The organism is Desulfosporomusa polytropa, assembly GCF_055380075.1.
This window is the reverse complement of the sequence record NZ_AP042400.1, coordinates 1,885,172-1,942,842: the sequence shown is the minus strand read 5'-3', so window position 1 is coordinate 1,942,842 and position 57,671 is coordinate 1,885,172. Positions and strand designations below refer to the sequence as shown.

Sequence of the window (57,671 nt, the reverse complement as noted above, 5' to 3'; positions counted from 1 at the left end):
TCGCCGATTGGATTAGATATTCGGGCGGAAACACCGGAAGAAATAGCTGTGAGCATTACTGCAGAAGTAGTATCGGTTTTTCGCGGCGGTTTTGGCGTCTCGTTAAGCATCGGCGAGGTGATAATTTAATGGACAGAGAAATCTTACGAATGGTTTGTGAGAAGAAACGAGAAAGAATCAAGGCCGCATTAGTCACTATTGTTGAGACGAAAGGGTCAACTCCGCGGAAAGCGGGTAGCGAGATGATAATTTTACAGGACGGACGGTCTATAGGGACTATAGGTGGTGGCTGTGGGGAGGCGGAAGTAAGACGCCAAGCCTTAATAGCACTTGATGAAAATAAATCTGGTTTATATACATTACGAATGTTAAATGAAGTAGCAGCAGATGAAGGGATGGTTTGCGGAGGGATTATGGAGGTGTTTATTAACATAATTTGATTTTATCGTGGTAGAAAATACAATGAAACTAATGCCATTGAAAGAGTGGAAACTATGAATAGTAAGCATGCTGCTTTAATTCTAGCGGCCGGATACTCGACGCGAATGATGCAATTTAAACCTTTGATGCCGCTGGGTGAATCAACTATTATTGAAGAAGTGATTTATAATTTTCGTAAAGCCGATATTAGCGATATAACGGTAGTGATAGGACACCGAGCTGACGTGATGCTAGCTGTTTTAGACCGTTTGCAAGTCAAGTATATTTTAAATAAAAACTATAATGAGGGAATGTTTTCGTCAATCCTTTCTGGAGTTCGTGCGCTTTCACCCAATATTGACGGCTTTTTTTTATTGCCGATAGATATTCCGTTGGTGAGAAGTCATACAATTAAAACTTTAAGTAAGTTATGGAGGAAAAGAGGGGCAGACATCATCTATCCGGTATTTCAGGGCCAGCGAGGTCATCCACCTCTAATTAGTAGGCGGCTTGTGCCGGAAATAGTAGCGTGGAATCGGCCTGAAGGCTTAAGGCCTTTGTTTGAACAGTATGAATCGAGCGCTTTTGATGTTGAGGTTGTCGATTCGGGGATATTGCGTGATATGGATACTCCAGAAGATTACCATAATATACTTGCAAAATATCACTATAAAGATATACCCAGGCCGCTTGAATGTGACGTTATCCTGGCAAAGTTTGAGGTATCTGGACAGGTTATACAACACGGGAAGTTAGTAGCCGAACTGGCGCGAAGACTAGCAGTACGTTTAAATCAATGTGGGGCGAAACTAGATATTGACCTTGTTATGGCTGCAGGTTTATTGCATGATTTGGCTAAAGGAAAACCGTCTCATGCCAGGTATGGTGCCAGAGTTCTAGCGAGCTTGGGATATTCAAATGTAGCAGATGTTGTTGCTTGTCACACCGATATTATTATTAAAAAAGAAGGGTATTTGGATGAAGCTGCAATTGTATATTTTGCAGATAAACTGGTCAGGGGCGATAGTATTGTATCTATTGAAGAACGGTTTCGTGATTCTTTAACAAGAATTACTGCTAAAGATGATGCTAAAATAGCTGCGAATCAACGCTTTTTACATGCGAAACAAATTGCCGATAAGATAGAACAACTGACTGGTGCATCTATACAGGAGATTGTCTCAGCAGATGCCGGAGCCTGTTGTGAACTGTCAAACCGTAAAACAGAATATGAAATGAGCTGACTCTAATGGAGAAGCGGATAATCTATCTAATCAGACATGGCTGTATTCGTGCAGTTGATCATCAGCGTCGCTACATTGGTCATAGTGATATACCACTTGATGAAGTAGGTATTTTGCAGGCTCAGCGATTGAAAAGTAGGCTTGAACATGTTCGGATTCAGGCTGTATTCTGTAGTGATCTTTCTCGCTCCATGCAGACAGCAGCAGAAATTGTTGCCCAAAAACATGTTTCCATTATTCCACGAAAGGATCTACGAGAAATCTGTATGGGGAAGTGGGAGGGGTTAACTTTTTCCGAGATTGCACAACGTTTTCCTAAGGAATTTAAAGAACGGGGTCAAAAAATAGAGAGCTATCGCGTTCCAGGCGGAGAAAGTTTTAATGATTGTCAGATACGGGTGATAACTGCTTTGCAAAATATAATGGACACGACGACAGAGGATATTCTAATCGTTGGACATGCAGGTGTTAATCGTCTTATTTTATGTTCTATATTGGGAATGCCAGTAGCTAACGTCTTTCGTTTAGTGCAGGATTATGGTTGTTTGAATATCATTGCTTATGGTCAGAAAGGTTACCAAGTACAACTGATAAATGCTTGTAGGAGAATATAATCCTGATGTAATTGTGAGTGATAAAAAGGAGTAAATGAGCAGTGAGCGAGAAGGGTAAATATAGAATTTTATTATTTGGCACAGGGTGTAAATGTCTTGACTTTATTAAAAGGATAGATTTTGAGAAGGTTAAGATAGTTACATATATCGACAATAATGTTTTGTTACATGGCCAAATATTCCAAGATAAAAAAATTATTTCTCCTCAAGAAATAGTAAATTACGAATATGACTATATTGTTATTGTGAATCGCTTTTTTGATGAAGTAGTTACTCAACTCTTAGAATTAGGCGTTGCTTCGAACAAAATCGTCGGCCCATATTTGGAGTTGGATCAGATACTAAATAAACATAATATGTTATTAAATGAATTTGTCATACAACAAGAAGAATCTCAGATGGAAAGAAATCAAACCGATAGACTTCAGTTAGGTAGTTTATCGAAGAGTGAGGACTATGTTCGGATATCCTCCTTAAAGTTAATTGCCGAGCAAATATATGAAAACGATGTTGCTGGAAGTGTTGCTGAATTGGGAGTTTACCAGGGTAATTTTGCAAAGTACATAAATCAATTCTTTCATGATAGAAGAATATATCTTTTTGATACATTTGATGGTTTTACTGCAGCAGATATTGAAGTTGAGCAACGGAAGCGGTTTTCCAATTCAAAAATAAACGAGTTTTCAAATACTAGTGTCGAATTGGTATTGTCAAAAATGAAATTTTCTGAAATGTGCATAATTAAAAAAGGATACTTTCCAGAGACCGCGAACAGGCTGGAAGAACAGTTTGCCTTTGTTAGTATTGATGCAGATTTGTATAATTCCATATACCATGGACTGGAATTTTTCTATCCCCGCTTGGCTAAGGGGGGATATATCTTTGTACATGACGTAAATAATTTGCTTTTTAAGGGTGCGAAAGAAGCAATCCGGCGCTATTGCCACGAAAATGATATTAGTTATTTTCCTTTGAATGATATTGGCGGTACGGCTGTCATTATAAAATAGGGATATTTAAAATGAACCCAAGACAATTAAAATATAATGAATGCCAAAGGAAGCGTACAATATCAAGGAACTTCGTCTAGCTGAATATAATTATTAGCCGCCCTTATCTTAGAAGCATTGTTTGAATCTAAGATAAGGGCGGCTTTGCTTATTCATAAAAGTCCTGCTCGCAAATGATATACTGTTAAGTTTTTGCACAATGAATCAGGATCAATGCTCAAAAATAATGCATAAAATTGCAAAAAGTTAGTGCAAAGGTTCTGCCTGTTTCATTGATTTACCAGTACCGGTAGTGCATTAATTTTAAAAGATTGGTATTGGCACAAATTTTGCGAGAGTAGTAACTATATGTAAAAAGGGAGGTTGTTATGATAAAACGAAAATGTGCATTGATAGATGCAGGCATAAAATCATATGAAGAAGGACTCCAAGTGCAAAAGTGGGCAAAGGAGGTAGTGCATTCCGGAGAATGGGACGGGGTTTTTATTTTACTCCAGCATTTACCCGTTATTACCCTGGGAAGATCGCATAACACAGAAGAATTGCTATGGTCTATTGATAAATATAATTCTCATGGTATTGAGATTTCCCACTGTAATCGCGGAGGCAAAGTGACTTGTCATAATATAGGTCAATTAGTTGGATACCCAATTCTAAATCTGTCATGTTGGAATGAAGACAGTCACTGGTATCTTCGTTCTCTCGAACAGATCATAATTAATACTGTTAATTCTTTTGGTTTAACGGCAGAGCGCAAACAAAATTATACTGGAGTTTGGGTTAATGATAAAAAAATTGCGGCGATTGGAATCTCTATTCGCCGCTGGATAACTAGCCATGGGTTTGCTTTAAACGTCAATAACGATTTAGCTATCTTTAGTTCCGTTATACCATGTGGAATTCGGGATTTTGGAGTTACCAGTCTTTTGGAAGAAGGCATAACTAGCATAGACATACAAGAAGTGGTAGAAGTCGTTATTCGCGAATTCCAACAAGTGCTACAAAATTCGCTGATAAGATTACATCTGCCTGCTGTTTAGTGATTATCATAACCAAATCCATGGGAAGTAGTTTAGTCTAAGTGATAAAGTTAAAAAGTAAGGAAGCAAGGTGATTGAAATGCAGAGACAAAACCAGATAATTCCTTCCTGGCTAAAACAACGAGTGACAGCTAAAGGCGTAGCAGCTGTCTCTTTGTTGATGAGTGAACATAGTCTTAATACGGTATGCCAAAGTGCTGACTGCCCTAATATCGGGGAATGTTTTGGTGCTCGCACAGCTACCTTTCTAATTTTGGGTGGGGTTTGTACTAGGAATTGCCGTTATTGTTCAGTCCCAAAAGGAAAGCCGACAGGGCTTGATCTAAATGAGCCTGAAAGGGTGGCTGAGGCTGTTAAGACACTAGGGCTCAAACATGCTGTAATAACCTCTGTTACGAGGGATGATCTTGCAGATGGCGGTGCTGGTCTTTTTGCGGCCTGTATCAAGAAGATTCGCGATGTAAATCCAGAGATAACGATAGAAGTACTTGTACCGGATTTCGGTGGAGATTATACTGCTTTGTCAGCAGTATTGGAAGCCGATCCTGAAGTATTTAATCACAATATTGAAACTGTGCCCAGACTTTACCCGGTAGCACGACCGGAGGCTAATTACCAGCGCTCAATAAGTATTCTGCAAAAGGCTGCTGAATATGGAGCCAATATTACAAAGAGTGGAATTATGCTTGGACTGGGGGAAACAGAGCAAGAAGTGTTACAAGTACTATATAACCTGGCAGCTATCGGGGTAAAGGCTGTCACTATTGGGCAATACCTTCAGCCGTCACCGAACCATTTGCCGGTAAGTGAATATATTCATCCTGAACGGTTTAAAATGTACGAAAATGTGGGGCGCTCACTAGGCTTTCTTCAAGTAGTATCAGGTCCGCTGGTGCGCAGTTCTTATCACGCAGCGGTTCTAGTGGATTATGTAAGGGAGAAAAGGCAAGAAGTTAGCAAAGCTAAAAAAGATTAATAGCAACTGTAGAATGGGCGTATTACAGGATAAACGGATAAGGTTAAAAAATAATCAGCTAAAGCTTTTAAACAAGCTATTCGCAAAATTTAATTCTTGCAATGGCTTTTTTTTTAACTAAGGAGATGGTCAATTTTTGAACACTAACTGTGTAATTGCTCAATTTCAGGACGGTGATTTTGAATTTGGAATTAGGAGATTTAGTTTTTTTATAAATAAACTAAGATTCTTTTGTAGTTTTAGAAATTTTTTTGTTGTTTTAATAAATGGCACAGTTATTGCATGTTACTAGTTTTGGATATATAGGCAAGTAAAAGTATTGAACTACTGGCTTATAAAGTGTCCAAAAATATAGTTCGGAAGGGTGTTTTTTATGGCAGATCGGAAGTATGACAAAGCGCTCCTGGAGCAGCTGTTTACCAGCATGCAGCGAATTAGAGCTTTTGAAGAAGAAGTTTTGGAGTTGTATAAATTCGGCAAAATGCCGGGTTTGGCACATGTGTACATCGGTGAGGAAGCGATTGCTGCCGGTGCCTGCGCTACTTTGAAATCGGGCGACTATGCTTGCAGCACGCATCGCGGGCATGGCCATGTGATTGCTCAGGGGGCTGATACCAAACACATGATGGCAGAGATTCTTGGTAAAAAGGATGGGCAATGTAAGGGTAAAGGCGGTTCTATGCATATTATGGACATGAGTAAAGGGATACTGGGAGCCAATGGTATTGTTGGTGGCGGGATTCCGATTGCTACCGGTGCGGCTTATACGGCAAAACTGAAGAATAGCGACCAGGTTGTTTTGTCCTTCTTCGGTGACTCAGCGAGTAATGAGGGCACCTTCCATGAGAGCCTAAACATGGCTTCCGCCTGGAAATTACCGGTGGTGTATATCATTGAAAACAACCTTTATGGGATCTCCGTAGCTATTGATAGAGTCGTTAATGTGAAAGATTTATCGGTTCGTGCCATCGGCTACGGAATTAAAGGCGTAACTGTCGATGGTAATGATGTGTTAAAGGTGTATGAGGCTGTAAAAGAAGCAGTTGATTTTGCCAGAGATGGCAATGGGCCGACTTTAATTGAATGCAAGACCTATCGCTGGATAGGTCATCACTCCGGTGACCCAGCTTCCTATCGACCCAAAGATGAAGTGGCCGCATGGAAGGAGAAATGCCCGGTTAAATCTTTCCGGCAGTACCTTCTAACTAAAGGGGGCTTTACCGAAGAAGAAGTAACTGAATTAGAGGCACGTATTTCTGCAGAACTCAAAGAGGCAGTAAAGTTTGCTGAGGCTAGCCTATATCCAGACGCTAGCGAAGCTTTCACGGATATTTACGCTGAATAAGAGAACGGAGGTTATTGTAATGGGACAAGAAAGTAAAATGAGAGAAATTACTTACGCACAAGCTATATGTGAGGCGCTAGATGAAGAGTTTAGCCGTGACCCCAATACGTTACTTTTGGGTGAAGATGTAGGGGTTATTGGCGGTAATTTTAAAACATCGGTCGGACTTCGTGATAAATATGGTGATTTACGTGTCAAAGATACGCCAATATCGGAAGCTGGGTTTGTTGGTATGGCTGTTGGTATGGCGCTAACTGGCTTGCGACCAGTTGTTGAGATTATGTTCTGTGACTTTCTTGGCGTTTGTGCGGATCAAATTGTTAATCAGGCAGCCAAAATTCGATATATGTCTGGAGGCCAAGCCAAAGTACCGATGACAGTGAGAATGCCAATTGGTGGCGGCCGGTCGTCAGCTGCGCAACATTCGCAAAGCTTGCAAGCATGGGTTGCACATATACCAGGGCTTAAGGTAGTACTTCCTTCTACCGCATCCGAAGTAAAGGGGTTGTTGAAAACAGCTATTCGTGATGATAACCCTGTCATTTTCATGGAACATAAAATGCAATATAATAAAACATTTTCTGTGCCGGAAGGAGAATATACAATACCCTTTGGAAAAGCAAATATTGTCCATGAGGGTGACCAATTAACTATCGCCGCTACCTCTGATATGGTTATTAAGGCTACCGAAGTGGCTAATGAATTAGCTAAAGATGGTACTTTTATCGAAGTTATTGACGTTAGAACATTGGTGCCATTTGATCGGCAGACCATCATTGATTCTGTTAAGAAAACGGGCAAATTGCTCATTTTGGATGAAGGCCACGTAAGCTTTGGGGCACATGCTGAAATTGGCATGAACATAATGGAAGACGTTTTCTATGACTTGGAGTTTCCGATTATGCGCCTGGGTACAGCTAATGTTCCGATTCCATTTAGCCCTGCATTGGAGTTCCCTATTGTTCCTGATACCAAGAAAATTTATGCCAAGGTTAAGGAAATGCTGAAATAGTCTAATGCTTGATTTTTATGGGAATAAGGAGGAATAATCGGTGGCTGAATTTATTATAATGCCTAAGCTTGGCTTCAATATGGATGAAGGTACATTGGTAAAATGGCATAAAGCGGAAGGCGATGCAGTAGCAAAAGGTGAAGTAGCGTTCGAGATTCAGACAGATAAGACAATAATGGAGGTCGAGTCTACCTGCGACGGAACAGTGCTTAAAACTTTTGTTGAAGAAGGGCAAACGGTGCCGGTTATTGTGCCGGTTGCCATTATTGGCGCCCCAGGTGAAGATATAAACGCAATGATCGCCGAGGCGACTGCGAAACTCAACGCTACTACAGGAGTGGAAACGAAAACTGAACAACTGGTAGGTGAGGAAGCAAGTGTGCCGACAGCAGATATTCCTACTGCAAGCACCGACTTGAAATTGTCACCCAGAGCACGTAAGTATGCTGCAGAACAGGGGCTGGATCTTGGTAATATACCTATCGCCGGAACTGGATTCCAGGACGGTATTACCCAAAAGGATCTGGAAGCAGGCGTTAAGGCCGGAAAAATTTCGCCGCTTGCCGAAAAAATGGCAAAGGCAGCGCAGGTGGATATTACTACAATTGCTGGTTCGGGAATTGGCGGTAAGATAATGAAAAAGGACATTCTGGCTGCCTCGCAAGCGTCGGCCGCACTGGTTGGCGACATTGAAGTACTGCGGACTATCGACTATAGCGGAATGCGTAAAGTGATTGGCGACAGACTGTCACAAAGTAAATTTACTGCGCCTCATCTTTATTTCACGGCATCGGTTGACGTTACAGAACTTATTAAATTTCGTGAAACCATTAATAAAGCGCAGCCACAAAAGGTTTCCTATAATGATTTTGTTATTGCTGCAGTATCACAGGCACTGCAAAAGCAACCTGAAATGAATTGTGCTCTTCATGGCAATAAAATTATTCAATATAAGGATATCAACATTGGTATGGCAGTCGGTCTGGAAAACGGTCTCATTGTTCCGGTAATCAAAAAGACGCAAACTAAGAAGCTGACTACACTTGCTGTCGAAACACAATCATTAGCAGAAAAAGCCCGTAACGGCAAGCTTTTACCTCAAGAATATCAGGGAGGGACCTTTACGGTTAGTAACCTGGGAATGTTTGGTATTGAAAACTTTACAGCTATCATTAACCCGCCGGAGGCCGCGATTCTCAGCGTTAGTGCATTGAAGAAGAAACCAATTGTCATTGATAGTGAAGAGGGCGATAAAGTTGTCGTCAGAACGATGATGAAGATGACCGTTTCCGTGGATCACCGCCTGATAGACGGAATGAACGCCACCAAGTTCCTTAATGAAGTTAAAGCGCTACTGGAAAAGCCTTTGACTATCTTAATCTAACAGGAGTGGGGATATGAAGCAGTTTGATATAGCGGTAATTGGTGGCGGTCCTGGGGGCTATGTAGCAGCGATAAAAGCTGCTCAAGCAGGGAAAAAGGTCTGCTTATTTGAGAAGGATAAACTTGGGGGAGTTTGTTTAAACCGTGGGTGCATACCTACTAAAACGATGCTGAAAAGTGTTGAGGTACTCAATACTCTCCGAGAAAGTGGCGAATTTGGTGTTGTTGGCATAGATGCTACAAATGCTGCCATGGATATGAAGCATTTGATGAAGAGAAAGACAACCGTTGTGCAAAAACTTACTGGCGGTGTCGGAATGTTGCTTAAAGCGAATGGAGTTACCGTATACGCGGGAACTGTGAAGTTCGTTGATAAAAATATCCTGGAAACCGGGAAAGAACAAGTACAAGCGGATAATGTTATTATTGCAACAGGATCAGTACCCGTAAAACTACCGGTACCTACTGATAGTAATAATGTCATTACAAGTGACGAGGCATTGGAATTAACGGAGATCCCGGCAAGGATGGTTATTATTGGCGGTGGAGTTATCGGCGTTGAATTTGCTTTTGTATATGCGAATTTAGGAACAAAAGTAACTGTGATTGAAGTTATGGATCAAATTTTACCTATGGTTGACGAAGAGATTATAACTGAAGTGGCCAAGATGCTAAAGGGACTTGGGGTAAATATACTGACAAAATCCAAAGTAACCAAGATTGTCGGGGAAAAGGTATATTACGAGTATAAAGGTAAGGAACTCTTTGAAGAAGCTTCAAAGATTCTCATGTCAGTTGGGCGGACGCCGAATACAGATGGACTCAATATTGAAGTTCTGGGTCTGAAGATGGATCGGCGTGCTATTGTTACGAATGAAAATATGAAGACTAACGTTCCTGGGGTCTATGCCATCGGTGATGTAAACGGTAAGTCGATGCTGGCTCACACTGCTTCCATGGAGGGTATCGTGGCAGTAGAAAATATTTTGGGACATTCGTCTAAGATGTATTATGATAAAATACCTTCCTGTATCTATACTCATCCGGAAATTGCGTCGGTTGGGCTTACTGAAAAGCAAGCTGCTGAAAGATATGGAAAAGTTAAGGTTGGAAAATTCCCATTAGCGGCAAACGGTAAGGCTACAGTCGAGGGCGAGAGTAAAGGTATGGTCAAAGTCATTATTGAGCCAGAATTTGGCGAAGTGCTTGGCGCCCATATTTACGGTATTCATGCTACCGACATGATTTCTGAGATTGTTCTTGCGATGAATGCGGAAGCTACCGCAGAAGAAATTGCATTGGCAATCCATCCGCACCCGACTGTTTCGGAAATTATCCCTGAAGCGTTCCACGCGGCATTAGGAAAAGCCATTCACTCTGTGTAGAGCTTGTTAACTACCCAATACTTGACCTAAAGAAAGAACGAACGAGCTTAGTAAGCAGGTCTCAACAAAACCGGTTATCAAGAAATGGAGAGTAAAGCATAGTTGAATCAGGTAGAGTCTTAATGATATCTACCTGATTCAACTTGGCATTATGGAATAATATTTTTTCGATGGAGAGGGCTAAGTTTCTGAGAGAGGAAAGAATAGATGAATGATATCATTACACTTAACTTGGGTTTCTCGAATGCAGTACTGATTAAAAATGGCCGGGGAGCAATTCTAGTTGATACAGGAATTAATGTTTCACCGGAGAAATATAGAAAAATTTTCAATGATATGAGTTTTGACCCCCGGAAAATAAAATTGATAATTATCACTCATGGTCATGCCGATCATTTTGCTCAGGCTGGTGAACTACGAGAGATGACAGGTGCCCCTATATTATGTCATAAGAAGGCTGTTCATGCCTTAGAAACTGTAGGCAATTCGCCCATTGTACCACGGAATGAATTGGGTAAGCATGTCTTGAAACTACTTAAGAATCATTTACCGCAGGCGTGCAGGCCAATACACCCCAATATCAGTATTGACAGTACATCCTTTGATTTACATTGTTATGGTGTTGAGGGGAGAATCATTCATACACCTGGCCATACGGATTGCTCCATATCGGTTATTCTTAATTCGAGTGAGGCGATTGTTGGTGATATGCTTGTACCTTCGCCTATTACGGGAGAAGTATGTGTGGCCTATTTAGCAACTGATGAAAAATCTCTATTTAATAGTTTACATACAGTATTAGGATTAGCTCATACTTTTTATGGTGGGCACGGCGGGCCGTTTACCAAACAAGAAGTTTTAATACAAATGAATTCAGTATGTTCAAGATGCTGCTGATTTTTTACTAAGGCATATGCTCTTTTTATTTATTCCTATTGCAGTAGGGATCATGAACTGGGTAAGTGTATTTATTGATCATGGTTGGGTTTTAGGAATAGCCCTTATCTTTGGAACTCTTCTGCCATTCTTGACAGTAGGTTTGATTTCGCAGGTTTTTCAAAAGGGAGATAAGATATGGAAGAGCTAATTATAGTGTTTACAGTGCTAATAACTCTCGGCGCTTATTTGCTAACTCGTTATTTACATTTTAAATATAAACATCCATTGATCAATATCATATTTTTTCCACCAATTCCTAAATTGAGGACGGGCGTATTTTTCGCCGATTTTTTTCCGGAGTTTGATTTTTTATGGTATGATAATTAGTCATAGGATAAATTCACTTCTAAATAAAATGGGGAGATGAAACAAATGGATGTTTTGACTGCAATGCAAACACGGCGGTCTGTCCGTAGTTATACGGACCAAGTTGTTTCTAAAGAGGATCTTAATTCAATAATTAATGCGGCTGTGCTGGCACCGAGCGCGAGCAATACACAGCCGTGGTCTTTTATTGTTGTTCAAGATGGTCAATATCTTAGAGATCTTTCTAAACGGATAAAAACTTTCGTACTAGAAAACATGGAAACCTTTCCAGTTTTCAAGCCATATCGCGGTTGGTTGGAGGATCAATCATATGATGTGTTCTATAATACCCATACCCTTATTATAATTTGTGCGAAAAAGGGCGTAGGGATGTTTCCTAATGAAGATTGTAATCTAGCTGCAGAAAACCTGATGTTAGCGGCACATGCCAAGAGTCTCGGTACATGTTGGATTGGTTTTGCCAGGTATTTTTTGAATCTAGATATAGTAAAGAAGGAATTAGGCATAGAAGATAATCGGGATATTGTTGCTCCAATTATTGTTGGTTTCCCAAGCAAAGGATTGCAACCACCTTCTAGAAAGCACCCAGAAATTAAATGGATTACCAGTATGGACAAATCTTAAGTTGCGCAGGACGTGAACGTTGGCATTCCTGTATTGAGGGGAGGCCAAATATTAAAAGGATAGGGGTTGTAGGTTTATGTTTGAAAATTTAATTGAAAAGAACCGGAGTTATCGCCGTTTCGATGAAAATAAAAGTATTACTCGTGAAACGTTATTAAGACTAATCAATTATGCTAGACTTTCTCCTTCCGGAACCAATCGTCAAATGCTACGCTATTATATTTCTTGTGAAAAATCACTAAACGAAAAAATATTCCCAGGTTTAAAATGGGCTGCACACCTCAAAGATTGGGAAGGGCCTGTAGAAGGGGAGAGGCCATCTGGGTATATTACCATTGTGAAAGAAGAACAGTCTAAAAGAATGCATAGCGTAGACTATGGTATAGCAGCGCAGAGTATTTTACTTGGGGCAGTTGAGTTGGGGCTAGGGGGCTGTATGATAGGAAATTTAGACCGAACCGTGATAAGGGAAGCTCTACATATACCGGAAATATACGAGGTATTACTTGTCATCGCTTTAGGTAAGCCCCAAGAATGTGTAATTATAGAAGAGATTGAATCAGGCGGAGATATAAAATACTGGCGGGATGAAAACCAAGTGCACCATGTTCCTAAACGTAAGTTAAAAGATATAGTTTTGAATTGAGTCGACAGTTTTCACGGTAATAAGATAACTTAAAAAATTAGCAAGTCCAGATCCTGAATTTATTCACAGGGTAGATCTTTTGTGAACATCCTGTAGATGGGAGGCCTAAGACATGTCACGTAAAAAGTCAGATGACGAAGTGTATGCCATTTGGGAAAAGTTCATGAACGGGGACGAAAATATTAAAGGGTTACGAAAAGAAATTATATTGTCTTGGAAGAGATCTCGGGATGCTGGTGTAGATCCTTATGAAAAAGGCGAGCTGGTTGATGAACGTACATTAATTAACTTACGAAATTCGAACCAACATTTATTAGAAATTGTTTCTCCATTTATTGAGCTTATTGTAAATTTTACCAAAAATACCGGGTTTGTAGTTTCTTTTGCAAATAAAGACGGCTATATCATTGAATTGAACGGAGATTGCCACGCAATAGAACAAGGTAAAAATAACAATTTTGTTTTAGGAGTAAATCGATCAGAAAAAAAAGTTGGAACTAATGCTATTAGTCTCGCCCTTACAGAAGGAAAACCTTTTCAAATTCTCGGTCCCGAGCATTTTAAGAAAAGTCATCATGATTGGACTTGTTCTTCTGCACCCATACATGATACTCATGGTCAGATCATAGGCGTGTTAAACTTATCAGGACATTGCTCTTTGCTTCATAAACACACTTTAGGTATGGTAATATCAATAGTGCAGGCCATTGAACGGGAGTTTCACATACGGGAAAAAAACGCAATATTAAGATTAGCTAATGAACGCCTTAAGGCTGTAGTAGATTCGGTTTCCGAGGGTGTTGTTGCTTTGGATAAGAATGGGGTAATTATTGAAGCTAATATGAAATTTCGACAAATGTTTCGAATGAATAAATCAGAATTGAATGGAGTTAATATTTCTGAAATCTTAAAGAATCCTACTTCGATGTTAGATGTTCTCAAGACGGGAAAGGAATATTTTGAACGTGAAGAAAGCTTGTCTACCATTTCTGGAATCTTACCAGCGATGACGACAGGACGGAAAATAGTAGATGACCAAGGAGAAGTCGTTGGTGTTGTAGGAATAATAAAGGAAAAAAAAGAAGTATATCGCATGGTGAACCGGCTAGCCGGTTCTAAAGCTATGTTTACTTTTCAAGATATAATTCACCAGGAACCAAATATGGAAAAGACAATTTCAATAGCTAAGGCTGTTGCAGAAGCGGATACTCGTTTGTTATTAGAAGGAGAAAGTGGTACAGGGAAAGAACTGTTCGCTCAGTCAATTCATAATGCCAGTCCAAGGCATACCGGTCCATTTGTAGCTGTGAACTGCAGTGCGATACCACGAGAATTAATCGAAAGTGAGCTTTTTGGTTACGCAGAAGGCGCTTTTACCGGTGCCAAAAAAGGTGGTAAGCCGGGAAAGTTTGAGTTAGCTGACGGTGGTACATTATTTTTAGATGAAATTAATAGCATGCCGTTAGATATGCAAGTAAAATTATTGCGAGTGCTTCAACAAAATGAAATTACGCGCTTGGGAGGGGAGCAAGCCATTCCCATCAACGTACGAATTATTTCTGCCTCTAACAAATCACTAGAAGAGTTGGTTCAAGAGGGCCACTTTAGGCTTGACTTGTTTTATCGTCTCGGAGTTGTGGTTTTAAAGATTCCGCCTCTTCGAGAAAGGATTAAAGATATTCCACTGCTTTTTTTACATTTACTGCAAAAAATTACTAAATCGACTGGCAAAACAGTTGAATACTCAATGGAAGAGCTTATTCCTATATTGTGCGCTTATGATTGGCCTGGAAACGTCAGAGAACTGGAAAATTATATCGAACGGGCGGTTATTTTAGCTCATAATGGTATCATAACACCAGAACATTTTCCGGAAAAAATGACTCTGACAACCAGAACTGAGACTGTTAAAAATAATTTTCTTGCCATAAAGGAACGGGAGACAATAGAAAAAGTTCTTGAGATTTTTAGCGGAAACATTTCCAAAGCGGCGAAAAGTCTGGGAATTAGCAGGAATACTCTCTATACGAAAATAAAAACGTATGGTTTGAAGGTTGTGTGAATTAATTTAGGATCGAGTAAAACATACTACAAAGGAGTTGGAAGTCGCAGTGAAGGCACGGCGGACTATGGATGGTTATGTCGTAAGCGTCAAAAATGCCGTCACCTTGACAACAAGTCATTTGGTAACGGCATTAGTTTTACAGTAATCTGGAACAGAACTGGGCATTAGTCGCTGCAGTGCATCAACATTATTTCGTATATCCCAGTTGGGCGCATTTTTAAAAATATAAGTCAGATAGGCGTATGGATTGAGCCCATTTTCCTTTGCGGTTTCTATTATGTTGAACACAATTGCACTGGCTGTATACAAAGTAGCTCTTTAAAGGCATCATAGATTGGCTCCAGCCAATCTTCAGAACACCGAATCAGCCAGTTAGACATAGTTTGTTTGGAAAGAGAGCTATGCCCATACGGCTCAAATCTTGCTCCTGGCGATGCAGTGGCATTCCATTTGCAAATTTCTGTGTCATAATATGAGCAACTGCTTCCGGAGAAGCAAAGCTTCCTTTGATTACCGGTTTGTCCATTGGTGCCTTGATAATAGGCACGCTGCATGCATTGGCTTCACAGTCGCGGCAGGCATATACATAGTCAATATGTTCTACGATAACTGCCTTGGCAGGGATGATCTTCAATTCGCGGCGGACATTTTTACCCATAATGTGCAGTTTTGAACCACATTCCGGGCATTCCTGTTCATTTTCCGGTAAAAAATGCTCTACAACCTCTAATGGTAAATCGGCAGGAATTTTCTCTTTTCCTTCTTTAGCATTCTTACGATAATGCTTCTGAACTTCAGTCAATTCAGGCTCGGGCACCCGTTCATCTGCTGTTGCCTCCGCCTCGTTGAAAGGATTAAACTGGTCGTATTTGCTTTTTTCACTGGAGGAGCCAAATTGTTTTTGTTTGGAAAGACGCATTTGCTCCATCAGCCACTTGACCTGTTGGGTCAGTTCCTCATTTTGTATTTTTAGTGCCTCATATTCAGCACGAGAAACAGCGATCATTTCTTCTCAGCCATGGACAAAACACAATGACATGCTAATAAAAAGAAAATATTGGACAAAGCCCGTAGTAAAGCCTATACTGAGTCAAAATACTATGAACAAGGCGGGAATGTCATGGATGAATCAAAAATCATCAAAACATACAACGCAGGCATAAATGCGGTGATAACCGTAGTTAAAGATATGAGTTCCCGTATTGACCTTTTGGGCGGAACGATTACTAGGTTGAATACTGAAATTATCGGACTAAATGATCAAGTCGATAATCTTAACGGTGCAATTCAAAAAATGAAAGAATCCAATGCCAAGCAAGAAGTGAGGATAGCCGAATTAGAGGCTATCCTCAACAAAGACAGCAATAATAGCAGTAAGCCGCCATCCCAAGACGGATACAGAAAAGCACCGAAGAATAGTCGTCAAAAGAGCGGCAAAACTACTGGTGGTCAGCCAGGCCATCAGGGTAGGACACTGGAGAAAGTAATGCCCCTCGACGAAATCATTGAGATAACCATACAAACAATCTGTGATTGTGGCTGTAATCTGGAAAGAGTTGAGGATAGCCGGAGAACTCGGCAAGTATTTGATATTCCCAAGCCCCAGATATATCCGAGGTTGCCACTGTTACCCTTACCGGGATGCGGCAGCGGGAAGCCGGATTAGTCCATCTTAGCCAATCTCCCGTTTGCAGCGTATCTCCGCTTTCGACTAACAACCGCGGATAACTTTGCACCCCGACCGGGTCGCCTCGTAGCGCCACGGTTTGCCGATGCCATTGACAGCGGCCAGGGTATCCAGTTTGACAGCGTTGGCAGTTTCTATCTTTTCATTCACCCTTTCTAAACATATACCCGGTGGAAAATCCCCTTTTTGCCTATCCTACCTCTCCTTAATACCGTAAATAGACAGCTTTCGCCGGCCTTCACGCCATCTTGCCGCCTTTAACTTGGGGGACAAATTCAAAGAACCTGTGGACAGCCGAGCTAAATTACTTTTTCAGATTTGGGTTTGCAGGTTTAGGCAACTCAGCCTTGCAATTTAAACAAGTTTTGGCTGCGGGGTTATTTTTTGCGCCGCAGGCAGGGCAGATTATTGGCTTCGAAACTGCTGGGGGTCTAAAACACATAGTATCACCTCCTTAACAAATTTTAAAGCAAATGTTTATCGCTACCCGCCGTCAGTCTTTATAGTCGATGATATCAACAAGCTCAAATCAATATTCAAGGCTTTTCCCTGCCAGAGGGTGATTGAAGTCCAAGGTTACGGTGTTTTTGGTCGCTCGCCTGTTTCAAGGCGAAGGCTTCTACTCTCCTGAATAGCGGGTCTTCTTCATGGTTATCAGTTGCTAGATCGTAGGTATATCGTACACGGTTTTCTCTCATTGAGAATAGACTACGATTTTGGGGAGCAGGTCAACGATGATGGCTTTATGTAAGGTGGGGGTAAGCGATGCCCGCAATTGAGACAGTGAGTCTCATCTTCTTTGGCTTTGGTGCTGCATTGGGGGCAGAAGCGACCACCGAGCAGTCCCTGGAGCGGGGTTACCTTACCGCACCTATTGCACATATTGCAGCCGTAACACATGGCCGAGAACCTCCCCCTTACTGATGAAGAAACCCCAGACACCGGCCATGCCTTGAGTGGTTATATTGTTGATGAGCGAACAGCAAAGCGTTATAACTACGCCCATGCACACGCCTAAAACTATGCTCGTTATAATATAATTGCCTAATCGGCTCTTGGCGTTAAGACCTGAGGCGATCTTTTGTCCCCAGGTCATTGCCGGCACCAAGTCCCCGCCACTGTAACCGACGCAGAAACTCAAAACAAACGACTGCAATACCGCAATCGGCATCAGGATAGGAACGTTTGCGAGCTCAGGTTGGTTTTGCATTGATGCCAAGATAAACAGGCTCATGCAAAGACAGATAACAATGTTCATGCTTCCATTGACGATTTTTGGGAACCCCCCTGGTCCTTTAAGCATTTCAATACCTCTTCATAACTACCCTATGCAATAGGATAATTCTCATCACTCTTGGTTTTGGTTCAATCTATCTCTGTCAATTACTGAGAACTTTAGCCTCCTTTTCAAAAATTCACGGGTTAACAGTCGGAAAGCAACCAAACACAACTTCATGCGACACACCAAGAGATCCTTATCTATGAGCTCTATAATTGCTCCCCTCAGCCACTGATGTTGGAAAGTGTATCCAGCTTATTCGCACCAATAGCTCTTCTCCTCTTTTATATATCGCACCGACATCAATCCAAACAAGCGGAGGTGTACCATCCCTCGATCATTGTAGGATCCGCAAACGCTATTGCAGCCATGAAGGGCATCAGGGAGTACGGTAGGTTCTTCTTCATCATTCTTATTTTTGGGTTAATTTTTAGTTTTTTCATCAAAGCTGCTTCAACGGAGCGGCTGTACCCTCCATCATCATATGCTTAGCCCTCATACTTCCTGGTCTGGCTCTTTTGGCCACCTATTATATTTTTAAGCGATAAATTTCCGCAATTTAAGTGCGGTGATACTTCTCCTTATGATTGCAGCAACGTTGCCCTGGTCGACTGAGAGTGAATTTATCATTCAGTTAAGGGTCTTGGCAATATATGCTACATTCACTCTTTTTGATCTTTTTGCGGTAGTCACGCTTATGGAGATCGGTAAAAATGGAGTAATATCCTGTTTCATTGCCATCCTTTTCGGCCAGCTGCTTGTTATGTTTGGGGTTACAACAGGAATGGTCGTCGTTTTTGCGGCGGGCCTAGGTGGAACGGGAACGAATCTCTGAAAAACGGAAACACAATTCTCCCCACTCGGGAATACGATTCGCTCAGAGGGGAAGGCGACGGCATCCGACGAGAGAAAAGGGGCTCAGCAGGACTCATGTGTCGGCAGCTGCTTCCTTTTCAAGCAGATGTAGCATTGAAGTTAACCGATAAAGACGCTACTAATCAACGATATCCACCAACTCGAGCCAATACTCAAGGCTCTTTCCCGCTAGCGGATGGTTGTAATCCAGTTTGACGTAATCATCGGTCGCTTCCACCACCCTTACAGGGATGATCTTCTGTGAGATGGGGTTTTTCCACCCCAAGACAGATCCTACTTTAAGGGATGCCCCATCAGGAACCTCGGAGCGCATGCGAATCTGAATGCCGTAGGGGTCATGGTCTCCATACGCTTTCTCAGGCGGGACGATCACGGTACCCGACTCACCAATTTTCATTTCAAACAATGCCTCATCTAGGCCCCTGGGTATCTCATTGTATCCAAGGCGAACCTTCTTTAACTCGCCCTGTGAGTAATCCTCAATGGGATCTTCACCCAAAGCTCCTCCCTTATAGTGAAGCAATGCATACTTTCCGAATCGTGTAACATCTCTCATCAACACCCACCTCCTCTATTTAGCCTTGCTTTTGAGGAGTGAACAAAACCTGCTTTAACTTGCCGTTCATTCGTTTAGCAAGGTCTTCGACCGTCCCATAGCGCATAACGTTCGCTAGGCAATGGTGCACACAGATTGGCTCACGACCCTTACTGGTTCTATCAGCGCATAGGTCACACAGATCTGTCGGAATGGGCATTTTAATCCAGTTGAAGCGCTTGGGCTCAATTTCCCAAGGGCCTTCGTCGTGAACACGGATGCCCCACTTGCCAACCGGCAGATCGTGCTCCATCTTGCAGGAGACCTCGCAAGACTGGCATCCTGTGCAAAGCTCGTAGTCAATTAAAAGTCCATAGGTAGCCATAGTTACTTCACCCTTCCAAAATTTTTCTGGATCATCTGCATATCGACATCAAAGTTCTTGTCGGTAGGCTCGATGTTGCATATGATGGACTTAAAGGGAGCGCCAAAACCGATTTTCCCGTTGTGGAAGCTTGGAATCAGGTTGTTGGGGTTGGAGCGCAGGGTAGCAAACAGGGACGGAGCACTGGGTTCCTCCTCAGGGAACCACCAACCGTGCTGAAGGTGGATGGTATGTTCATCTACCGCTACGGTGACCTTGGCCTTCTGGTAACATTCGCCAAACATGTTATAGATCCTACACCATTGTCCATCGATGATATTAAGGCGATTCGCCGCTTCAGGATTAATCTCGACTAGCGGATTAGGGTTGATCTCCCTGAGAACCGGGACCTGTCGACATTCCGAATGGAAAAAGGGATAGATACGAGCCCCTGTGGTCAAGACAAAGGGATACTTCTCCCTATACTCATCTTTCATATATTCGGATTCACTATTGGGGCTGTAATGCGGCTCTTCGTAGTACGGCAGCGGGTCATCGCCAAACTGCTGATAGGCACTGCACCACAGCTCGATACGACCGGTGGGAGTGTTAAAGCCCGGCTCGCCGTCAGAGCGCATATGACCATTCTTGTACTTGAAGTACTCATGGTCGTACTGGTTGATGACGGTTGTCTTTAATTCGTCGAAATCCTCCTTGCCAAGCCATACACGGCTTAAGAAGTCCTCAGTACTATGGATATTCATTTTCTCGAACTTTTCAGGGTTGAGACGGACTCCCATGAGATACGCGAATTCGGCATCTCCAACGCAGTCGCCGACCGTTATTGCCTTGTTCTCGAAACCGCGATAAACGGGTGTAGCGCCATAGTTGACAGATACAACCGTAAGCTTCTCAGCAGTGGTTTGAAGAGGTAGGATCAGATCAGCCGTACACTGGATCGAGGGGGTGATAAAGCAGTCTAAGGCGAAGCAGAAATCCAGCGCCTTGGCGTTTGCCTTGATCCAACGATCAGGCTCAGCCGTGGGACATGCGGCAAAGTTACAGTTCTGGAGCATGGCAAATCGAACCGGATAAGGCTTGTCTGTCTCCAAAGCCAACAATGTCATGTCCGCATGGCTGTTATTGCAGAAACCGCAGTATCCGGGGTATTCCTGCATACCGATCATTTTCATATGCAGTTCGTCGTCTTCGACTCTCGCGAGTGCCATCATCTCGGCGTCTTCGTTCTCGCCGCCGGTGACAGTTGTGCCGGCACCGGCAACCAACTGGCCGCCAGGGCGGTCGATATTGCCGGTGATTGCAGTCAGCGCGATAACGACATGCCCATTTTGCAGACCGTTTGTCTTCTGATCGATGGCAAGACCCCAGGCAATGGTGGCCTGTGCTGCATTGGCGTATAGACGCGCTGCTCCCTTGATATCCTCAGCATCGATTCCGCAGATTTCTGCTGCCTTCTCTGCCGGCATGGTGGCACAACGTTCCGCAAACTCGTCGAATCCGTAGCAGTAGTTCTCAACGAACTCATGATCGTACAGGTCTTCCTTGATGATAGTGTCGAGCATCGCCATACCTAAGGCGGTATCGGTACCGGCACGAAGCCTCAGGTGATAGGCGGCCTTGGTGGAAAGCCAGGTGACACGCGGGTCAACGCAGATGACCTTGGAACCACGCTTCATCAGGTCTATCACAGCATGGCCAAACAAGCCATCAGGGTTGGAGGCCAGGGGCTCTTTACCCCATAGGACGATGACCTCTGGGATCGCATACTCGGGATCGTCATAGCGTCCTTCGAGCGTACCCGCGTAATCCATCTCGGTATAGGCGATGCCAGAAACATAAACACTTGCAGCCATTCGCGGCAGATAGCAGGCATAACCAGATTGAGTGTAACAGTAGTTCGGCGTGTTGAACGTCATAGCAGCGAGATTCGAGCCAGACGTCACGCCGCCATCACGCCCGGTGCCGGTGTAAATTAAGACGCTCTCATGTCCGTACTGCTTGACGGTCTTCCAATAGTTCTCCTCGATCATATCGAGGGCCTCATCCATGGTGATCTCAACCCATTTGTCTGCCTGACCGCGATACTGGCGCTCACGTTTCATGGGGTGAATAATACGGGATGGATTGTATACATAGTCTTGGAGTGCGATACAGCGCATGCACAGACGTCCCTGAGTGACAGGCTGGTTCTCGTCGCCTTCGACCTTGACAAGCTTCCCCTCATCGTCAACGTAGAGCTTTACGCCACACCCGACCGGATGACAGCCTGGAGGAGACCAGACACAGCTACGGGTAACGTGCAGGCCAGTATCAGGATCGTCGAACTTCCATGGTTTTCCCATGTCGTTCACGTCGGATAAAGTATCCAACTTAATTGCAGGTGCAGCTTTCGTTTTTGCACTCATTAAACTCACCACTTCTTTCTTGTTCGTCTTTTAAAGTCCCAGATTTAAATGTCGACCTCAATGGTGACAAACAAATCCACACATGATTTAACATCCGCTTTCATTTTTACTCTTAGTGCAACCCGCTTATCTTAGTTCGGGAGAGAACGGATTTCCGCACACTTTGACGGCAACCCAACTGCTTAAGGGATCGAAAATGCTTACTACAATAGAAATGACGATCGAGATACAGACCTTGGAAATAAACACATATGCCAACTTACGCATAATTGACCTTCGATTTGTTGTTCCCAAGCAATCAAAGCCAGTTTCGAACGCCAGCAGGCGGTGATCTGGTGATTTCATTTTTCATCGTTTCACCTCCTTTTCCTAAAGTACTACGCTATCAGCAAATAGGACATGCATTTTTCATGCCAGGGGTGAAAAGTCGTTCCGTTGCTGTTTTCGTGCCATTTTTCATGTTAGCAAAATAGAAATATTCCTATATCGCAAATAATGTGGTCAGCCAAAATCCTAAATTAATGATAATAAATTGACAAAGTTTCAAAGGTACTACATAATGTCGTTAAGGGGTGATAACATTGAGGAGCTTGGAAAATGATATTATCTTCGATCCCGAATTAAATGCTGCCGCTCTGGCCCAAATTGATTCCTGCAAGAAGCATTTCCTCGCAGGTCTGGAGGATCCTTTGGGCAATAAATATATATTACCGGAAGTCGCCCAATCATGGGTACGTTCCAAGAAATTTACTGTGAATCCTTATACTGAGCCGCGGGAAGTAAAATACTGCAATCTACGGGAACTAGTGGAAAAAAACACGACTTTGCTGAATGCAGCGGTTCCTATTCTGGAAAAAAAGCTTTTGCCTTTATTATCCGGTTCCAAGTATGTTTTGTCTTTGACCGACAAGACAGGCGCTTTTATCTATCTAGACTGTGGACAAAATGATATTAGCTATACCCGCCCCATCTACGCCCGGGAAGAGACCATAGGCACCAATGCAATTTCCCTGTGCATCCAGCACACAAAACCTGTCCAATTGGTCGGGCCGAACAACTTTTTGTTTTCCTTTGAAACGCATATTTCTTCGGCTGCACCGATTCTGAACGCGGATGAACAGATTGTCGGTACTCTCGCCATCATCGAGCTCCAGGGGGAAGCTCAGATGCAGCATTTGCGCACCCATTCCTACCTTGGCTGGGTGATCTCTACGGCGGAAGCAATTACCCGGCAACTGGAACTGAACGCCAAAGACGAACAGCTCCAGGCCACTTACCATTTGCTTCAGACGAACAGGATAAGTCGTAACGAGAGCGAAGTACAGGCTACCTATTCTTTCAGCGATATCTGCGGCACCAGCGACAAAGTGCGCAATGCCGTGCATTTGGCCCAAAGTTTCGCCACGACAAGCGCCAATGTTTTGCTCATCGGGGAAAGCGGTACGGGGAAGGAATTATTCGCCCAGGCTATCCATAACCTGCACCGCCCGGCAGGCCCTTTTATCGCCATCAATTGCGCCTCCTTGCCGCGTACGCTAATTGAAAGCGAGTTATTCGGCTACGAGGGAGGCGCGTTTACCGGTGCCGAGAAAAGCGGCAGGCGTGGGAAATTTGAGCTGGCTGACAGCGGGACGCTCTTTCTTGATGAAATAGGTGACATGCCCATGGAGGTACAGCCGGTACTGCTGCGGGCGCTGGAGACGAAAAAAATAATGCGCATTGGCGGCGCAAAGTATATCCCCGTCGATGTCCGCATTATCGCCGCGACCAATAAGGATCTGCTGCAGGCCGTCTCGGCAGGTCAGTTCCGAAATGATCTTTATTATCGTCTGGCGGTGTTACGGATCGATATTCCCCCGCTACGCAGCCGCCAAGCCGATATCCTCTCTTTGGCCGAACACTTCATCGCGAAGATCTGCAGCCCGGGTAAACGGGTTCCCGTATTGAGTGACGAAGCCCGGCGCATCCTGCAAAGTTGTCCTTGGCCCGGCAATGTCCGCCAATTGGAAAACGCCATGGTTTACGCCGTCAATCTCTGTAAAGGCGACGTAATAGAAGCCTATGATCTGTCGCAGGAAATATATCGAAAGGGTCTTGTGCATAGCACGAATCATCTAAGTACTTTGGCCGAATTGGAGAAAAACGCAATCGAGGAAGCCTTGAGTTTTACCGAGAAGAATACCGACAAAGCAGCCAAAATACTTGGTGTTGCGCGGTCGACGCTTTACCGTAAAATTAAGGAATATGACATTGAGATATAAGGGGAGACAGAGACAGGACAGACACAAGGGGCCATCACAGAAGGAGCACATAAGCAGGGGGCAGGCTCCTTGTTTCGAGAACGATTAGAAGATCCTGAAACATGATTCCTGTCCCAGTGTTTCTCCTCAAAGCCAAATGGCAGCCGCTAAGCAGTGGCTATTTGGCTTTGAGGATAAATGCGAACTTGTGAAGAAGTTAAACCAAAAGCTTGTAGGACACTACCGTTATTATGGTGTAACAGGAAATACTCGAAAATTGAGGCTATTTTAAGCAATATATACAAAGAGAACTTTTTCAAAGCCTTAACAGGAGAAGTCAAAAGAAAATGGACTGGACTAAATTCAACAAGTTTCTAAAATTCAATCCTATAGCTGAGCCGAAGATATACGTTTCACTTCTGCAAAGTGAATGACTTTTACGAAGAGGCGTATGCAAGAAAACTGCACGTATGGTTTGATGAAACTCTGGCTTTTCTGCCGGGGTTCTATTTTTTATTGTACCCTTTGGTTAACGCTTACAAAATGAACTCAATCCTAAAAAATAAGATAGAGGTCATTTTTTTTATTTATATAAAAGGAGTGAGATTGATCGTTAGCGAAGTAAGATAATTAAAGTCTGAATATTATTTCGATTTCAATAATAACGATGGAGTTGGTAAACTATGCTTGCATATAGCGGAATTAAATAAAAAAGTACTTATGATAATTTAGATCCTCAATGTACCCTAACTGTATGCTCGATGGAAGAAGACCTTCATAAAATATGGGAGCGGGAAGATGAATATATAGATGACTTTGATAATACAAAACACAAAATAACGGACATTACCGGAAGGGAGCGACTTGCAAATCTTAAAGAACATCTCAATATACCCCCGCTTGACACTTTAAAGTAGGTGGTTTTTTGATGAAGGGGGAGTTTAAGTGAATACTCGGCTAAAAGTTTCTTCCAAGAACCAGACGCAACGCATTGTTAAGGATGTCGACAATCAAACACAGCGCGATGCCGCCGATTCGCAGCCTCTTGACCTCAAGTCGCCTGTTCTTATGGATTTGCGACACCGGATCATGCCTACGCCAATCAGCGTGATGATTGCGGACGAGGACACACTGTTCACAGAAGGTACCGCTGCCCTAATCGACCAGTGGGACGAGTTCCAGTTGGTTGCCAAGGCCGCCAACAACGACGAGGTACTGAAGTTCATCATTGAGTATTCCCCTGCGGTCATCCTGATGGGTGTGCGGATGCAGGGTGTTAAATGCAGCGAGACAATCCGAGCCATCACTGCGAACGATTTTGAGACGCGTGTTATCGTCATCGCCTCTCGCAGCGAAGCCGCTGACGTTCTAGATGCTTTGCGTGCCGGCGCCACGGGGTACGGTTTTCGCGAGGAACTCTCCGCCGATCGGCTCCGTGGGTTTCTTTGGGGCGTTGCAGCCGGCGAAGTTGTTCTTTCAGGCTCGGTTTGCACTCGCCTCAAAGAAGAGCTTTTCAAGCCGGCCGATGCGTCGGCGATTGACAACGTTTTTTTTAATGCCCTCACTAAGCGCGAGCGCGAGGTGCTTGCCCTGCTCGTCGAAGGACTGTCCAATGCGGAGATCAGTCATCAACTTTATCTGAGCGAGCCCACCATTAAGAAGATCATCAGCCAAGTCATCGGCAAATTGCAGGTCACGAATCGGGTTCAGGCAGCAGTGCTAGCGACCCGCCATATGATGATTCGCCAACAGTAGTTATCAATAACGCTGGTTAACCGAATAATGTATTGCGCTTCTGGTAAGCCAGCGCGGCATTGAAGTATATATGGGTATAAACTTTATGCAGAAGGCGTCCAAGCACACACTTTAGTTATATCCTTTATGATATCATTGCCTAGGATGATATTATTGAAACAAGCAGCTCGCTGAAAAAGTAAAAGATATTATTAGAGTGTGTGAAGCTGCGTAGAAACGCGGTCAGGCTGTCGACAATACAATTGAATGAGTATTTGTAGACGCGAAAGAAAAGCATGGGATGCGGTATACCCGTTATCGTGGCTTGAGGAAAGTTCAGCATTACCTCAAGCTTCTTTTTACGTGCATGAAATTTAAAGAAATTGGCAACGTGGAGGAAAAAGCGTGGCTTACTGGCGCCTTTTTCCAACATCCTTTCGTTTATGGTATCTAAATTTGTGGAAATCGTAAGTATAAACAAAATCCCGCTTCCAGGTCTTTCAGCCTGAAAAGCGGGATTTGTCTACATTCTGGCCGCGTAGAAACGCGGTTTTTTTTTATCGCAGACTAATGCGGGTAAACACAAGGTTACCTCAAATCAACTAAAGAGTATCCCAAAGAGTATCCTAAAGAGTATCCTAAAGACGCTATCAGCCCGTGCCTTCGTCAGGTAAAATTAAGTGTGAAAGGGAGTGGTGTAAATGTTTGTAGCTAAATTGGGTCGAGTGACGGTGGTGGTGCGAGATATCAATCAGCTACGAAAGACATGAAAGAGATGCTGGGCTGCGAGTTCTACGGGCCGCTCGGACGACCGCGGACCGGGTCTTGCCGTTGCGTTGCCCCGACGCGGGGGACTTGCGCTGGTGTCATCGACGCACTGCGACGACGCGATTGGTGCGACTCAACTCTTGGAACGCAAGGGCGAAGGTATCACCGGTATCGCCTTCGGAGTGGACGATCATTGAGGAGGCCGAGCGCCATTTTGCTGAACTCGGACTGAAACCGGACGTAAGGATCAACCATTGAAAGAGCTCGAGAAAATTCTATACGTTGCTCAATCAAATATCTGATTTAGGGTGCTTCGTTGCACTATTGTTTTTTGAAATATCAATACGATGTGCTTGAAATGTGTTTTATATTTTTTGGAGGATAAGAAAACGCTTTCTTATTCATACAAGCTATTACTAAATCAAAGGAGGAAAATTTAAATGAAAAACAGCAAATATCCAAAATTATTTGAAAAAGGCTATATCGGGAAACTTGAAATCAAAAACAGAATTGTTAGAATGCCCATGGGGACTGACTTGGGAAATCCTGATGGATCAGCAAGTGATCGCCAAATTACTGCATATGCAGAAGCAGCGGACGGGGGAGTAGGAATCGTATACATGGATGCCTATGCCCCGGTAAAAATACATCATGTCGGTCTAAGTGCTCACACGGATTCAATGATTGCCAATTTAAGCCTACTTGCAGAAGCTATCAAATATCATGGAGCCATTGCGGGGGCTCAAATTGCTCATCCGGGCAGAGACGCTGGTTTCGTAGGCGGAGATGATTTGGTAGCTCCTTCGGCAATCCAATGGGAACCCTGGTATCAAGCTGGTGCCGCTATTCCTAGGGAACTGTCGCTTAAAGAAATTCAAGAAATGGTAAGTGCATATGGTGATGCGGCAAGACGTTGTAAAATTGCAGGATTTGACATAGTAGATATTCATGCAGCTTGTGGAACTTTAGCATCTAATTTCCTATCGCCAGTAAACAATAGGCGTAATGATATGTATGGTGGATCATTACACAATCGTGCAAGATTTGTGATTGAAATTATCAAAGATATTAAAAAGAAAACAGGGCCTAATTATCCTGTATCAGTAAGATTAAGCTGTGATGATAATGAACCGGGTGGTATTAGAGTAGAAGAAACTATTGAAGTCGCTAAAATGTGTGAAGCTGCCGGAGCAGACGTTATCAACATCACCGGTGGCAGCCATGCGGAAGTAATTCGTTGTGCATCTATCTTCCTGCCTTGGGGTATCAATCTTGAAGATGCTGCCAAGATCAAAAAGGCTGTTAATATTCCTGTTATGTGTGCCGGCGGTTTTAAAACTCCTGAATTTGCTGAAAAAGCTCTTGCAGAAGGAAAAATTGATTATATTGGTTTAGGTAAACCTGTTTTAGCTGATCCTTTCTGGGCTAAAAAGGCTAAAGAAGGAAGAGCGGAAGATATTAAACCATGTATCAATTGTATGGTCGGATGCCATGATAGAGGGCTACTAGTTTCAAGAGTTCCTCATTGTGCAGTCAATCCTACATTATACAAGTATGAAGCTCCGGCTATCATCCCGGCAGAAACACCTAAAAATGTTGCAGTTATTGGTGGCGGACCGGCAGGCATAGAGGCTGCGATTACAGCGACCCAGCGTGGTCATAATGTCACGATCTATGAAAAACGTGAATTAGGGGGAGCTATGATTGAAGCTTCAGTACCTAGTTACAAGACGGATATTAATTTACTAATTGAATACTATAAAATTCAATTGAAAAAATTAAATATCAAAGTTGTTAAGGAAGAAGCAACTATTGATACAATCAAAAAAGGAAACTTTGATGCTGCCATCGTTGCGGTAGGCGGCAAGATTAGAACAGTAGATATTCCGGGAATTGATAATAAAATCGTAACTTATGCCATGGATGTATTAGGTAAAAATGCTCCGACTGGTCAAAAGGTAGTCATTGTTGGTGGCGGTATCTCTGGCGTTGAAACGGCGGACATGTTAGCTGAACAAGGTAAAGATGTGACTATAGTTACGTCTAAATCGCGAGATTCATTCTTACGTGATGCAGGTGTCAGCGGTATTGGATATATGCAAAAGATTGTTAAAGCTGGTATCAAAGTTCTTAATGGTAATCGTCTTGTAGGTGTCAAAGACCATGCTGCTGTTCTTCTTGATAATTCCGGCAAGAGAAGTGAATTAGAAGTTGATAGTATTGTTATTTCTCTTGGATTCGTCCCGCAAAAAGAATTAGCTACCCAAATTGACGAAGAAACAGACATTGAAGTTTATACTGCCGGTGATTGCAGAAGTGCCCGTCTAATCCAAGATGCAGTACATGAAGGCTATATTGCCGGAAGACTTGTATAATAGGTTCAAAAATTTTCCTAACTGCCATAAATAAGATATTATCTTATAAAAAGAGTAGAAATGAGTAACGAACTAACGAACAGAAGAAAATGGGCTATCCCGGTCATTACCTCCGTCTCCAACTTTATGGCGAGCCTGGACGACAACATCGTCAACATCGCGCTGCCGGTCATTTCCAGCGATATGAAGGTGAGCATCAATGCAGGCCAGTGGGTCGTCACTTCCTATCTGCTGACGATTTCGATCCTGCTGCTTGTCTGGGGCAAGCTGTCGGATATGTATGGGAAGAAATATATCTTTTCAAGTGGCTTTGGCGTCTTTTCCGCCGGGTCGCTGCTGTGCAGCTTTTCGCACACCCCCCGCTGCTGGTCGCCTCCCGGGTGATCCAGGCGATCGGTGCCTCGGTGATGATATCCCTCTCGCAGGGCATCGTGACCGGCACCTTTCCCGCCACGGAGCGGGGTCGTGCGCTCGGCTTCGTGGGGACGATGGTGGCGCTCGGGAACCTCGTTGGCCCCAGCCTCGCTGGGGTGCTGGTGCATATCTTCAGCTGGCCGTCGATCTTCATCATCAACGTGCCCATCGGCCTGATTAGCGCGGTGCTCGCATTTACGGTCATCCCCGAGATCTTCGAGCGGCAGAGCGACAAGACCTACGATTTCAAGGGCACGGGGCTATTCGCGCTCTTTATACTGGTGCTGTTTCTGGGGCTTTTGCTCGTGCAGCAGGGAACGCTGCCGGTGCTTTACATCCTCCCGACGCTGATTGTCTCCGCCGCCCTGTTGGCCGCGCTGATCTTCGTTGAGAAGTGCAGCACAAACCCGATTATCAACAGGCAGCTCTTTTCCATCCACGAGTTTTCCTTCGGGCTATCCGGTCACCATGGCCGTCGTCATGCCCTTCAGCGGGTGGCTCTCCGATAAGATCACCTACCGGCCGTTGACGGTCGCGGGTATGAGCATCACCGCCGTCTCCCTGCTGCTGCTTGACACCATCAACCGGAATACCCCGCTTTCCGCACTGATCCTCTATCTGTTTCTGCTCGGCTGTGGAAATTCGATCTTTCAGTCGCCCAACAACAGCAGCATCATGGGCAGCGGGTATAAATATCAGCCTAAACCGACTAGACTGCAGCCTGACGGAAGTTATAAATTCCAGCCTAGGTAGGCGGATTTTCAGAAAGGAGAAATTGAAATGGAAAAGAAAACACGTTTTGCAATCGGCACGCTGGTCGCGCTTGGAACAGCCGTAGCGATTTTTGTGGGTGGTCTTATATTTGACTTAGTTCCGGATAACAAATATGTGGGCGTTTTCTGGATGCTGTTTATGCCCGTCGCGTTATTCTACATGTTGGACGATGAAAGGCGCAAGAGAAAGTTCATTATCAATCTGCTTTGCAGCTTTAGCGTTGGTCTGCTTTGGGGATGGATATCGGTAATCACCACCCCACTCCTCAAACCTTTCGGCGAACTCTCCGTTGCCCTTGTTGAGTACTTTATCATCATGGTCTTGATCATGTTCGTACATGGTCCATTGCTTAAAAACACTGTTTTCAACGTGATTCCCGCAACATTTATAGCTTTTGCCCTGTCTATAGCGTCCAGCACCACAATGTGGTGGACGGGAAAAGTTAACTATGAGACTTTCCAACTTGTCCCCATAGATAAGCCTTGGGATCAACTGGATCTGCTGATCATTTTCGTCTTAGGCTGCGGTATGACGTGGCTGATTGAGACTACCTGCGGTCTGTTCGTCGGCGCGTATCTGAAAAAGCTGCACAGCAAGGATCAGAGCAGCAGTAGTAGTCAGTAAAGGCTGACAAACATCAAAAACGCAAAAATGCCCCGCTCGTGGTTATTCCGGTCGAAAAAAACACCTTGTCCGTCAAAGTTGAACATTTAGTCCGTCTAATTTGTGGAAATCGTAAGTATAAACAAAATCCCGCTTCCAGGTCTTTAAGCCTGAAAAGCGGGATTTGTGCCGTGTGTGGCCAAAAAACGCGAAAGCACCCATCTGGAAATAAATGGCAGCGGCTATTGCGATGTTGACGTTGTGCTGACTACCCGTGAACTGGCACGCATGATCAAACAATCAGGATTTGACTTCAATAAGCTTGCTGACGAAGAATTTGATAATCCGATGGGAATATCCACCGGTGCGGCAGTAATCTTCGGAACATCAGGCGGCGTTATGGAAGCTGCCCTTCGTACCGTGTACGAAGTTGTAACAGGCAAAGAACTGGCAAATGTTGATTTTAAAGATAACCGCGGATTAACAGGCGTAAAAGAAACAGAAGTAGACCTTGAAGGTACAAAAGTCAAAGTCGCTATTGCTAACGGCCTCAAAAATGCCCGTGTAATTCTAGAAAAAATCAAAGCAGGCGACTGCGACTACAAATTTGTAGAAATTATGTGCTGCCCTGGCGGCTGTATCGGTGGCGGTGGCCAAACTTGGGGTACTACCACGGCTACCAAAGAAGCTCAGCATATCACAAACGGGAATGTGACGCTCTCCCATTTTTATTACTATTTGTGCCACCTGCGGCAGCGGCGGCCTGGAGGTTAGTATGCTTATTGAAAACTTCCGAAATTTTACAAGATATATATAGAATCTGTATTGCCATTTCATCTAAGTCATCTAACGAGAGTTCTAATAATTTTTCAATGGAAGTTAATCTATTTAATAAAGTATTACGGTGGATATAAAGATGGGAAGCAGTCTCAGAGAGTTTTCTGCCATAAAGTAGATATATACAAAGTGTATGTATAAGCTCGAGTTCCCAAGGATCGGCACGTTTTAATATTTTTTGAATTTTGGGGTGGCAATAATAACGGATATCTTGTTTATCTCCTAACGCATTCATTATGTGGTCAATGTATACAGTTTGAAAAGAAAAGAAAATTTCATTAGAGTGTAAATTTTTCCCCAGTTTTGCAGCTTCTGTGCTTTGCACCATCGCGCTATGAAGAAATTCATAGCCTGTGTATTTCATACTAATACCAGCAATTAAATCATTTTGCTTTAGAATAGGGGAGAGGCCATTTTGTATAGTGTCAATGGATTCAATTGCCGGTTTGTGACGGCAGATTCCTACAATTACATTGTTAATTTTGGTTATATAAGAAAATAACAAGCTTTTACGGATATGAATCAAATAAATTTGGTAACTGTTAGGCGAAAATTCATTGTCATACTTGTTTAAAAACGCAACTACATAAAAACTTTCATCAGGAAGCCAATTTTGTTTTTGCAAAAAAAATGACAATTGCTGCGGGTCTACCGATTCGCCGCTAAGTGATTGATTGAGAAGAAAACTTGAATCATTTGAAGTGGTTAGTAGGTTTGAGTTAATAGGTGCGGCAGTTTCTAATACTTTTTGTATATACCATAGTAGAGAGAGTTGCCCGATTGTAAATTCTTTTAAAATATTACTAATACCTATTTTGGCAAAAGGGATATTGTTCCACATTAGGGTTGCGCACATGGAACGTTGGTCTGCAGGATTATCCAGTGGAGGAATAATAATCGGCCTGCGTTTTTCTACACACTCATCATCAATATGTCGGTATTCACGCGGAATATTTTCAATGGTACTGTAGCCTTTATCAAGTATATGTTCCCAGATGGTTCCAGTACAGTTTTTTGGGAGTGAGCCGGAGCGGGCTATTAGAATGTAAAATGTATCAAACAAGGCAATTGGATTTTCTAATACCTCGGCACAAATATCAAGCTGCTTCTGGATAAGATCTCCTGAAATTATTGAGTGTGATAAAGTACAGTCCCATTGATTGTAAAAATCAAAAACAGATAATATATTTTCGAATATAGCAAACGGAGATACGGCATCTAGTATAATAATCGCTTGCCGGAGCGTAATTTTTAATAAATTTTCGTCAATGGTACCCAGAATAAGTAAGCAAATATCATTCTGTATGGATTCAAGTTTGGTTAGTTCAGAAGCTTCTATAAAATAAATATATTCTGGAGACAGGTTTTGTAAAGGAAAAGGGAAGTTGCGCATACCGATTAGATTCAATTCGATGGAATCATCTGAAACTAATCTGTGTTTATAATTTGATAAAGCATCTGATAAAACATGTAAATTGAGCTTCATAAGTTTTACCTCTTTATTATTTTTATAAAGGTTCTGATAAATTCAATAATACATAAAAATTAATAAATTTGCAATTCAAAAAGACGAAAGTGCACAATGGAGATAGCGGATATCTACATTTTTATACGAAGTATATAGCTGGTAACTTTGCTATACTTATATTCGGAAAGTGATTTCTAAACATTTAGAAAAGAGGCGATATTATGAAATTTAATCTTGAAAGTCCAATCATGGAAGGTGCCTTTGGTTTATGGAGAGATTTCGGCGGAAATGTGCTTCCTTGGGAGTTTACGGGTTCAAAAGATGAATTTATGGCTACAAGGACGACTGCTTCTCTTGGAGTTTTTCTAAACAGCAGCCCGGTATACGATATTTCGGGTCCAGATGCAGAGAAGTTTTTAAATTTTGTTTGTGTGAACAGGGATTTTCATAAAATGAAAAATGGCGGTTCACGTCATGCGCTCATTTGTAATGAAAAGGGACAATTATTGGGTAGCGGCGTTATTCTCAAAAAAAATGACGGAAGTTACCGCACATACTGGATGGCACCCGCTATCCAATATTATCTTGAAACTAGTGGCATGGAGGTAAAGGGTCAGTACTGTTCGGACGAATACTTCTACCAAATTGATGGTCCAAAATCGTTAGAAATTATTGAAAAAGCAACACAGACCGATTTGCATGACCTTAAGTTTGGACAAAACAAAACGGTGAAAATCTGTGGTACTGATATGGTAGTATACCGCCTTGGTATGAGCGGCGCGCTTGCTTATGAAGTTCATGGTGCTGCCGAACATGCGGAAGCTGCATATAAGAGACTCAGAGAAGTAGTATTAGAATTTGGCGGAAAGCTTCAGGGAGCGAGAAACTATGCAACTATCTTGCATACACCAGGTGGCTATCCGAACCAGTTTCAGCATTTTTGGTATCCGTATATGTCTAGCGGTGCAGGTCTTGCAGAGTTCTCTAAACATATATCTGCTTCATTGAAATACTTAGGAAGTGCGTCAGATGATGAAGAAAACTTTTATGCTACACCATATGAGTTAGGATGGGGATACCTTGTCAACTTTGATAAAGACGATTTTATGGGGAAAGATGCATTATTAGCCGCTTCAAAGAAAAAAGCTCGTAAAATGGTAACGCTGGAGTGGAACACAGAAGATGTGGGTGACGTATTCATGTCGCAGTTCAAAGGCACAGCAGTAGAGCCTTACGAGCAAATTGAACACATTTCTGCCATTGCAGATGCTTCTTTTGGTGTAAATATGCGGGCAGATTATGTTGTGGTTAATGGTAAGAAAGTGGGTATTGCAACCGGTAAGACATACGCATTTTACGAGCGTAGAATGATTTCACTCGCTTCAATTGATGAGGAATATTCAGCAGAAGGAACAGACGTTATTGTTGTTTGGGGCACACCAGGACATCCGCAGAAAGAGATTCGTGCGAAGGTAGCGAGATTTCCATACTACAATGGTGAATATAGAAATGAAACCTTTGATGTAGAAAGAATTCCCCGGATTTAGTTGTAAAAGGTATACCCCCTTTTTGAAAAGGAAAAATAATACAGTTAATATTGAGGCTGTGTCTAATGAAAAGTACAGGTTTTAAAATTACTGTATCTCACTGGACTCCATCAAAATAGTCCTAAAAACTGCACGTATGCCTGTCTAGAAGGCAAATGGATGCCTTTGGAAGATGGAAGTTGGCCTTTAATTCCCTTCTTTTATTCGAATTGGGAAAAAGAAGAACTTGTTGGCATGACAACAGTTATATTCACGGCGGTCTAAATACGTTTCTTAGATATTACGTAAAAGGCACAGACTTCCATAAATTGCTCTCTGATATCAGTGTCAGCACCTTCAATAAATTTCCTGTTGGCAAAACTAGACATATGATTTTATGTATAGAAAACGGCAATATTAATGAACGGCATTGTTGTGAGAAAATCAGAGGATGAGTTTTATGCCATTGTTAGAGCTTGGTAGATATGAAAATAGAAACAAAGGTTAATATCAATTAGTTGAATTAATTACAATTCAACTAATTGAAACGGATGGGTTGATCACGAAAATTAAGAGGCAATCCTTTATTTTTAGAAATAAGTCTTTGTAATTACTAAATTCATAGAAGCATGATTGGTGTAGATTGTCTTACAAAAGATTGGCGATGAGCCAATCTTTTTGTTTACAGGCCATTTTATCGCCATATATTTTGATTAGGTTGGCGTCGGAATGGGAGAGTATAAAAAAATGCACAATGAATGTACGTAATTATCTGCAATTTTACACGATGTAAATAGTGTGAAATTTTGATACATTTATGACTAGCAATGCAATTTGTAATATTCAAATAAAATTGCAATGGCAAGTAGCCTATAACCTGCTTATACTAGGCAAGAAATAAGATTCTGTAGCAAGACCATAATCAGGAGATGATTTTTTGGACAAATTGACGATGTTAATTGAATGCGCAGAATTGATTAATGCTGGAAATTCGACTACTGGTTTTATGATTGTTGACAAAGAACGGTTTGTACGAGCAACGGTTTACGAAAAAGACAAATTTATATGTAAAGTTGCAAAAGTTGGTGATCAGCTTGAATTCCGCCCAGACTTTTTTAAGTGTTGGGAAACTAGGAAGCCTACAGTATCAACCCTTCCAAAAGAAGTATTAGGTGTAAAAGTGAGAGTGAGAAATGTTCCAATTATAGACGATCAAGGCGAAATTCTTGGGATGATCAATTTTACTGAGGAAATGGGGAAACAGGATTTACTTCATGATACGGCGGAGACAATTGCTGCGACTATTGAGGAATTGGCTGGCAGTAGCCAGGAGATGGTTAATACGGCTGATAATCTTGCCCAAGAACTAGACAATGCGAAAGTTAAAGGAGAAAGCGTATTTGCCAAAATCAATGAGACTGACAGTATTTTTCGTTTTGTTAGTGAAGTCGCAGCAAACTCGAATTTGCTTGGGCTAAACGCTGCTATCGAGGCTGCGAGAGCAGGTGAACAGGGGCGCGGCTTTGCTGTTGTTGCTGATGAGATACGAAAAATGGCAGTCAATAGCTCGAATTCGGTCAATGAAATAAAAAAAATACTCCAAGATATTCACAAAGAAATTACTGCTGTTGTGAGCACAATTAATACTACTACCGAGGTTAGTAAGGTACAAGCCGGTGCCGCGAATGAAATTTCTTCTGCAATTCAGTCGTTGGCGAGTACAGCCGCTGAGGTGGAACGAATTGCCGGAGCGCTTTGACCAGCTAAGCATCTGCTGAGAGGGTCAGACCGTCTTTGAAATGTGGTTAAGATACAATAAGGAAAAGATGATACAGAAAGGTGGGGATCATGATGAAAAAAGATTACTTACACTATCTCTGTTTACTTGCTTTTGTGTTACCGCAATAGCATTTGTAGCGCAGGAAACGCCGGATCTTTCCAAAGATCACTGGCCCTATGCAGCTGGCATTGATAAAAGGCGGTCTGATTGAAGGATATTCAGATGGCGGCTCGTTGTATTTAGACGATGCTAAAATCGATTTCGGCAAAGACGTCAAAGGTTATTGTTTATGCTGCAAAAATGGGCAACAAATATCAGCCTACAGTAGCCAATTCTTCCGTTTTCTTTGTTGACTACTCCTTTATTCTAAGAGACGTTAAATTTGACTTAAGCAAAAACCTTTCGGTGATGTTTGCTTACAGAGCCGACAAGAAAAAGAGTATATACAATAACTGGGGAGTCGGTATGACTTGCAAAGGTATGAAAGATTTTGTGGTCTGCAGGGAATATTCCCAAAGGGTAGTAGTGCGGCGCAGCTGCAAATGATATTAAGTTCAGATGAATGAACTAGGCGAGAACTCTTGCTGTAGAATTTTCCAATAAAATTTCCTGCGATACCAAAAAAGCTGTATCAGCCTTTCTAATACCGCCTAAGAATATTTGTTTAAACAAAGAGGCAAGTAAAGTTTTGGTGTAAATTGCTAAAATGAAGGGGATTTTATGAAAAGTTCAAAGGAGTTATTATCAGAAAGAATCGAACGTTTGACAACGGCAGTGTCTTTAGGTAAGCCAGATAGGGTACCGGTAGTACTAGGCGCTGATTCTTTTGCTGCTCACCACTTAGGCATCACAGTGGCTGATTTGCTTAGCGATTTGGATAAGGCCAGTGAAACTATGTTAAAGTCAGCGCTGGCATTAGGAGAAATTGATGGTACTTTAGGTACTATTCCAATTGCTCATGTCACCGGAGCATCGCACCTTAGTACCATGAGTCTGCCAGGGCGTGAATTGAAAGAAAATGAAATCTAGCAGGTTGAAGAAGTAGGCGCTATGACGGTAGCAGATTATGACAGCATTATTAACAAAGGATGGAATGAATTTAATAAGGATTTTCTGACAAACCGAATTCCTAAAGCTGCTGCAGATATGCAAACCTTTTTTAAGGCTGATTTACAGAAAGCAGATATGAATTTTGTGAATGCGGGAATTCTTCCCTTTTGCCCTGCGATTGCATTTCTGCCTTTTGATATTTTTTGTGGCGGCCGGGGCATGTCTGCCTTTATGACTGATTTATTCAGAATACCCGATAAGGTTCAAGCAGCGGCAGATGTTGTAATGGTTGATCTAATGAACAATTTGAGGCAACAAATTCGAATGCTCAAACCATTTTCAACTTTTATTGGAGCCGCGAGAAGCGCCAGTGATATATCGTCTCCTAAAATATGGAATCGTTTTATCTGGCCGTACTATAAAAAGGCGGTAGAGACGATAGTTGAAGAAGGCTCGTTTGCCTATATGCATCTGGATGGAAGCTGGGATCGTGATATAGCGAAATTTCGTGAATTGCCAAAAGGAAAATGCATTGCGGGCACAGACCATGCAACTGATATTTTTAAAATGAAAGAATTGGTAGGCGATCATATGTGTCTTTTTGGCGATGTTCCTCCTGCTATGTTAACTATTGGGACACCAGAAGATGTATATAATTATTCTAAAAAATTGGTTAACGAACTTGGGGCATCAGGTGGTTTTATTTTAGCAGCTGCTTGCTATGTACCACTTAACGCAAAAGTAGAAAACGTTAAAGCAATGGTGGCAGCTGTGCAGGAATAACCCTCTTTTTAGTTATAAAAATAAAAGCTGCCTATCTTTGGACGTGAAGCCAAGTCTGCCTAAGGGATTCCAGCGACCACGCAGAAGAACGAAAAAAATGGTTTAACGTTTCATAACAGGCGGGATTCAGGGCGAGATCCCGAATGAAAGAAGTGGTTCCCAGATGGTCGGAATGCAGCAGTAAGCCCACAATGATTAGTTAGCTGCGCGCGTAGTCGCTCTGTGGTTAGTGTAGACTCTTTAGAGTAGGTGGTTTTTTGGTGAAGGAGGAGTTTAAATGAGTACTCGGCTAAAAGTTTTTTCCAAGAACCAGACGCAACGCATTGTTAAGGATGTCGCCAATCAAACACAGCGCGATGCCGCTGATTCGCAGCCTTTTGACCTCAAGTCGCCTGTTCTTATGGATTTGCGACACCGGATCGTGCCTACGCCAATCAGCGTAATGATTGCGGACGAGGACACACTGTTCACAGAAGGTATCGCTGCCCTAATCGACCAGTGGGACGAGTTCCGGTTGATTGCCAAGGCCGCAAACAACGGCGAGGTACTGAAGTTCATCATTGAGTATTCCCCTGCGGTCATCCTGATGGGTGTGCGGATGCAGGGTGTTAAATGCAGCGAGACAATCCGAGCTATCACTGCAAACGATTTTGAGACGCGTGTTATCGTCATCGCCTCTCGCAGCGAAGCCGTTGACGTTCTAGATGCCTTGCGTGCCGGCGCCACGGGGTATGGTTTTCGCGAGGAACTCTCCGCTGACCGGCTCCGTGGGTTTCTTTGGGGCGTTGCAGCCGACGAAGTTGTTCTTTCAGGCTCGGTTTGCACTCGCCTCAAAGAAGAGCTTTTCAAGCCGGCCAATGTGCCGGCGCTTGACAACGGTTTTTTTAATGCCCTCACTAAGCGCGAGCGCGAGGTGCTTGCCCTGCTCGTCGAAGGACTGTCCAATGCGGAGATCAGTCATCAGCTTTATCTGAGTGAGACCACCATTAAGAAGATCATCAGCCAAGTCACCGGCAAATTGCAGGTCACGAATCGGGTTCAGGCAGCAGTGCTAGCGACCCGCCATATGATGATTCGCCAACAGTAGTTATCAACAACACTGGTTAACCGAATAATGTATTGCGATTCTGGTAAGCCAGCGCGGCAGTGAAGTATATATGGGTATAAACTTTCTCGAAAGGCATCCAAGCATACACTTTAGTTATATCCTTTATGATATCATTGCCTAGGATGATATTATTGAAATAAGCAGCCCGCTGAAAAAGTAAAAGATATTATTAGAGTGTGTGAAGCTGCGTAGAAACCCGGTCAGGCTGTCGACAAACTTTTTATTGCGTAAACAGAATACCACATGCTATGCAGGGCCCGTTAGACGGGTGGTTCTGATTTGCAGACTAATGCGGGTAAGCACTAGGTTACCTCAAATAACTAAAGAGTATCCTAAAGAGTATCCTAAAGAGTATCCTAAAGAAGCTATCCGCCCGTGCCTTCGTCAGGTAAAATTAAGTGTGAAAAGGAGTGGTTTAAATGTTTGTAGCAAAATTGGATCGAGTCGCGGTGGTGGTGAAAGATATCAATCAAGCCACGAAAGACATGAAAGAGCTGCTGGGCTGCGAGTTCTACGGGCCGCTCGACGACCCCGGGCCGGGTCTTGCCGTTGCGTTGCCCCGACGCGGGGGACTTGAACTGGTGTCACCGACGCGCCGCGACGATGCGATTGGTGCGACCCAACTCTTGGAACGCAAGGGCGAAGGTATCACCGGTATCGCCTTGAGAGTGGACGATATTGAGGAGGCCGAGCGCCATTTTGCTAAACTCGGACTGAAGCCGGACGTAAGGATCAACCATGGTGGCATGAAGGAAATCCTCTTTAAGGCCCAGGAGGCTACACACGGCATTGAGATAGCACTCAACGAGTACCCTGAGGCCAACGGCTTGGGACTCGAGGTTGCCCGTGATTTGGGCGTAGAAGGCTAGGAGACTATCATTAATTAGGGAAGGGGAGACATTGATGAAGTCAGTGGTAGTTTTTAAGTGGGCGGTCAATCCACTGGACGCGCGCGTCAGCGCTGACGGCGTGGTCGATTGGAGCACGGCCTCCCCTTGGGTGGGCGATGACGATTATGTTGCCGCTCAGGTGGCCTGCAAAGCCGCAGGCCCGGATGGCGAAGTGGTCGGTCTGACCTTGGCTGGCGGCGATGTCGCATTCGCGGCTGCCCGCGGTGCGCAGCATACTGTCGCTATCGACGGCCTTCCTGTCACAGCAGACGCATTGGCCATAGCGCAAGCACTTGCTAAGGCTGTGGGCACATTAGAGAACGTCGACGTTGTTGCAATCGGTGACTCAGCCTGGGAACCGGCGGTTCCGGTAATGCTTGCCGGTCTATTGGGCTGGCAAGCATTAATGGCAGTCGACTCGGTTGAGATGAAAGATGATGGCCTGTGCGTGACCCGCCGTTTCGGTACAGGTACGCAAGACGTTACCGTCCAAGGACCGGTGGTTCTCGGGGTAGTTGCGCGGCGTGAAGAGGAAAATAAGCCGGGTATGCGCACTGTGTTGAACGCGAGGAAAAAGCCAGTCACGACCGTGAAAGTCGATGAATTAGTCGGTATCGCCTTGCCCTCTCTCTCATCGCGTGGAACGCATTTGCCTGAAACCGCGCCTTCGCGGCTGTTTGACGGCTCAAATCCCAGCCAGGCTGTGAGCCAATTGCTACAGGCATTGCAAGCTGAGGGGACGTTATGATGGAGTGGCATCAGATATTTGACAATCTTAGAAAGCAAAAAGGTGTATGATATGAGCAATGACAGTTGGATTATTATCGCAGACGATATGTCGGCCGGTTCATTAACCGCGATGGCGAAAAGCCTAGGCGGTCAGGTTACGGCAGTAGTTGTCGGTTCCCGGGAGCGCGCGAAGGCAGTGGCGGTTGCGGGTGTCGATGACTTAGTGTGGTATAAAACCGACGATGTGACTCCGGCTGAGGCATGGGCTACCGTCGTAGCAAAAGCTGCTGCTGAGGCTAAGCCACGTGTTGTTTTAGCGGCGAATACGTCTGCTGCTAGGGTACTTGTCGGGGCGGTTGCAGCTCAACTGGGTGCAGCCATAACTTCAGCAGTCATGGCAGTCACACTGGAAGGCGATCAGGTGGTAGTAAAGCGGTCAGTGGCCGAGGGACGCGCAGTTGAAGTACTCGACACTAAAGGCTTTATTGTCGGATTAATCATCGAAGGCGGGGATGAAGCAGAGCGGTCAACGGTTGCAGCCGCAATAACCGCCGCGAATGTGCAGCCTGAGGACAGCCTTAAGGTAGTTGCGACTCATGTAGAGGCAGGCGGCGCAGAGCTGGCGAGCGCAGAGCGGGTGGTAGGCCTTGGACTTGGCCTTTGCGAAAAGGACAACCTTGCCCTTGCCAAAGAACTGGCTAGCGTGTTGCACGCCGAGTTGGCCTGTACCCTGCCCTTGTGTGACGACTATCGGTGGTTTGAACATTCCCGTGTTGTCGGATCATCGACCCAGCGTATCTCACCCCGTTTTTACTTGGCAGTTGGCATTTCCGGCCAACCTCAGCACATGATGGGTGTGCGTGGAGCCAAAACGATTGTTGCCATTAACAATGATCCTGAGGCGCCTATCTTCAATAAATGTACCTACGGTATCGTCGGCGATTTAAAAGCCGTTGTGCCGGCCTTGACAGCAGCGCTGTCGAACAGATGAAAAAGACTGTGAATAACCTATCTCAGACCTAAAAAGAGGCATGACAGAAATGCTAAAAAATGACGAGAGGTGAAAGATATGACAAAAAAAGTGCAAACTTTCGACACCGAGTACGATGTAATCGTTGTTGGCAGCGGTGCCGCCGGGAAATCGGCAGCGCTCACTGCCGCCCAAGCAGGCTTACGGGTCGTTATCTTTGAGAAGATGTCTGAGACCGGTGGCACCTCCATTTATGCCGAGGGCACAGCTGCCTTCGAATCCAGTGAACAAATAGCTCGTGGTGTGCCCTCGAATCCCAAGTACCATTTTCCCACAAAGGCCGAGGCATATGCAAAATTTAACTCGTACAGCCACTATCGTGCCGATGTCGATGTTGTCCGGGCGTTTATCGAAAATTCTGCTGAAACGATTGATATTCTCAAGTCGCTTGGGGTTGTCTATAAAGATGTAAGAATTGCCGCGTACGATGATCCAAGCGAGCTGTGGTGCTTCCATCTTCCAGAAGGGCTGGGCGCACAATGCCAGGAAATACTGCTTGCAGCCGTCGAGAAGGCAGGTGTGGATATTTTCACTGCGACACCGGTCAAAGAACTGATTATGGATAATGGTGCGGTTGTGGGGGTAGTTGCCCAGGACACAGCTAACAATGAACAGTTGCGGGTAGGCGGTAAGGCTGTTGTGCTTGCCACCGGTGGCATTGGCAACAATCCCGAATTGGTCGCTAAGTACACTTGGTTTGCGCAAAGCGCACACAACATGAACGTGCTCACCCCGGCTCAAAACGTGGGCGACGGTCTTAACATGGCGTTGGCGGCCGGAGCCGATCCTAACAATATCGTAAGTGGCGGTCTGGTTGCCGTCGGCGCTCGCAACAAGGCTATGGACTCCCATAGCGGCGCAGCGGGCTGTCAACCGTGTGTGTGGGTGAACAAGACCGCTAAACGGTTCATTAACGAGGGCATCGCCGAGAACATCGGTGACATCGGTCCTGTCTGGGGTAAACAGCCGGATGGCCTGATATACGCGCTGCTTGACGAGGCGGACATCAAGCGCTTAATCACAGATGGTTCTGAAATTTCAATTGGAGAATTCGTCGTGTACGGTCGTCCGTTGAACCGCCTGCGCACCGAAGTTGACCAAGATGTTGCTGACGGCGTTGCTTGGAAGTCAGATACCATCGAAGGGCTGGCTGAGCAGATTGGTGTGGATCCGACTGTACTGGCTAAAACTGTAGCCGAATACAATGCTGCCTGTGACGCAGGTGAAGATTCCAAGTATTTCAAACAAGCGCGCTACTTGCGGCCGCTTAAATCTGCTCCCTTCTATGCAATTAGTATGGCTCCCGGCATGATGAGCTCGGCTGGCGGCATTCGCATCAATGCTGACATGCAGGCTGTTGACAAAGATTACCGGCCTATAACTGGTTTGTACGCAGTTGGTTTGGATGCGACCGGTCTCTACGGTGATTCGTACAACATGGAGATTCCCGGCGCAGCCAATGGCTTTGCCTACACCTCTGGTCGCATCGCAGCCCGTCACATCGCGAGTACTTTGGGGGGCGTATAATCGTGACAGTTTCCGATGCCGTAGACTTCGATGTTATTGTCATCGGTGCCGGAGTGGCCGGTTGTGTCACTGCCTACCGTCTTGCTGCGGCTGGACATTCTGTGCTTGTGGTTGAACGCGGCGGTGAGCCCGGGTCAAAAAACCTCTCTGGCGGTGTGTTCTACTGCCAGGTAATGGAAGACATATTTCCAGGTTTTGCGGATAAGGCACCTGTCGAACGGCGCATCGTCCGCAATTGCATGAGTTTTCTTACCTCAAGTGCTGCTGTGAATGTCGACTACTTTGACCAACGCTTAGCCGAGCCAGTTAATGCGGTCTCAGTGCTGCGAGCCAAGTTTGACCCCTGGCTTGCTCAGCAAGCCGTGGATGCCGGCGCGGAAATCATGCCTGGTTTCAGAGTCGATTCACTGCTCAAAGAAGATGGCCGGGTTGTCGGGATTAAAGCTGGCGACGATGAAATGACAGCACACATTGTTGTTGCTGCTGATGGCGTCAACTCTTTTATTAGCCGCGATGCTGGCTTGAGAGCAAAAGAGCCCAATAAACACTTCGCCCTTGGCGTTAAGTCTGTCATCGGTTTGCCTCGAGAAACTATCGAGGAACGCTGGGGGATTACCGGCGATCAGGGGGTCGCTTATTCGTTTGTCGGCGAGTGCACACAGGGCGTAGGTGGTGGTGGCTTTATGTACACCAACTTACAATCGGTCTCAATCGGTGTTGTGCTTAGACTGGATGACTTAATAAAAAGTGGCTTGTCTTCATCTGATGTCCATGATAGTTTACTTAACCACCCGGCAGTGTCGCCGTTGCTGCGCGGCGGGGAACTGCTAGAGTTCGGCTGCCATCTCGTCCCTGAGGGTGGCAATGCGATGGTTCACGATCTGATCCACGACGGTTTAGTCATCGTCGGTGACGCCGCAGGGTTCGCGCTTAACACGGGCTTCACAGTTCGGGGCATGGATCTGGCAGCTGGTTCGGGGATTGCCGCTGCAACAGCAATTGATGCGGCACTTAAGGCTGGAGACTACTCTAAAGCTGCTCTTGGCCGTTACAACACAGAACTGAAGAACTCGTTTTGCGGGCAGGACATGCGTACCTTTGCTAATGCACCAAGCTTCATGGAAAATCCGCGGCTGTATAACACATATGGCGACATCATCGCCGACATCATGTTTGGTGTGTATAACCTTGACACTACCCCACGTCGCCGCTTGGGGCAAACAGCTTTAAGTGTGCTTCGCAAAGCTCCGGTCGGTTTGGGTCGTGTACTTCTTGATGCTATGGCGGGAGGGAAAGCGCTATGAGCAATACTAAACTGATACCACCGGTAACTGAACGCTTAGCCCTAAACCACTTCGAACCTGACGAAGGAAAATCTCATATTGCGGTCGACCAGGCTTTGGCGCAATCGACGGGAGCAGGTTCGTTGCTTGAACGGATTTGCCCCGCACACGTCTATTCCGTCGGAGCTGACGGAACCATTAGAGTCGTGTACGCCGCATGCTTGGAATGCGGCACCTGCTTCCAGGTTGCACCGGCGGGTGTCCTTACATGGGTTTATCCTCAAGGCGGTACCGGGGTGGTCTATAGAGAAGGCTGATCGCTTGCCGCTGATATTTGGCGGCAAGCTCAAGTGAAAATAGGAAAATTATGGTAAAAAGAAAGAAGGAATGTAAATTATGACAAGTAAAGCACGTGTAACTGGTCCTTGTCCCGAACTTGTTAGCGCTGCCGACTCAGTTGGCCAGCGACTCAAAGGCAAGCGTGTGCTCATCACGGGTACCACAAAAGGCGTGGGTATAGCAGCGCAAGAATTGTTCGCCCGTCACGGCGCCTACGTAATTGGCTGCGGCCGCACTCCGGGAGTGGCGAGCGCTAATGCCGCGAAACTTGCCGCACTAGGACTGAAAGCTGAGGGTTATGACGTTGACCTGGCCGACCCCGTTGCCACCAAGGCTTGGGTCGATATGGCTGCCGACCGCATGGGCGGCATAGACGTGGTCGTCAACAATGCCTCAAAGCCTGAATTCGCCCCATTTGGCGAAATGACATTCGACCAGTGGAAGAAGTCTCTGCAAAACGAACTTGATCTCGTTTTTACTGTTACGAACGCGGCTTGGTCGCACTTGATTAAGGCAGGCGGCGGCAGCGTCATCAACGTGGCGTCCAACAACGGCACGACCGGCGTTGGCGGTACCCCACAAGCTGCTCACGCAGCTGCTAAGGCGGCTGTTATCGGTCTGGCTAGGCAGCTCGCAGCTGAGGGTGCCCCCTTTGGTATCCGGGTCAATGCACTTGCGCCAGGTCTCATTGAAACCCCCGGCGCGGACGGCGCACCGCCGGACATGGTCAACTTCATCATTCACGAGATGCAGCTCACTGGACGGCCGCTCACGCCGATGGATATCGCCTATGGGTTGCTTTTCCTGGCCTCAGATGAAAGCCGTTTCATTACAGCCATTAACCTGCCGGTTGATGGTGGCTCCAGCGGCGCTACCCCCGGTCCTAACTTTTAATCGACATTCTCGCTGAAATTAATGAAAGGGAGATATACCATGAAGGGGCCCGCAGGGTTTCAGAGGAGCTGCTATATTTCGTTCAGATGAGTCCCTGGAAACGTCAGGCGTGAGTCCACTTCCACGCACAAAATAAGTCCATCTTTACGGCGACAGGGCCACCGCTGAGGCATTGAGCTAATTAACACGCGAAGCGAGAATTTATCACCTGTGTCAGCTTCATTTCGTTTGAAATGATACTGAGGGGAACTTTCCAAAGTTTTCCCAGTATCGTTTTAAATGTCTGGTTTTTCTACGGTCCCACTCAGAGTCCAAATCTATCCTCAAAGGACAATTCGGCAAAGGATGTATCCTGCATTTGTGAGCGGTATGCGTCTGCCATAGTGGTAAGTCGCATTTCGTGCAGCTTGTTTATTGTTATTTGATTCAACATTCGGACTCACCTCCGTAGTAAGCGGCGCCACGAGTGAATCCACGCCGCCAAAATAATTGTAGGCATTCACATGGGCGGCAATCCAGCTTTCCTGATTTTGATTGAGGAAGGCTTCCACGTATGAATATCCACTGCAGGACAGTGCCGCAACAAATATGTATGCCGGGATGGCTTCGCCCGTATCGGTATCTACCAGATGTGCGGTATCACCGGCCCAATATGCAAAGCTAAAATATATGTAAAGTGGGCGGGAAGAAGTCTAGAAAACACGGAACTTTAAAGGGCAATTACTTTCCATATAATATTCTCACGGAATCTGGTTTCAGGTTCCGAAAACGACAAGGGACATTATTATGGAAGTTAAGCACATGACATTACGTGTTCAAATAGCGTAATCTCTGTAGTGTAGGCAAAATTGCGTGAAAATTGCGTGTGCGTGAAGGGGATCTCGCCGGACATCCGGCATTGCTCACAATACTCATCCCAAAGCAGGCTCAAGGTCACACCACTTTTAGCAAGCTCTTTGTAGTTATGCAATGCTAGTTATTTTGCATACGCCAGGTGACTATCCCAACCAGTTCCAGCATTTTTAATATCCGTTTATGTCTAGCAGAATTTTGTAAACGTATGCCCCTTTCCTTGAAGTACTTAGGCAGCGATTCTGATTATACATAATTTTTTGGCAATAAATAAAAAATCTTCTTGTCAAGGAGGATGTTTAACAAGTGAGAGAAATAGTGATTGTTAGCGCAATACGGACAGCAATTGGCAATTTCAACGGTTCTCTCTCCACAGTATCAGAGCCTACCGACTTAGGCGCGTATATTGTCAAGGCAGCTGTAGAAAAAATCGGAATCGACACAGAGTGCATTGCACAAGCTCCTTATCTTTTAAAGCAAGGCCCGCTGGGGTTACCGAATGAACTTAGGGAGAATTTTAAATGAAAAAATTGATGATCGTCATGTTGGTGGTAGTATTCGTGTTCGGTATGGCGTCAACCGCTTTTGCAGGATCTTTTTCCGATGTTCCTGCAAATAGCTGGACATATGGTGCGCTAAATAAATTAACTATGGCTGGCATCATTTCAGGCTATAGCGACGGTGCTTTCCGGGGAGACAAACTAATGACCCGATATGAAATGGCTATGGTTGTTGCTAAAGCTCTGGAGCATGCTGAAAAGGCAGATGCCGAAAACAAAGCATTAATTGATAAGTTATCAACTGAATTTTCAAAGGAACTTAATACTCTCGGAGTTCGGGTCGCAACAGTGGAAAAGAAAGTAGAGAATTTGGAGCGAATAAAAATCAGTGGCAGTGAACAAATCCTGGTTCGGTCTGTTCATGATACGATTAAACCGAAAGTACCCTTTGCCGGTAAAAGCACCTATGGTGATAATATGTTTTTGCTTAACTTTGACATGAAGGTGCAAGATAATATTACGGCCTTTGCACGGTTTGGCGAACGCGAATTCTTTGGTGGAAGTTACGGCGAAGCATTGCAAAGTACATATCGCTCCTCAGCTAGTCTTGATCATTTCGGCGTAAAAGTCAAAGCTGGCAATTGGGATATGTCTCTCGGGCGTCAAGCCGTAAAGCTTGGACAAGGTATAATTATTAATACTGGCTACATGTTTGGCTATAACCCATATTTTACCGGCTTGGTGGCAGGCACTAAGATTAACAACGTAGAAGTGCAGGTTATTGCCGGTCATACTGGCACTAACGATTGTACTGATATGGGTGCTACGAATATGTATAAGGAGCCTTCTTCTTATCATGGCAGCCAGTGGTATGGTATTGCTGGATATGCTCAGTTAAACCGCAATCTGGGTGTAGGAGCGGCATTTGCTCATGAAAAGAGAGATGTTAATACTTTTTCAAGTGCTGCTTCCTCTATTCCCAACAATAGTGCCTCCGTTCATACCCCAGGACTTGATACCACCGCGGTCAGTGCTGTATACAATTTTAGCGGTCCGCTTACGTTGATTGCTCAAGCTGTCAGATCGAGCGCCCACACATTAAATGATGCATGGAGCCTCATGGCGATTTACCATAAAAATAAAGACAAGCTAATTTTCTCGCATAACTATACTGAGAAAAATTCTATAAATCAGTTTACAAACATACAGCAGGGTGGCTACCAATACGTGCTGGGCGGCAGCATGGCGCTAGTGCCGAAATGGAAGGGTAACCAGTATATATGGACCCATGATATTACGCCAACTCTCCAATTCTTAGTTATGAGACTTAAAACTTATGCCAACTGTGAGGGTTATTCCGGGTCTCAGAATGAAGGAATTGCCGGATTAATCTTCAAGTTTTAGCGACAACTTATAATTTTCGGCTTTCAGTACTCACACTGCGATAATAGCAGTACAGACATCTGGGCACCCTTTCGGAATGCAAAGAGTGCCCGTTTTGTGTGCCCCTGGCAGGTGTTGAGGGGACGGTTATTGTGAAAACAAAATATACGCCGGCACTGAAAAAGGCACACTTAAATAGGCCTATCAAAAATAGGCCAAAAATTGATTACAGTCAGACTATCTTTTATTGCAAACTGTAATCAACTGAGATATATTTAACACAAGCTATTATTCAGTGGTGGCGATGAGTATGCCTTTAAGGCAATATTTGAGTCATAGAACTCGCCAGATTTTAACAGTTTATAAATAAGCGTTAAAATCTTTCTCGCCACCGCTATAATAGCTTTTTTTTTGCCTAATTTTCCTTGGTGTGACCAGAACCACAATGCAAATGAACTTTTTCTTACTCTTACTGAAGCCCAGGCTACTTGACACAAGATAGATTTTACGTAAGGATTACCATGCAAGATTTTTATGGACTTTACTTTACCAGTACTCTCATCATTTCTAGGTGATAACCCTGACCGAGAGCACAATTTAGCACTGTTACTAAAATGTTCTTGTGGGGTGGCACTAATTTCTGCGACTACTGTTAATGCTGATAATGTATCGATACCAGGAATGGAATCTAGTTGCTTTATTGCTGCCTGATAAGGCTGGGCTACCTCTTGCATGCTAAGTAATAGTTCTTCCATTTCCTTTTGCACTTGGTCTATTTTTGCAAGTAATATTTTTGTTACTACTCAGGCATTCTAACTCCACACTAAAGATGGTAGTATGATGTTGCATTGGAAGAAGACTCCTACCGTAGAGAGGGGTCGACAAATAGAGATGCTTTTTTAGGCACCTTGATAAGCAGTGGGCTTTGACTAGACTTGAGGAATACTTGGTTGTCCAGCTAAGGCATTAGCGATAGCAGCCATCGCATCAATTCCGTTTTTCTTCGCCGTAGATAGATAACTTCTAATTCGGCAAAAGGTGCTTGCTCCATCAGTTCCCCGGAAACATCCCGATATTTTTTGACGAAGCTTCTGCATACGAATATCCCGTTCAGCGAGATTATTATCAAATGGAAGTAAGCGTCAAAAATGTCGTCACCTTGACAACAAGTCATTTGGTAACGGCATTAGTATTACAGTAATCTGGAACAAAACTGGGCATTAGTCGTTGTAGTGCCTCAACATCATTTCGTATATCCCAGTTGGGCGCGTTTTTAAAAATATAAGTCAGGTAGGCATATGGATTGAGCCCATTTTCCTTTGCGGTTTCTATTATGCTGAACACAACTGCGCTGGCTTTAGCTCCTCGCGGTGTGTTGGCAAAGAGAAAATTTTTGCGGTCAATCACAAACGGCTTAATGCTGCGTTCGGCGCGATTGTTACTGATTTCCAGCCTTCCGTCCAGTAGATATCGTTCGAGATATTTCCATTGCTCCAACGTATAGTGCACGGCTCTGCCAAATCCGCTCTTGGTAGATGCCTTTACTGTATGAAGGTACGACAAAAACTCGTCAAGCACTGGTTTTGCCAGTTCCTGACGCTTTTTATAGCGTTCTTCCGGTGTACAATCAGCTAGTTGGCGCTCAATAGTAAATAGCTTATCGCAATATTGTTTGCTACGTTGCGCCCCAGAGCCTTCCCGGTCTTTTTCCAAAAGGCCTTTTAGCGCCTCGTCAAATTTTCTTCTGGCGTGCGCCCAGCAACCTACAATGATGATTCGCTCCGGCAAGCTATGATACCCGGCATAACCATCCGTATGAAGGTAGCCGCTAAACTCCTGCAAAAATTCTAAAGGGTGCTTCGCCTTCCGATCTGGCTGATAATCACACAGCACAATAGGCATACTAGCACACCCGCCAGTTCTATACAGCCACATGTAGCTTTTGCTTTGCGCAGATTTGCCCGGCTCGTGAAGTACCTGTAAAATGGTTTCATCTGCATGGAGCACTGGCTGTATGGAAAGTAGCTCTTTAAAGGCATCATAGATTGGCTCCAGCCAATCTTCAGAACACCGAATCAGCCAGTTAGACATAGTTTGTTTGGAAAGAGCTATGCCCATACGGCTCAAATCTTGCTCCTGGCGATGCAGTGGCATTCCATTTGCAAATTTCTGTGTCATAATATGAGCAACTGCTTCTGGAGAAGCAAAGCTTCCTTTGATTACCGGCTTGTCCATTGGTGCCTTGATAATAGGCACGCTGCATGCATTGACTTCACAGTCGCGGCAGGCATATACATAGTCAATATGTTCTACGATAACTGCCTTGGCCGGGATGATCTTCAATTCGCGGCGGACATTTTTACCCATAATATGCAGTTTTGAACCACATTCCGGGCATTCCTGCTCATGTTCCGGTAAAAAATGTTCTACAACCTCTATTGGTAAATCGGCAGGAATGGTCTCTTTTCTTTCTTTGACATTCTTACGATAATGCTTCTGAACTTCAGTCAATTCAGGCTCGGGCACCCGTTCATCTGCTGTTGCCTCCGCCTCGTTAAAAAGATTAAACTGATCGTATTTGCTTTTTTCACTGGAGGAGCCGAACTGTTTTTGTTTGGAAAGACGCATTTGCTCCATCAGCCACTTGACCTGTTGAGTCAGTTCCTCATTTTGTATTTTTAGTGCCTCATATTCAGTACGAGAAACAAAGATCATTTCTTCTTGTGTATTAGTACCGTTCACTAGAATTTTCATGTAATAATTATACCATATTTTATGGCTTTTTTCCATGGAAATTCCGTTAAATCCATTGATTTTGCAGGATATTTAGGACTTTTAGCAAATTAGACGATTTGTATTTTATCGACTTTTTTATGCGCCCTCGGCTGTTGAATGCTTAACCCTTCCATTAGCCAACGAAACTGTTGTGGCGTAATGTGTTTGACCTCTTTTTCATCTTTGGGCCACTGAAAGCCACCGTTCTCCAGCCGTTTATACAAAAGTACAAAGCCATCTCCATCCCAAAAGAGCGCTTTGATTCGATCACGCCGACGGCCGCAAAACAGGAACAGACTGTTGGAGAACGGATCTAGATGAAAGCATTGCTGTATGGTCGCTGCCAGACCATCAATAGATCTTCTCATATCGGTGTGGCCGCAGGCGAGAAAGATATGTTCGATTTTAGATATATCACCTAACATAAATGTTTCAGTGCCAGAAGCGTAGCCTCCACGGTTACCATATCAGCGCCTTGATAAACATGGATTTGCATATCGTTACGCTCAATCGTAACAGCCAATGTTTCCGCACGATGCTTAGGCATCTTCATTTCTGCAAATACCGAACCCTGTACGGGAACAGCCTCGCTGGAGGCAGGGAGACTTACCGAAATTGCCCGGCAAGTCTCCTGACATACAAGCTTCTGCCAATGATAGTATGTTTTCACGTTAATGTTATTTTCGCTGCACCACGTTTTAATGGTTTTGCCACTGTTGCGGCAAGCCGTAACAATATTGCGCCATTTCTCCAATCGAACTTCATGCGTCACTTTCTGTACGCTCATAAAAGTAGACCTCCTGCGAGTTTCTAAGAATCCAAATGACTCCAACAAACTCTATGTGATTCTCTTGGACCTATTGTCTCATCCGGAGGCCTGGTTGTACATGTGACGATTTATTTGACGCTTACAAATGGAACCTCGAAATCGTAAAGAAACGCAAGTGTTTCTAAGTCATATTGCCGAAGCTTATGGAGTAATTGAAGGGGTTTACTTTTCTTAGGATCGCCCCGTTTGAAGATTAAATAACCTTGACCAGCTCTGTGGTTCACCCCTACCAATCAAATCTGGAAATATGAACCAGCGAATTTCCCGGGCTGTGCTGTTTATTTTTTTGAATAGTATCGGTATATACTCAACTTTCGCAGAGGCAAAATCGTCCGAACACCTTGAGGTAGTTAACATCAAGCCAATAAAATAGTCATTCTTGACAATGGAAAAACACCCCAATGTCTGGTAAAGTGAAGTTGCTACCCAACACTACCATACAGAAGAGGTGTCTCCCATATGACAATAGTAAATCAACAACAACCCAAAAATCAACTACCAGATGAAATTAAATGCGCTTTTGAAGAACTACACATTCTACGTCACCTTCGAAGTGCTGAATTACTAAGAATTTAGGATACATATGTTCCTACCTGTTTCAAATCATTTTCTGCCTGATTTTTCAACATCGTAACTGGTTTCAATTGCTGGAAAGTACTTGCGCTGATAAGTTTCCTGGTAAAGATACGGTTTATCGGTTTTTAAATCACCCTAGTTTCGCCTGGCGTCGATTTCTAACTATCTTTAGCAGCGATGTCATCCAAAAAGCAACTGCGTTAACATCCAAAGACCGTACCCGAGTTTTGATTGCCGATGATTCCATGTATGGGCGCAATCGTAGCAAATCGGTTGAATTGCTAGCCCGTTTTAGAGATCATGCTCTTGGTTGTTACTACAGAGGTTTTCGCATGTTGACGCTGGGTTGGTCTGATGGTCACACTTTTATCCCGGTCGATTTTTCTCTACTTAGTTCGCAATCATCGCAGATTCAAGGAATTAGTGCTCACATTGATAAGCGCACTTGTGGCTATAAGCGACGCATGGAAGCTTTACAGTCAGCTCCCGCCATCATTCCCACCATGATAGACCGGGCCTTGGCATCTGGCATTAGTGCCTCCCATGTTCTCATGGATAGTTGGTTTACCTATGCCCCTCTCTTACGGGAAATTACTAAACGTGGATTGGATGCCATCGGTATGGTTAAAGACACTAATCAACGTTATCAAGTCGGCAATAGCAGGCTTAGTTTGAAACAGTTGTACCAAGTTGCTTCTCCGGTTAGGCGCAAGGGCAGTGGTATATTACGAACAATTTGCACCTATGATATGCTGGTAAGCCATACTACAATTGTCCTTGCGCGGTATATCTTGCTAAGTTGGCAACACCGCCAGCATTCTGATGAACGCACCTTAGGCGGATTGTTCTTAGCCATGTGCGATGAGCTTAGCAGCTTAGATTGGGCAGTTGCCTTGCAGCAATTGCTTGAGATATTGAATGATGTTTCAAAAAAGGTGAAGAAATCGGTCATTAATCTAGTCCAAAGTCAACTACATCACTGGTTTGCAGGATTACCTAGTTATATCAAGGCTTACCTGCCTAATTTATGCTGCGAAAGTTGAGTATATAGTGCCAGGGAGAGTAGCGGGAATGGTATTTTTGATGTTATCAAAACCGTAGGACTCCTGTTAAATTTTCAAATTTGGCAGGAGTTAATTTACTTTTCGTGAATGAATTTATTCATGGATTTTTTGCAACACTATGGTTGCTGAAAGACAATAGAAAACAACTTAACTAAAATAGATCGTAATGGTAGAATTATGAATTAACTATGTACTGAAGGGGCGTGACTAATTGGAAAAGCTATATTATTACGAACTCACTCTTGGAAAAGAACAGACGGTTGTAAAGCTATACCTGAAGAAAGCAGGTAATTATCATTTTTATTGGCATAAGAACATAGAATTGATGTTGGTCTTAAGAGGACATGTAAAAGTTTATTCTGATCGGAAAAAGCATACATTGGAACAAGATGATATTCTTTTTATCAATTCCAATTCTGGTCATTCCCTTTTTGTACTGGATCCAGAAAGTATGCTTTTTATTATGGAAATTAACCCGAAAGTTTTTCCTGAAGCCAATTGTCTCAAGATTGAGTGCGAATCTAATAGTGAATCTCGCTATAATCTTTTATTTACTCAAATTCGGTATTTAATGGCTAAAACATTATTCTATGCATCAAAGGGACAAGAAAAGTATCTAATGGGAATAAAGGCATACATAATGGCATTGCTTACTGAGTTACAATATAATTTCCCTAGTACTCATGACAGTCAAGATATTACGATGAACCTAAAAGAGAAAAAAGACTTTCGGAATATTCTAGATTACATAGATATTAACTTTGACAAAAAACTTAAACTTGAGGAGATGGCGAATATTGCCGGATACAATGTAACATATCTCGCGACACTATTCCGAAAAAATGTGGGGATTACTTTTAATGAATACTTAATGAGGGTTCGGTTAAAAAATGCAATTGACAATATGTTTGATTTAAATATCTCTCTATTGGATATAGCTTTGAAGAACGGATTTCCCAACAGCAAGTCCTTTTGTCAATGTATGAAAGAATACTGCGGCAAAACACCGCAACAATATCGGATGGAAATAGAGAGAAGTTCTGATAAGAAGCTTATTAAAACCCGTGAGTACCTGGTGTATCCTAATCAATTTATTGAAGAAAAATTGAATTCATATAGAGAAGGATGTATAAAAACGTATTAACTAACATGGTAATAATCATAGAGGGATAATCTTTTAATTTTTTAGGCGAGAAAAACGAAAGATTTTGCTTTAGCAAAATCTTTCGTTTTTTTGTTTAAAAAGCACTAAATATATGAATTGAAGAAATCTTCAGATATATCTATACTGTTACTTAAGAAGATAAAAGACATATTTTGTCGATTAATAAATAAAAATATATAATTCGGAAAAAATATAACAGGAGGTAGTAATATCGTGTTTTATTATGAAAGAATGATTTATGATCAGAATATCATTGGTGCGATTATTGGCTTATGCGATACTGTCTATGTTAGTATGCATGATAAAGATTACCCTTAAAATTGTGCCAATGAATTTTGGTTATGAAATAAAAGATAATCAGTTGTTGGTATATGTGCATACTTACACAGAAGGGTATAAGCTTCAATTATTAGCGAAGAATCCCCGTGCTTGTTTATCGTTCAGTAAATTTCAAAATTTTCCTGATCGTCCATATAAAGAACTTTTACATGATTATCGTTCAGTTATGGTATTTGGTATAATGCGGATGATTTATTTTAAGTATTAACTTGCTAAGGTCGTTGGTAGTTAGGGTTGAAGAGGATGTGATAAATGAAGCAAAGTTGGATTAATTTATTTAATAATTCAGTTGATAAACAAGAAAATGGTAGTTTGTTTTAAGAGAGAAGAGAAAGTTATTTTGTGTTGATTGCGATTTTTCCCGGATAAAAATGATATAAAATTTATAGTTAACATTTTAAAAAAATGGGGGAAGAACATGGAGAAAAAAATTCAGGTCAAGGCTCTTGAAAAAGAAGAATTAAAACGTGGACTAAAAAGTCGGCACATGTGGATGATCGCAATTGGCAGCGCCATTGGTACAGGGCTGTTCTACGGTTCATCGGGTGCTATCAAATTGGCCGGACCTGCGGTCATTTTAGCCTACATGATTGTGGGAATGATAGTCTTTTTTACAGTCAGAGCATTGGGTGAAATGTGTGTAGCCGAACCTGTATCTGGTGGAGCTGTTGCTTTTGCTGATCGTTATCTTGGCAAGTACTTTGGTTTCTTTTTGGGATGGAGTGTGCTGATTTCGGGTCTGTCAACAGGTACAGCCTCTTATAATGCGCTGGGGCGCTATGTGCATTTTTGGTTTCCAGATGTTCCAATTTGGGTGAGTGCTGCAGTAGCATTAGCTGTGATTGTTTTGTCCAATATGATTGCTGTGCGAATTTATGGTGAAGTTGAGTCTTGGATAGCTGGTATTAAGGTGACTGCAATACTCAGCATGATTGTTTTGGGTTTATTGATTATTCTGTTTGGTGTTGGCAATGGTGGAGTTCCAGTTGGATTTGGGAATTTGGTGGATAATGGCGGCTTTTTGCCGAACGGCTTGTCTGGCTTGATGATGGCTTTTGTTCTGGTGGCATTTGCTTACGGCGGCATTGAGAATATTGGTGTAACTGCCGGGGAAGCTCAAGATCCAAACCACAGTATTCCGAAAGCGATAAATGGTGTGCTTTTGCGAATTGCAATTTTTTATATTGGAGCTATCACGGTGTTGATTACGTTGTTTCCGTGGGACAAAATTGGAACGCAAGGAAGTCCGTTTGTAGTAGTATTTGATAAAATCGGCATCCCGGCGGCAGCATCGATATTGAATTTTGTGGTAATTACGGCGGTGCTCTCTTCGATGAATGGCTATGTATATAAGGCTAGCCGCATAGCATATAAGTTAGCTTTACAAGGAAATGCGCCAGCTTGTTTTGGTAAGGTAAGCTTGCAAGGCACCCCCTATATAGCTGTAATGATCGTTATTTTATTACAATTGGTTGGCGTGGCGATGAATTATGTTATGCCAGCAGAGGCATTTTCGGTTTTTTCTTCGATTTCAACAATATTATTTATTGTAACATGGATAGCTATTTTGGTTAGTCAATGGCGGTTTAGGAAAATAAAAATTCACAATGGTGAAGAAAATTCTATTTTGTTTAAGATGCCGTTTTGGCCGTATTCCAATTATATTGCAATTGCTTTCTTGTTGTTCATTGTTGTAGCATTATGGTTCCAGCCGAACACACGAGTTGCTCTATACTTTTTCCCGGTTTGGGTAGTTGGACTTACAATCTTTTATTATGCATATGCGAAAGTTCATGCTAAGGATTAGCCCAATGATTTATTTGGTTTTTTGATTATGTT

The 57,671-nt window shown here is 43.7% G+C and carries 56 protein-coding genes and 2 pseudogenes (1 of these 58 cut by a window edge); 45 read left to right on the top strand and 13 right to left on the bottom strand.

The genetic code is table 11. The features are described 5' to 3' along the window. From ACZ449_RS10955 to ACZ449_RS10880, 16 genes are all read left to right on the top strand, one after another. A protein-coding gene (locus tag ACZ449_RS10955) for an XdhC family protein (protein WP_464261044.1) crosses the window boundary here: on the top strand, positions 1–129 show its 3' portion. Its footprint begins 636 nt before the window's first position; 129 of the gene's 765 nt are visible here — the last part of the coding sequence; the start codon falls outside the window, past its left edge; it ends in the stop codon at positions 127–129. Continuing rightward, positions 129–440: an XdhC family protein gene (locus ACZ449_RS10950; protein ID WP_464261043.1), complete on the top strand. Its 312-nt coding sequence runs from the start codon at positions 129–131 to the stop codon at positions 438–440. The genes ACZ449_RS10955 and ACZ449_RS10950 overlap by 1 nt, the downstream gene beginning before the upstream one ends. A gap of 54 nt (positions 441–494) precedes the next feature. Then, complete coding sequence (locus ACZ449_RS10945; RefSeq protein WP_464261042.1) at positions 495–1,664, top strand: DVU_1551 family NTP transferase; 1,170 nt, start codon at positions 495–497, stop codon at positions 1,662–1,664. A gap of 5 nt (positions 1,665–1,669) precedes the next feature. Beyond that, positions 1,670–2,278, top strand: coding sequence for an alpha-ribazole phosphatase (cobC, locus tag ACZ449_RS10940; RefSeq protein ID WP_464261041.1), 609 nt, complete (start codon positions 1,670–1,672; stop codon positions 2,276–2,278). Between the two features lie 41 nt (positions 2,279–2,319). Next, a complete protein-coding gene (locus ACZ449_RS10935; protein WP_464261040.1) occupies positions 2,320–3,288 on the top strand; it encodes a TylF/MycF/NovP-related O-methyltransferase in 969 nt (322 codons plus the stop codon). A 368-nt stretch (positions 3,289–3,656) separates the two neighbouring features. Beyond that, positions 3,657–4,328 (top strand): lipoyl(octanoyl) transferase LipB, encoded by a 672-nt coding sequence (gene lipB, locus ACZ449_RS10930; protein ID WP_464261039.1) that lies wholly within the window; start codon positions 3,657–3,659, stop codon positions 4,326–4,328. Between the two features lie 79 nt (positions 4,329–4,407). Further along, positions 4,408–5,304 carry a lipoyl synthase gene (gene lipA / locus ACZ449_RS10925; protein WP_464261038.1) on the top strand — a complete coding sequence of 299 codons (897 nt, stop codon included), beginning with the start codon at positions 4,408–4,410 and terminating at the stop codon, positions 5,302–5,304. A gap of 373 nt (positions 5,305–5,677) precedes the next feature. Then, entirely contained in the window at positions 5,678–6,649 is a 972-nt protein-coding gene (locus ACZ449_RS10920; RefSeq protein ID WP_464261037.1) for a thiamine pyrophosphate-dependent dehydrogenase E1 component subunit alpha, read from the top strand. 19 nt (positions 6,650–6,668) lie between these two features. Beyond that, positions 6,669–7,661 (top strand): alpha-ketoacid dehydrogenase subunit beta, encoded by a 993-nt coding sequence (locus tag ACZ449_RS10915; protein ID WP_464261036.1) that lies wholly within the window; start codon positions 6,669–6,671, stop codon positions 7,659–7,661. Between the two features lie 40 nt (positions 7,662–7,701). After that, positions 7,702–9,045 carry a dihydrolipoamide acetyltransferase family protein gene (locus ACZ449_RS10910; protein ID WP_464261035.1) on the top strand — a complete coding sequence of 448 codons (1,344 nt, stop codon included), beginning with the start codon at positions 7,702–7,704 and terminating at the stop codon, positions 9,043–9,045. Between the two features lie 13 nt (positions 9,046–9,058). Next, on the top strand, positions 9,059–10,429 hold the full coding sequence (gene lpdA / locus ACZ449_RS10905; RefSeq protein ID WP_464261034.1) for a dihydrolipoyl dehydrogenase: 1,371 nt from the start codon (positions 9,059–9,061) through the stop codon (positions 10,427–10,429). Between the two features lie 207 nt (positions 10,430–10,636). Then, a complete protein-coding gene (locus ACZ449_RS10900; RefSeq protein ID WP_464261033.1) occupies positions 10,637–11,326 on the top strand; it encodes an MBL fold metallo-hydrolase in 690 nt (229 codons plus the stop codon). Positions 11,327–11,342: 16 nt separating this feature from the next. Further along, positions 11,343–11,516: a CidA/LrgA family protein gene (locus ACZ449_RS10895; protein ID WP_464261032.1), complete on the top strand. Its 174-nt coding sequence runs from the start codon at positions 11,343–11,345 to the stop codon at positions 11,514–11,516. Between the two features lie 224 nt (positions 11,517–11,740). Continuing rightward, a complete protein-coding gene (locus ACZ449_RS10890) occupies positions 11,741–12,319 on the top strand; it encodes a nitroreductase family protein (protein ID WP_464261031.1) in 579 nt (192 codons plus the stop codon). A 76-nt stretch (positions 12,320–12,395) separates the two neighbouring features. Next, positions 12,396–12,965: a nitroreductase family protein gene (locus tag ACZ449_RS10885; protein ID WP_464261030.1), complete on the top strand. Its 570-nt coding sequence runs from the start codon at positions 12,396–12,398 to the stop codon at positions 12,963–12,965. Positions 12,966–13,077: 112 nt separating this feature from the next. After that, positions 13,078–15,027, top strand: coding sequence for a sigma-54-dependent Fis family transcriptional regulator (locus tag ACZ449_RS10880; RefSeq protein WP_464261029.1), 1,950 nt, complete (start codon positions 13,078–13,080; stop codon positions 15,025–15,027). Positions 15,028–15,144: 117 nt separating this feature from the next. On the opposite strand, the gene ACZ449_RS10875 is transcribed toward ACZ449_RS10880, so the two are convergent. Next, positions 15,145–15,318, bottom strand: coding sequence for a transposase domain-containing protein (locus tag ACZ449_RS10875; RefSeq protein ID WP_464261857.1), 174 nt, complete (start codon positions 15,316–15,318; stop codon positions 15,145–15,147). 76 nt (positions 15,319–15,394) lie between these two features. Continuing rightward, a complete protein-coding gene (locus tag ACZ449_RS10870) occupies positions 15,395–16,036 on the bottom strand; it encodes a transposase (protein WP_464261028.1) in 642 nt (213 codons plus the stop codon). 114 nt (positions 16,037–16,150) lie between these two features. On the opposite strand from ACZ449_RS10870, the gene ACZ449_RS10865 reads away from it, so the two are divergent. Next, entirely contained in the window at positions 16,151–16,696 is a 546-nt protein-coding gene (locus ACZ449_RS10865) for a DUF6444 domain-containing protein (protein ID WP_464261027.1), read from the top strand. Between the two features lie 892 nt (positions 16,697–17,588). Here the strand turns inward: ACZ449_RS10865 and ACZ449_RS10860 are convergent. Continuing rightward, complete coding sequence (locus ACZ449_RS10860) at positions 17,589–18,020, bottom strand: hypothetical protein (protein WP_464261026.1); 432 nt, start codon at positions 18,018–18,020, stop codon at positions 17,589–17,591. A gap of 559 nt (positions 18,021–18,579) precedes the next feature. On the opposite strand from ACZ449_RS10860, the gene ACZ449_RS10855 reads away from it, so the two are divergent. Then, complete coding sequence (locus tag ACZ449_RS10855; RefSeq protein ID WP_464261025.1) at positions 18,580–18,831, top strand: hypothetical protein; 252 nt, start codon at positions 18,580–18,582, stop codon at positions 18,829–18,831. A gap of 159 nt (positions 18,832–18,990) precedes the next feature. Here the strand turns inward: ACZ449_RS10855 and ACZ449_RS10850 are convergent, their stop codons facing one another. The 3 genes from ACZ449_RS10850 to ACZ449_RS10840 are packed head-to-tail and all read right to left on the bottom strand — an operon-like array spanning position 18,991 to position 22,197. After that, positions 18,991–19,428 (bottom strand): FKBP-type peptidyl-prolyl cis-trans isomerase, encoded by a 438-nt coding sequence (locus tag ACZ449_RS10850; RefSeq protein WP_464261024.1) that lies wholly within the window; start codon positions 19,426–19,428, stop codon positions 18,991–18,993. Positions 19,429–19,447: 19 nt separating this feature from the next. Then, entirely contained in the window at positions 19,448–19,792 is a 345-nt protein-coding gene (locus ACZ449_RS10845; RefSeq protein ID WP_464261023.1) for a hypothetical protein, read from the bottom strand. A 2-nt stretch (positions 19,793–19,794) separates the two neighbouring features. Further along, complete coding sequence (locus ACZ449_RS10840; protein ID WP_464261022.1) at positions 19,795–22,197, bottom strand: molybdopterin-dependent oxidoreductase; 2,403 nt, start codon at positions 22,195–22,197, stop codon at positions 19,795–19,797. A 590-nt stretch (positions 22,198–22,787) separates the two neighbouring features. On the opposite strand from ACZ449_RS10840, the gene ACZ449_RS10835 reads away from it, so the two are divergent. The 9 genes and pseudogenes from ACZ449_RS10835 (at position 22,788) to ACZ449_RS10795 (ending at position 31,879) form a co-directional block, all read left to right on the top strand. After that, positions 22,788–24,458, top strand: coding sequence for a sigma-54 interaction domain-containing protein (locus ACZ449_RS10835; protein WP_464261021.1), 1,671 nt, complete (start codon positions 22,788–22,790; stop codon positions 24,456–24,458). Between the two features lie 924 nt (positions 24,459–25,382). Beyond that, complete coding sequence (locus tag ACZ449_RS10830; RefSeq protein WP_464261020.1) at positions 25,383–26,192, top strand: LuxR C-terminal-related transcriptional regulator; 810 nt, start codon at positions 25,383–25,385, stop codon at positions 26,190–26,192. A gap of 250 nt (positions 26,193–26,442) precedes the next feature. After that, positions 26,443–26,680, top strand: a pseudogene (locus ACZ449_RS10825) (transposase); the annotation flags it as partial. A gap of 699 nt (positions 26,681–27,379) precedes the next feature. Next, positions 27,380–29,314: an oxidoreductase gene (locus ACZ449_RS10820; protein ID WP_464261019.1), complete on the top strand. Its 1,935-nt coding sequence runs from the start codon at positions 27,380–27,382 to the stop codon at positions 29,312–29,314. 60 nt (positions 29,315–29,374) lie between these two features. Beyond that, the gene (locus tag ACZ449_RS10815) at positions 29,375–29,698 is read left to right on the top strand and encodes an MFS transporter (RefSeq protein WP_464261018.1); all 324 of its coding nucleotides are present in this window, start codon (positions 29,375–29,377) and stop codon (positions 29,696–29,698) included. After that, the gene (locus tag ACZ449_RS10810; RefSeq protein ID WP_464261017.1) at positions 29,695–30,237 is read left to right on the top strand and encodes an MFS transporter; all 543 of its coding nucleotides are present in this window, start codon (positions 29,695–29,697) and stop codon (positions 30,235–30,237) included. The genes ACZ449_RS10815 and ACZ449_RS10810 overlap by 4 nt, the downstream gene beginning before the upstream one ends. After that, a complete protein-coding gene (locus ACZ449_RS10805; protein ID WP_464261016.1) occupies positions 30,197–30,481 on the top strand; it encodes a hypothetical protein in 285 nt (94 codons plus the stop codon). Before ACZ449_RS10810 ends, ACZ449_RS10805 begins: the two co-directional genes overlap by 41 nt. Before the next feature lie 27 nt (positions 30,482–30,508). Further along, positions 30,509–31,126, top strand: coding sequence for a DUF1097 family protein (locus ACZ449_RS10800; RefSeq protein ID WP_464261015.1), 618 nt, complete (start codon positions 30,509–30,511; stop codon positions 31,124–31,126). 174 nt (positions 31,127–31,300) lie between these two features. Continuing rightward, positions 31,301–31,879 carry a [Fe-Fe] hydrogenase large subunit C-terminal domain-containing protein gene (locus ACZ449_RS10795; RefSeq protein ID WP_464261014.1) on the top strand — a complete coding sequence of 193 codons (579 nt, stop codon included), beginning with the start codon at positions 31,301–31,303 and terminating at the stop codon, positions 31,877–31,879. Here the strand turns inward: ACZ449_RS10795 and ACZ449_RS10790 are convergent. Continuing rightward, positions 31,803–33,428: a PucR family transcriptional regulator gene (locus tag ACZ449_RS10790; RefSeq protein ID WP_464261013.1), complete on the bottom strand. Its 1,626-nt coding sequence runs from the start codon at positions 33,426–33,428 to the stop codon at positions 31,803–31,805. The genes ACZ449_RS10795 and ACZ449_RS10790 overlap by 77 nt on opposite strands. A 203-nt stretch (positions 33,429–33,631) precedes the next feature. Here ACZ449_RS10790 and ACZ449_RS10785 point away from each other — a divergent pair, with 203 nt between their 5' ends. The 12 genes from ACZ449_RS10785 (at position 33,632) to ACZ449_RS10730 (ending at position 46,349) form a co-directional block, all read left to right on the top strand. Further along, positions 33,632–34,957 (top strand): hypothetical protein, encoded by a 1,326-nt coding sequence (locus ACZ449_RS10785; RefSeq protein ID WP_464261012.1) that lies wholly within the window; start codon positions 33,632–33,634, stop codon positions 34,955–34,957. Between the two features lie 916 nt (positions 34,958–35,873). Then, the gene (locus ACZ449_RS10780; RefSeq protein ID WP_464261011.1) at positions 35,874–36,695 is read left to right on the top strand and encodes a methyl-accepting chemotaxis protein; all 822 of its coding nucleotides are present in this window, start codon (positions 35,874–35,876) and stop codon (positions 36,693–36,695) included. Positions 36,696–37,436: 741 nt separating this feature from the next. Continuing rightward, positions 37,437–37,745: a hypothetical protein gene (locus tag ACZ449_RS10775; protein WP_464261010.1), complete on the top strand. Its 309-nt coding sequence runs from the start codon at positions 37,437–37,439 to the stop codon at positions 37,743–37,745. Positions 37,746–37,766: 21 nt separating this feature from the next. Next, positions 37,767–38,549, top strand: a complete 783-nt coding sequence (locus tag ACZ449_RS10770) for a uroporphyrinogen decarboxylase family protein (protein ID WP_464261009.1) — start codon at positions 37,767–37,769, stop codon at positions 38,547–38,549. Between the two features lie 277 nt (positions 38,550–38,826). Next, a complete protein-coding gene (locus ACZ449_RS10765; RefSeq protein WP_464261008.1) occupies positions 38,827–39,636 on the top strand; it encodes a LuxR C-terminal-related transcriptional regulator in 810 nt (269 codons plus the stop codon). Positions 39,637–40,076: 440 nt separating this feature from the next. Then, entirely contained in the window at positions 40,077–40,526 is a 450-nt protein-coding gene (locus tag ACZ449_RS10760) for a VOC family protein (RefSeq protein ID WP_464261007.1), read from the top strand. A gap of 34 nt (positions 40,527–40,560) precedes the next feature. Further along, the gene (locus ACZ449_RS10755; protein ID WP_464261006.1) at positions 40,561–41,295 is read left to right on the top strand and encodes an electron transfer flavoprotein subunit beta/FixA family protein; all 735 of its coding nucleotides are present in this window, start codon (positions 40,561–40,563) and stop codon (positions 41,293–41,295) included. 51 nt (positions 41,296–41,346) lie between these two features. Next, positions 41,347–42,267 (top strand): electron transfer flavoprotein subunit alpha/FixB family protein, encoded by a 921-nt coding sequence (locus ACZ449_RS10750; RefSeq protein ID WP_464261005.1) that lies wholly within the window; start codon positions 41,347–41,349, stop codon positions 42,265–42,267. A gap of 78 nt (positions 42,268–42,345) precedes the next feature. After that, positions 42,346–43,833 carry an FAD-dependent oxidoreductase gene (locus ACZ449_RS10745; protein ID WP_464261004.1) on the top strand — a complete coding sequence of 496 codons (1,488 nt, stop codon included), beginning with the start codon at positions 42,346–42,348 and terminating at the stop codon, positions 43,831–43,833. A 2-nt stretch (positions 43,834–43,835) separates the two neighbouring features. Further along, the gene (locus tag ACZ449_RS10740) at positions 43,836–45,137 is read left to right on the top strand and encodes an FAD-dependent oxidoreductase (protein WP_464261003.1); all 1,302 of its coding nucleotides are present in this window, start codon (positions 43,836–43,838) and stop codon (positions 45,135–45,137) included. Next, positions 45,134–45,433, top strand: coding sequence for a ferredoxin family protein (locus tag ACZ449_RS10735; RefSeq protein WP_464261002.1), 300 nt, complete (start codon positions 45,134–45,136; stop codon positions 45,431–45,433). Before ACZ449_RS10740 ends, ACZ449_RS10735 begins: the two co-directional genes overlap by 4 nt. Before the next feature lie 79 nt (positions 45,434–45,512). Further along, positions 45,513–46,349 carry an SDR family NAD(P)-dependent oxidoreductase gene (locus ACZ449_RS10730; protein WP_464261001.1) on the top strand — a complete coding sequence of 279 codons (837 nt, stop codon included), beginning with the start codon at positions 45,513–45,515 and terminating at the stop codon, positions 46,347–46,349. Between the two features lie 304 nt (positions 46,350–46,653). On the opposite strand, the gene ACZ449_RS10725 is transcribed toward ACZ449_RS10730, so the two are convergent. Next, positions 46,654–46,782 (bottom strand): hypothetical protein, encoded by a 129-nt coding sequence (locus tag ACZ449_RS10725; protein ID WP_464261000.1) that lies wholly within the window; start codon positions 46,780–46,782, stop codon positions 46,654–46,656. Between the two features lie 725 nt (positions 46,783–47,507). On the opposite strand from ACZ449_RS10725, the gene ACZ449_RS10720 reads away from it, so the two are divergent. Both ACZ449_RS10720 and ACZ449_RS10715 read left to right on the top strand, forming a co-directional pair. Beyond that, positions 47,508–47,726, top strand: a complete 219-nt coding sequence (locus tag ACZ449_RS10720; RefSeq protein WP_464260999.1) for a thiolase family protein — start codon at positions 47,508–47,510, stop codon at positions 47,724–47,726. After that, a complete protein-coding gene (locus ACZ449_RS10715; protein ID WP_464260998.1) occupies positions 47,723–49,105 on the top strand; it encodes an S-layer homology domain-containing protein in 1,383 nt (460 codons plus the stop codon). Before ACZ449_RS10720 ends, ACZ449_RS10715 begins: the two co-directional genes overlap by 4 nt. A gap of 254 nt (positions 49,106–49,359) precedes the next feature. Here the strand turns inward: ACZ449_RS10715 and ACZ449_RS10710 are convergent, their stop codons facing one another. The 5 genes and pseudogenes from ACZ449_RS10710 to tnpA form a co-directional block, all read right to left on the bottom strand. Continuing rightward, positions 49,360–49,839: a transposase gene (locus ACZ449_RS10710; protein WP_464260997.1), complete on the bottom strand. Its 480-nt coding sequence runs from the start codon at positions 49,837–49,839 to the stop codon at positions 49,360–49,362. A 174-nt stretch (positions 49,840–50,013) separates the two neighbouring features. Further along, positions 50,014–50,220 (bottom strand): annotated as a pseudogene (locus ACZ449_RS10705) (IS66 family transposase); the annotation flags it as partial. Positions 50,221–50,254: 34 nt separating this feature from the next. Beyond that, positions 50,255–51,838 carry an IS66 family transposase gene (gene tnpC / locus ACZ449_RS10700; RefSeq protein WP_464258892.1) on the bottom strand — a complete coding sequence of 528 codons (1,584 nt, stop codon included), beginning with the start codon at positions 51,836–51,838 and terminating at the stop codon, positions 50,255–50,257. 89 nt (positions 51,839–51,927) lie between these two features. Next, the gene (gene tnpB / locus ACZ449_RS10695) at positions 51,928–52,284 is read right to left on the bottom strand and encodes an IS66 family insertion sequence element accessory protein TnpB (RefSeq protein ID WP_464256741.1); all 357 of its coding nucleotides are present in this window, start codon (positions 52,282–52,284) and stop codon (positions 51,928–51,930) included. Continuing rightward, positions 52,278–52,646: an IS66 family insertion sequence element accessory protein TnpA gene (gene tnpA / locus ACZ449_RS10690; RefSeq protein WP_464256740.1), complete on the bottom strand. Its 369-nt coding sequence runs from the start codon at positions 52,644–52,646 to the stop codon at positions 52,278–52,280. The genes tnpB and tnpA overlap by 7 nt, the downstream gene beginning before the upstream one ends. A gap of 602 nt (positions 52,647–53,248) precedes the next feature. Here tnpA and ACZ449_RS10685 point away from each other — a divergent pair. The 4 genes from ACZ449_RS10685 (at position 53,249) to ACZ449_RS10670 (ending at position 57,639) form a co-directional block, all read left to right on the top strand. Next, positions 53,249–54,307 (top strand): IS4 family transposase, encoded by a 1,059-nt coding sequence (locus ACZ449_RS10685; protein WP_464261856.1) that lies wholly within the window; start codon positions 53,249–53,251, stop codon positions 54,305–54,307. Between the two features lie 232 nt (positions 54,308–54,539). Further along, entirely contained in the window at positions 54,540–55,472 is a 933-nt protein-coding gene (locus ACZ449_RS10680; protein ID WP_464260996.1) for an AraC family transcriptional regulator, read from the top strand. 259 nt (positions 55,473–55,731) lie between these two features. Next, the gene (locus ACZ449_RS10675) at positions 55,732–56,040 is read left to right on the top strand and encodes a pyridoxamine 5'-phosphate oxidase family protein (RefSeq protein ID WP_464260995.1); all 309 of its coding nucleotides are present in this window, start codon (positions 55,732–55,734) and stop codon (positions 56,038–56,040) included. 210 nt (positions 56,041–56,250) lie between these two features. Next, positions 56,251–57,639 (top strand): amino acid permease, encoded by a 1,389-nt coding sequence (locus ACZ449_RS10670; protein WP_464260994.1) that lies wholly within the window; start codon positions 56,251–56,253, stop codon positions 57,637–57,639. The last annotated feature ends 32 nt before the right edge of the window (positions 57,640–57,671 follow it).

What these genes read in the sequence shown, in the direction of transcription:
- ACZ449_RS10950 (WP_464261043.1), top strand. Translation starts at nt 129, where the DNA reads ATGGACAGAGAAATCTTACGAATGGTTTGTGAGAAGAAACGAGAAAGA.
- ACZ449_RS10945 (WP_464261042.1), top strand. Translation starts at nt 495, where the DNA reads ATGAATAGTAAGCATGCTGCTTTAATTCTAGCGGCCGGATACTCGACG.
- cobC (WP_464261041.1), top strand. Translation starts at nt 1,670, where the DNA reads ATGGAGAAGCGGATAATCTATCTAATCAGACATGGCTGTATTCGTGCA.
- lipB (WP_464261039.1), top strand. Translation starts at nt 3,657, where the DNA reads ATGATAAAACGAAAATGTGCATTGATAGATGCAGGCATAAAATCATAT.
- lipA (WP_464261038.1), top strand. Translation starts at nt 4,408, where the DNA reads ATGCAGAGACAAAACCAGATAATTCCTTCCTGGCTAAAACAACGAGTG.
- ACZ449_RS10920 (WP_464261037.1), top strand. Translation starts at nt 5,678, where the DNA reads ATGGCAGATCGGAAGTATGACAAAGCGCTCCTGGAGCAGCTGTTTACC.
- ACZ449_RS10915 (WP_464261036.1), top strand. Translation starts at nt 6,669, where the DNA reads ATGGGACAAGAAAGTAAAATGAGAGAAATTACTTACGCACAAGCTATA.
- lpdA (WP_464261034.1), top strand. Translation starts at nt 9,059, where the DNA reads ATGAAGCAGTTTGATATAGCGGTAATTGGTGGCGGTCCTGGGGGCTAT.
- ACZ449_RS10900 (WP_464261033.1), top strand. Translation starts at nt 10,637, where the DNA reads ATGAATGATATCATTACACTTAACTTGGGTTTCTCGAATGCAGTACTG.
- ACZ449_RS10895 (WP_464261032.1), top strand. Translation starts at nt 11,343, where the DNA reads ATGCTCTTTTTATTTATTCCTATTGCAGTAGGGATCATGAACTGGGTA.
- ACZ449_RS10890 (WP_464261031.1), top strand. Translation starts at nt 11,741, where the DNA reads ATGGATGTTTTGACTGCAATGCAAACACGGCGGTCTGTCCGTAGTTAT.
- ACZ449_RS10885 (WP_464261030.1), top strand. Translation starts at nt 12,396, where the DNA reads ATGTTTGAAAATTTAATTGAAAAGAACCGGAGTTATCGCCGTTTCGAT.
- ACZ449_RS10880 (WP_464261029.1), top strand. Translation starts at nt 13,078, where the DNA reads ATGTCACGTAAAAAGTCAGATGACGAAGTGTATGCCATTTGGGAAAAG.
- ACZ449_RS10870 (WP_464261028.1), bottom strand. Translation starts at nt 16,036, where the DNA reads ATGATCGCTGTTTCTCGTGCTGAATATGAGGCACTAAAAATACAAAAT.
- ACZ449_RS10865 (WP_464261027.1), top strand. Translation starts at nt 16,151, where the DNA reads ATGGATGAATCAAAAATCATCAAAACATACAACGCAGGCATAAATGCG.
- ACZ449_RS10860 (WP_464261026.1), bottom strand. Translation starts at nt 18,020, where the DNA reads ATGCTTAAAGGACCAGGGGGGTTCCCAAAAATCGTCAATGGAAGCATG.
- ACZ449_RS10855 (WP_464261025.1), top strand. Translation starts at nt 18,580, where the DNA reads ATGATTGCAGCAACGTTGCCCTGGTCGACTGAGAGTGAATTTATCATT.
- ACZ449_RS10850 (WP_464261024.1), bottom strand. Translation starts at nt 19,428, where the DNA reads ATGAGAGATGTTACACGATTCGGAAAGTATGCATTGCTTCACTATAAG.
- ACZ449_RS10845 (WP_464261023.1), bottom strand. Translation starts at nt 19,792, where the DNA reads ATGGCTACCTATGGACTTTTAATTGACTACGAGCTTTGCACAGGATGC.
- ACZ449_RS10840 (WP_464261022.1), bottom strand. Translation starts at nt 22,197, where the DNA reads ATGAGTGCAAAAACGAAAGCTGCACCTGCAATTAAGTTGGATACTTTA.
- ACZ449_RS10820 (WP_464261019.1), top strand. Translation starts at nt 27,380, where the DNA reads ATGAAAAACAGCAAATATCCAAAATTATTTGAAAAAGGCTATATCGGG.
- ACZ449_RS10815 (WP_464261018.1), top strand. Translation starts at nt 29,375, where the DNA reads ATGAGTAACGAACTAACGAACAGAAGAAAATGGGCTATCCCGGTCATT.
- ACZ449_RS10805 (WP_464261016.1), top strand. Translation starts at nt 30,197, where the DNA reads ATGGCCGTCGTCATGCCCTTCAGCGGGTGGCTCTCCGATAAGATCACC.
- ACZ449_RS10800 (WP_464261015.1), top strand. Translation starts at nt 30,509, where the DNA reads ATGGAAAAGAAAACACGTTTTGCAATCGGCACGCTGGTCGCGCTTGGA.
- ACZ449_RS10790 (WP_464261013.1), bottom strand. Translation starts at nt 33,428, where the DNA reads ATGAAGCTCAATTTACATGTTTTATCAGATGCTTTATCAAATTATAAA.
- ACZ449_RS10785 (WP_464261012.1), top strand. Translation starts at nt 33,632, where the DNA reads ATGAAATTTAATCTTGAAAGTCCAATCATGGAAGGTGCCTTTGGTTTA.
- ACZ449_RS10775 (WP_464261010.1), top strand. Translation starts at nt 37,437, where the DNA reads ATGAAAAGTTCAAAGGAGTTATTATCAGAAAGAATCGAACGTTTGACA.
- ACZ449_RS10770 (WP_464261009.1), top strand. Translation starts at nt 37,767, where the DNA reads ATGACGGTAGCAGATTATGACAGCATTATTAACAAAGGATGGAATGAA.
- ACZ449_RS10765 (WP_464261008.1), top strand. Translation starts at nt 38,827, where the DNA reads ATGAGTACTCGGCTAAAAGTTTTTTCCAAGAACCAGACGCAACGCATT.
- ACZ449_RS10760 (WP_464261007.1), top strand. Translation starts at nt 40,077, where the DNA reads ATGTTTGTAGCAAAATTGGATCGAGTCGCGGTGGTGGTGAAAGATATC.
- ACZ449_RS10755 (WP_464261006.1), top strand. Translation starts at nt 40,561, where the DNA reads ATGAAGTCAGTGGTAGTTTTTAAGTGGGCGGTCAATCCACTGGACGCG.
- ACZ449_RS10750 (WP_464261005.1), top strand. Translation starts at nt 41,347, where the DNA reads ATGAGCAATGACAGTTGGATTATTATCGCAGACGATATGTCGGCCGGT.
- ACZ449_RS10745 (WP_464261004.1), top strand. Translation starts at nt 42,346, where the DNA reads ATGACAAAAAAAGTGCAAACTTTCGACACCGAGTACGATGTAATCGTT.
- ACZ449_RS10735 (WP_464261002.1), top strand. Translation starts at nt 45,134, where the DNA reads ATGAGCAATACTAAACTGATACCACCGGTAACTGAACGCTTAGCCCTA.
- ACZ449_RS10730 (WP_464261001.1), top strand. Translation starts at nt 45,513, where the DNA reads ATGACAAGTAAAGCACGTGTAACTGGTCCTTGTCCCGAACTTGTTAGC.
- ACZ449_RS10725 (WP_464261000.1), bottom strand. Translation starts at nt 46,782, where the DNA reads ATGTTGAATCAAATAACAATAAACAAGCTGCACGAAATGCGACTTACC.
- ACZ449_RS10715 (WP_464260998.1), top strand. Translation starts at nt 47,723, where the DNA reads ATGAAAAAATTGATGATCGTCATGTTGGTGGTAGTATTCGTGTTCGGT.
- ACZ449_RS10710 (WP_464260997.1), bottom strand. Translation starts at nt 49,839, where the DNA reads ATGGAAGAACTATTACTTAGCATGCAAGAGGTAGCCCAGCCTTATCAG.
- tnpC (WP_464258892.1), bottom strand. Translation starts at nt 51,838, where the DNA reads ATGAAAATTCTAGTGAACGGTACTAATACACAAGAAGAAATGATCTTT.
- tnpB (WP_464256741.1), bottom strand. Translation starts at nt 52,284, where the DNA reads ATGTTAGGTGATATATCTAAAATCGAACATATCTTTCTCGCCTGCGGC.
- tnpA (WP_464256740.1), bottom strand. Translation starts at nt 52,646, where the DNA reads ATGAGCGTACAGAAAGTGACGCATGAAGTTCGATTGGAGAAATGGCGC.
- ACZ449_RS10675 (WP_464260995.1), top strand. Translation starts at nt 55,732, where the DNA reads ATGATCAGAATATCATTGGTGCGATTATTGGCTTATGCGATACTGTCT.
- ACZ449_RS10670 (WP_464260994.1), top strand. Translation starts at nt 56,251, where the DNA reads ATGGAGAAAAAAATTCAGGTCAAGGCTCTTGAAAAAGAAGAATTAAAA.